The organism is Micromonospora palythoicola (assembly GCF_036689795.1).
GTDB lineage: Bacteria > Actinomycetota > Actinomycetes > Mycobacteriales > Micromonosporaceae > Micromonospora > Micromonospora palythoicola.
On the sequence record NZ_JBAGKI010000005.1, the window covers coordinates 56968 to 114369 of the forward strand.

The window sequence follows — 57402 nt, forward strand, 5'->3', positions numbered from 1 at the left end:
TGAGTGGATTCGGGTCCAGTGACGGCAGCGTGAGCGGCGAGGGCGGCTCCGCGGTCGTCGGTGTCTCCCGGCCCGCGTGCTCGGTCTCCGCCGACACCACCTCGGTCAGCACGGTGTCCCGCCGGGCCCCGCGATACTTGCCGCCGAACCGTTCCGGCTTTCCCGGCCCGTTGGTGAGGTTGTCCGACCCGATACTCGTCATCCGTCTCGCCTGCCTCGCTCGGTTACCCGCCCTGCCGGGGGGATGTCGACCAGCGCGTACCGAGAAGTACAACGACACGGGCCCGATGTGGCGACGGCAGCCGGCGCCAGCACGCGGGCTGTGGGCCGCCGCCCGCGCCGTTCGGCTCTGATGCCCGTCACGACCGTCGGTGACGGCAGCGGATCCCCGCTCGGCCACCGGCCGGGCGGGGATCCGTCGTCACCATCCCCGGGGCACGTCAGGCCCGGGGGAACGCGCCGTCCCTGGTGCTGGCGACGAAAGCGTGCCAGTCGCCCGGTGTGAAGACCAGGGCCGGTCCGGCCTTGTCCTTCGAGTCACGGACTCCGACCGCCCCGGTCACGTACGCCACCTCGACGCAGTTGTCGCAGTTCGGCCCGCTCTTCGAGCTCTTGAACCACGTCGCCTGCGCCAGGTTCACGGAGAATCCTTGCGTCGCCACTTCCACAACGGCTCCTCTGCCAGTCTCGCGATGTACTCCACGGACTCCTCCGGACGTTCGGCCGCTGCTCGAATGTGATCGAAGATGAAGCTGTACTTCTGTAGTTCGTCACTCTTCTCCAGGAAGAGCCCACCCGTGGCGTTCTCCGCGTACACGACATCCGGATCACCGGGTTCGGGGAAGCTGAGGATCGTGAAGGTGCCGTCCATGCCGGCGTGCGCTCCCACCTCGAACGGCAGGACCTGCAGCGTCACGTTCGGCAGCTGTGCCACCTCCACCAACCGTTTGAGCTGGTCACGCATGACCGTGTCCCCGCCCACCGGACGGCTCAACACCGCCTCATCGAGCACCACCCACAGATCGACCGGATCATCCTGGGTCAGTAACGACTGACGGCCGAGTCGGACACGCACCCGTTGCTGTACCTGTTCCGGACTGAAATCGGGGCGGGCCGCGCGGATCATCGCGCTGGCGTACTCCTCGGTCTCCAGCAGCCCCGGCACCACCTGCTGCTCGTAGGCGCGAATCGAACTGGCCGCCGCCTCCAGGCCCACGTACGCCCCGACCAGCACCGTGCTGTACGGATGCCACCAGCCCTTCTGCCGCGCCTCACGGGCGATCTGCACCAGCTCGTCGCTCTCGGCACCCACCACCCCGTAGATCCGGAGCATGTCGCGCACGTCGCGGGGCGTAGCGGTGGTGTGGCCGGTCTCGATCCGCGAGACCTTGGACGCCGAGCACTCCAACTGCTCCGCCACTGACTCGATGGTGATGCCGGCGGCTTCGCGCTGGCGGCGCAGTTCCGCGCCGAGCCGGCGCCGCCGGATGGTCGGGCTGCGCCGCTCGCTCACGGTGTCACCTCTCCGCCTCGACGCGCCGCGCTGACCGCCCGCCCACGGCGCGATCCTCCCGGCGAACGTTCGCGGCGTGGGGTGGTTCCGGTCCTCGGCCGGCCGCGGCGGGCGAAACCGGCTCTCAGTGTGCCGCCCGGGTGGTGGCCCGTTCAAGCGTCGTTTCGCGCGAGCCGCTCACGTATCGGCAAAAGTCGACGTGCAACTTGCATGAAGCACACTCCTGATGCACTCTGTCCGTATGACCCGGGTTACTGACCGTCTCCGATCCGTCTCCACGCGTGATCAACGTCGTGGGGCCACGGGTCCGGAGTCCTTCCGGTCGACACCCGCCAGCCCGGCCCACGGGATCGGGAGCCGCTCGCCCACGTGCGACGACGACACCTCCTGACCTACCGACCGATCGCGCGGGAGCCCGCCATCAGCAGCTCCGCACCGACGGACCGGCCACCCACTCCGGCCCCCGAGACACGACCTCGTCGCCGGAGCCGCACAACCCCCCATCATTCCCAGCCGGCCCTTCCCCGCCGGCCGACCCTTCCAGGAGCCCATGTGCTTCCCCGCTCCGGTGACGTACTGCACGTGACACGCGCGGCGAGTGTCCAGTTCCGCAGGCCCATTCTGTTCCGGGTGATCCGGGTACTCGACCGGCCGACCTACGACGGTTGGCTCTGGCTCGAAGGTTACGAGTTGAACGCGGCGGGGGACGCGGTCAACCGTCGATCGATCTTCGTCCAGCGGGCTGGGCTGCGGCAGGTCCAGGCCGCACCACAGCCGCGTCCGCACACCGTACGGTCGGCCCGCCGGCCGGTCGTACGGACGCCGGTTCGGGTGCACTGAGCATCACGAACCTCAGGTGAAAAGGATTCGGGGGGCATGCCGCCGACATAGAATCGGTATGCCCACCCCGGCATGTCCGCACCCCGCGCCTCCCGGACCCCGAACCTGGGATGGCCATGGTCAATATGTCCGCGCGGGAGCCACGCCGGCCCCGCATCGCCTACACCTTCGGGCTCCTGGCGCTTCTCGGTGCCGTCACCACCCTGGTGGTGCTGGGCCGCGATCCAGCCCTGTCGTCCACCCGGCTGGCTGAGCCCGTACCGGCTCCGGAGATCACTGTCGTGGAGAGCGAACCGGTCGAGCCGGACACCGCCGCCGACGGTGTCTGGGACGCCTTCGCCCACGACGGCTTCTTCGGGCAGCCGACCGACCGACCGGCGGAAGCCGCCGACTCCCCGCAGCCCGCGTACCCGACCGACGAGGACGCGCCGGTCCGGGCCACGGGTGACCACAGCCGGGAGGAACTCAGCCGCTCGCTGTTCTGGTCCGGGGTGTTCGGGCTGGCGATCTCCCTTGCCGGCCTGGGGCTGGTCGGCACCAGACGCCGCATGTGGTGACCCGGACGATCAACCCGTGGGGCTAGCCGTCGCGGTCGGCTCGGTGGTCGGCTCGCCCGTCGTCGGCGACGGACTCGGACTGGCCGTGGCGACCACCAGCCGAACCTCGTCGCCGGCCGCCACCAACTCGCCGGCCTCCGGGTCGGTGGCGATGACCGTCCCCTCCGGCTGGTCCGACGGGCGGTACTCCACCTCGTAGTCGAGGTCGAGCCCGTCCAACGCCGCCCGTGCCGCGGCCTCCGGCAGACCCACCAGCGGCGGTACCGGCACCTGGTCCGGCGCGGCGCTCGTCGTCGGCGCCGCTGACGGAGACGCGGTGGTCGGCGACGGCGACGCCGTGGTCGGTGGCGCCTGGGTGGTCGGCGACGGCGACTCCGAGCCCGGCCCCTCGTCGTCGAGCCCCTGGCTGGCCAACCAGAACCCGCCCCCGATCAGGGCGAGTAGGAGCAGCAGCAGGACGCCCCAGAGAATCGGCAGCCACCACGGTCGGCCCGGCTGTTCGTCGGCGTACCAGTCGCCGCCGGCCGGCTCACGGTCCACACCCGGCCGCACCGAGGGGACCTCGGCACGCCCGGACCACGCCGCCGGACCGGAACGCTGGGTCGGCGGCAGCTGCGCGGTGGCGTCGGCCGGAACCGGCGGTTCTCCCGCCGCCCGGTCCATCGGCGCGGTCTCGTCGGGTGCCTGCGCCGACGCTCCGGCCACGCGGTCCACCGGCGCGGTCTCGTCCGGCGTACGCCCGAGCGGCGCCGTCTCGTCCGGCGTACGCCCCAGCGGCGCGGTCTCGTCCGGCGTACGCCCGAGCGGCGCCGTCTCGTCCGGCGTACGCCCCAGCGGAGCCGTCTCGTCCGGGTTGTCGTCGGGCGGCGGGATCGGACGGGTCCGATCTTCCGGTTGCCCGTCGGTCGGCTCCTGGCGGTCGTCGCTCACGGCACGTCCTTTCCGCCGATCGGGCGGGCACCAGGCCCCTCGACGGTCAACCTAGCGGTTCTGCCGGTCATCGGTGGGCATCAGCGTGTCGGGTGCGCGTCACGGCGCCGGAGCGCTCGCGTCCGCACTCGGCAGCGTGCCGCACCGAAGCTGGACCACGTCGTTCCACCTGCCGACCGTGCCGCCCACCGGTCGTTGCGCGGTGACGGTGCCGGAGCGCCCGCCGGGATAGCGTGGAAAGAAGCCGTCGTCGACGAGTTCGGCACCGGCCTCGTTGCACTCCTCGCCGATCAGATCCGGCACCTCGTTCGGCGGCGCGGCCCCGGCAACGTTGATCTTCACGGTGACGCCACGCCGCACCGGCGTGCCCGGGGCCGGGTCGGTGCTGCGCACGCTGGGGCCGTCGCCGCTGCCGAAGACGAGTTGCCAGCCCAGGCCCAGGTCGCGCAGCTCCTCCCTGGCCTCCTCGAAGTCCAGGCCGACCAGGTCCGGAACGGTGAGCCCGGTCGGCCGCGACGGGCTGGGGCTGCTGCTCGGCCGGGTCGGGGCGGACGACGTCGGCGGTTTCCGAGGCGGCGAGGTCCGGACGGCGGGCGTCGGGGAGGGGGTGCCGGTCGCGCCGGAGGACACCGGGTCCGGTCCCACCTGGTCGCCGGCGAGCACCCAGCCACCGGCGGCACCGATGATCGCGAGCAGTACGGCGGCGAGCCCACCACCGACGACCATTCTCGTCCGGTCCGGGGCGGTGCCACCGCTTCCCGGCCGCCCATCCGTGGTCCCGTCCGTCATCCCGCCCACCGCCTCATTCCCCCGCGACCGTACCGACCGGGGCCAAGCACTCTCCGTGACCATTGCCGGTCGATGCCGCGCACGACTCGCCGCACCGACCACAGGACGTTACGCTGCCCGGCATGGCCAGACAGGGCTGGGGAGGATTGATCGCCACCGCGGCCGGCGTGGCAGCCGGTGCCGGTGCGGCCCAACTGGGTTTCGGGTACGGCCTGGGCATCCTCAACTGGGCACCCCCTGAGGCGACCGCCGGCACGGCGGCCTGGGTGGCGAGCCTGATCTGGGCCACCTGGATCGCCGCCACGTCGACGATCTTCGGTGCCGTCTGCGCCCAACGGCTGCACGACCGCCGGCGGGCCGCATCCCCGTCCGACAGCTCGACGTCGGTCGGAGCGCCCACCTCCGACGCCCCGCCGCCACCGTCCGGCACCGCAGCGCTGTCCAGTTCGGCAGCGGCGGCCAACGGGCCGGCGACGTCCGACCGCCTGGTGCCGCTCTCTGCCGACCGTCCGTCCGCCACCGCCGAGCAGACGGGAGGCGGGCTGCGGGGAATCGCGCTGGCCGTTGCCGCCGGCCTGGGCGCACTGATCACTGTGCTTCTGGTCGCCGTGCCGGCCCGGGTGGCGGTGGTGCCGGACACCCCGTCTCCCCGGGACATGGCCGCCGGGTACGCAGCGGTCGGCGTCCTGATCGGGACACTCGTGGCGATCTGGGCGCTGCGGTGCCGCGCCGCCGCCACGAACGTCATCGCCACCGCCGGTTGGCTCTGGCTGCTCGCGGTCATCGCCGTGGTCGACTCGGTGCTCGCCGGTCGCGGACTGACCACCGCGCAGCTCGGCATCTGGCAGCTCAGCTCGGACAGCGAGCAGTTCTGGGTCCGGGACTACTTCTACTGGCCCGGCGCGGCCCTGTCGCTCGGTTCGGCACTGGTGATCGGTGCGTTGGCGGCCCGCGGCGGAGTTCGGGCGACCGACCGACGGGTCGGTGCCACCGTCTCGGGCGCCGCCGGTCCGCTGCTGGTGGCCATCGCGTACTTCCTCGCCGTGCCGAGGCTCACCGCGATCAGCCCGGAACAGGTGTCCGCCCATCTCACCGCCCCGTACGCGGTGATCGTCGGCATCGGGGGCTCGGTCCTGGTGGCGGCGCTGGCTCAGCGGTCGGCCCGACTGGCGGCCCGCCGGTCGAGCGGCTCCGACGCGGCCCACGTGGTGCCCCGGCAACGGGTCGGCGACTCCGACCGGCACACGCCCGGGTCCGAACCGGATGCCGACCGGCCCGCACCGGACTCCGCCCCGTCCGCGCCGGACGCCGAGTGGTCCGGGGCGGGTGCTCCGCTGTCCTCGGCGAGTGCCGCGCGGTCCTCGGCGGCCGGCGACCGGCTCGACCAGACGGCGGCCGGCGAGGTGACGGCGGCCCGCAAGGAAGCCGCATCGGCGGGAACCACATCGCGACCGGCAGCGGTCAAGCCAGCGGCGGTCAAGCCGGCAGCACCGAAACCGGCAGCACCGCCCTCGACAGCGCAGCCGGAAAGGCTGGCGGAGGTGGGTGGGGCATCCGGATCCTCGCCGTCCGAGGCGTCGTCCGGCAGCGACGAGACATCCGAGGGCGGGAGCCGCCGCGGTCGTCCCCGGCAGCGAGGTCGCTAGTCCGGATCTTGGCACGAAACGGCCCACCGAGGGGCGATTCCGCACCAAGATCCGGCGAGGTGCCGCATCGCTCAGTCGAGGGGCCAGGTGTGCACCGGCTCGTTCGTGTACTGCAACTCGGTGTAGCGCTGGAGCATGTGGTGCAGCGCGGCCCGACGATCCAGGCCCAGGTGCCGCTCGGCGGACCACACGGTGGCGGTCTGCCAGGCCGCACCGTTGCGTCCGGTACGACAGCGTTGCTCGATGATGCCGAGTAGCCGGTCCCGCTCGGTGGCCTCGACACCGAAGCCGTCGAGCCCGGCGGCGGCGAGCGGCAACAACGTGTCGAGCACCAGCGTGGCCACCGGCACCTCGCCCAACTGCGGCCAGTGCAGGATCGCGTCCATGCCCCGGCGGGCGGCGGCGTGGAAGTTCTCCTCGGCCGAGCTGAAGGTGAGTTGGCTCCAGATCGGCCGGTCGGCCTCGGCCATGCCCCGGACCAGCCCGAAGTAGAAGGCGGCGTTGGCCAGCATGTCCACCACGGTCGGGCCGGCCGGTAGCACCCGGTTCTCCACCCGCAGATGGGGACGGCCGTTCATGATGTCGTACACGGGCCGGTTCCACCGGTAGACGGTGCCGTTGTGCAGCCGCAGTTCGGCCAGCTCGGGAACGCCGCCGGCGTGCAGGACCTCGACCGGGTCCTCGCTCTCGCAGATCGGCAGCAGCGGCGGAAAGTAGCGGACGTTCTCCTCGAACAGGTCGAAGATCGAGGTGATCCACCGCTCACCGAACCAGACCCGGGGTCGTACGCCCTGGGCCTTCAGCTCGTCCGGCCGGGTGTCGGTGGCCTGCTCGAACAGGGCGATGCGGGTCTCCGCCCAGAGCTGCCGATCGTAGAGAAACGGTGAGTTGGCGCCCACGGCGACCTGGGCTGCGGCGATCGCCTGGGAGGCGTTCCAGTAGTCGGCGAAGCTGTCCGGCGCCACCTGGAGGTGGAACTGGAGGCTGGTGCAGGCCGCCTCCGGCGCGATCGAGTCGTTGTGCGTACGCAGTCGCTCGACGCCGCGGATGTCGAGCTCGATGTCCTCGCCCCGGGCACCCACGATCTGGTCGTTGAGCACCCGGTACCGCTCGTTCGTGGAGAGGTTGTCCGCCACCAGGTGTCGCTCGTTCAACGTGGGCAGGATGCCGACCAGAACGATCCGGGTGTCCGAGCGTGCCGCGCGCTCGTTGGCCCGGTCGAGGCTGGCGCAGAGGTCGCGTTCGTAGTCGGCGAACCCGTTGCCGGAGATCATTCGGGGGTTCGCGTTCAGTTCCAGGTTGAACTGGCCGAGCTCGGTCTGGAACAACGGGTCGGCGATCGCGGCCAGGATCTCCTCGTTGCGCATGGCCGGTTCGGCCGCCTGGTCGACCAGGTTGAGCTCGATCTCCAGCCCGGTCATCGGCCGGTCGGCGTCGAAGCCGAAGTCGTCGAGCATCAGGGCGAACACGTCCAGGCAGCGACGGACCTTCTGGCGGTACCGGACCCGATCCTCACGGGAGAAGGAGGCTCGATCGACGTCCCTGCCCATGCTTCCTCCCGGCGCGCGGCGCCACGGAACGGTGCCGCTCCGCAGCGCACTGTGAACCATACTCGTTGGAGGCGTCGAGCCTGGCCGCCCCGAAGATCGGTCCATTGCCGCAGTCCGCCCGGGAGCGGCGGTCGATCACGTCGCCCGGACCTGCTCGGTCGCCTCCGCCGGAGTACCTACCCCGCCACGCTGCGGAACCCCGGCGACCAGCGACGAACAAGTTGTGACAATTCGCACCGACACCGGGGGCGGACCTGACCGGGACAGCCGACAGGCCCGCGCGGTGCGGGCGCGGGCCTGTCGGGGCGTACGGATCAGGACTGCCGGATGGCCTCGCCCTCGATCTCAATCTTGACCTTCTTGCCGACCAGGACGCCGCCGGACTCCAGGGCCACGTTCCAGGTCAGGCCGAAGTCCTCACGGTCGATCTCGGCACTCGCCGAGAAACCGAAGATGTCCTGGCCGAACGGGCTGCGGCCGACACCCTCGAACTCGACCTTGAGGTCGACGGGACGGGTCACGTCCTTGATGGTCAACTCGCCGGTCAGGACGAACTCGTTGCCCTCGTGGGACTTCACGCCGGTGCTGCGGTACTCCAGCGTGGGGAACTTCTCGGCGTCGAGGAACTCGGGGCTGCGCAGGTGCGCGTCCCGGTCCGCCTGGGCGGTGTTGATGCTGGCGGCCTGGATGGTGGCGGAGACCGTGGACTCCAGAGGCTCCTCGGCGATCGTGATGGTGGCGCTCGCGTCCGCGAACTCGCCGCGAACCTTGCTCACCATCATGTGCCGGGCGACGAAGCCGACCCGCTTGTGCGCCGCATCCAGCAGGTAGGTACCGGCCGCCGGGATGGTGAGGCCGTTCCACTCGCGGGTAACCGGCTCGGTGCTGCTGGTCATGAGAGACTGCCCTCCAGAAGATATCGTTTAGTAGCCCAACGGCTGCGTCAGCAACTATAGCCTCGGCAATATTCCTGGTGTCAAGTATTGGTACGATGGACGGGTGGAAGCGAACACGTTCGACGACCCTCGGATCACGGCGGTCGGCCTGCTCTTCGAGGTGCACGCCGGGCTGGCCGCCCGATTCGCCGCCCAGCTGGAGGAACACGGCCTGTCATCGGTCGAGTTCGAGGTGCTGACCAGGCTCACCCGGTCACCCGACAATCAACTGCGGATGACCGACCTCGCCGCCCAGACCTCGTTGTCCACCAGTGGCGTCACCCGGGTGGTGGACCGGATGGAACGCGACGGGCTGATCACCCGTCGTGCCTGCCCCTCCGACCGGCGCAGTTCGTACGCGGTGGTGACGCCCGCCGGCCTGCGCCGGCTCGACGAGAGCCTGCCCGGGCATCTTCAGCTCATCGAGGACTGGTTCACCGGGCAACTCGACCCGGCCGCGCTCGACGCGCTCCTCGACGGCCTGCGCCGGATCCGCGACGCCGTGCACCCCTGCGCGACCGCCGGGAGTCGATCCGTCGCACCTGGTGAGACACCGGCCGAGTGCGCCGAGGACAAGGTGGAACCGCCCACGACGGGCGGCCAGCCGCGCCGTTGAGCGACCCCTCGCATCGTCCGCGCCAGCGGTTCCCGGCGTCCTCGACGAGGTGTGGACCCTGGGTGCACACGGCACCAGCCGAGCGTCACCTCACCGGCAGAAAGACCGGCAGAACCACCGGATCAACCGGCGATAGCACATCAAAACCGACAGACGGGCCGGCTGCGCCTCGCTAGTCTCGCAGCGGCGGGGGCAGCGGGGGGCACCGGCGCGGGCGATGAGCGAGGGGTGGCAACAGGGGGCTTCCTCGCCCGCGCCGTCCCCGTCCCCGCCACCCGCGTTCCGTTCGTGGCGCTCACCGCCCGTCCACCGGGGGGCCGTTCCGGGTCACCGACAGCACGTAGAGCAGTTCCTCCTCGTGTGCGAGCAGCCGGACGCCGCTCTCCCGGCAGGCCACCTCCAGCCGGTCCAGCACGCCCGCGTCGGAGGTGCTCGCCGCCAGCCCCACCAGAGCCTCCACCACCGTGCGTCGGTCCCGTCCGGCCTCGTCCGGCTCCGCTGCGGCGGCGAACCACTCCGCCGCGACCTCCCGATCGCCCCGGTGCAGCGCCAGGTGGCCCTCGATCAGCGCACCGGTGCCGTCGAGCGGGCGCAACTCGGCGAGCACCTCGGCGGCCTCGACCGCCCGACCGTCCTGGGCGAGCGCCAGACCCAATGTCCCCAGCACCTCGCGCCGACCGCGCGGGGTGCCCAGGTCGCTGAACGCGGCCAACACCCGGCGAGCCTCGTCGACGGCGTCGGCGTACCGGCCCTCCAGGCGGAACACCTCCGCGACGGTGCCCCGGGCCAGCAGCCGCAGCCGCTGCTCCGCGCACTGCCCGCCGAGCCGGTCCACCACGGCCAGCCGGCGACGGGCCGTGGCCAGGTCACCGATTCTCATCTCGTGCCACGCCAGCTGATGCTGCGCGACCGCCATCTGGCGGGTCAGGCCATGCTCGGTGGCCAGGGCCAGTACCGCCTCCGCCTGCTCCCGTGCCTGGCCCGGCCGTCCGGTCGCGGCCAGCAGGACGCCGAGCACCGTGCGCGCCTCCAACTCACCCGGCACATCACCGAGTCGACGAAACTCCACCAACGCCGCGCGGGCCGTCGGCAGCTCCGTCGCGCCCGCACCGTGCTCCCCGGCGAGCATCGCCACACCCACCGAGGCCCACGCGCGCAGGGCCGGATCGGCGTCGGCGGTGCGCGGGTCGGCCAGCAGCCGCAGCAGCCACTGCCGACCGATCACGTCCCGCCCGCGTAGCCGCCACCACCGGGGCAGGCTCACCGCGAGGCGTAACGCGGTCAAGGGGTCGTCGACCGCCGCGTACGCCAGGGCCGAGCTGATGTCGCCGGTGACCTCGTCGAGGCGGTGCGCGGCGGCACTGGCACCGGCGCCCGTCAACCCCGGCGCGGTCCGCTCCACCAGCCGGGTCACCACCCGCGCGTGGCGACGTCGGATCACCGTCGACTCGCCGGTGCCCGACGCCTGCTCGACGGCGTAGTCCCGGACGGCGTCGACGAGCCGGAACCGGTACGAGCCGCCACCCCGTACGCTCAGCAGACCGAGATCGAGGAAACGGTTCAACAGCGGCACCGGATCGACGCCGGTGCCGGCGAGCATCTCCTCGGCCAGTTCCACCGACCATCGGTTGCCGAAGGCAGCGAGCTGACGCAGCGCCGCCCGGTCCTCGACGGCGAGCAGGCGGTAGCTGGTGGCCACCGCGTCGCGCAGGGTCTCGGCCACCGCCGTGCGAGCGTCGTCGCCCCGGGGTCGCGGCACCCAACCGCTGTGCGTGGCGGCCGAGGTGTCCAGATCCAGCACCCGGTCGCCGTAACGGTCGAGCAGTTCGGTGAGGTCGAGCAGCCGCCCGCGCGCCGCCATCAGTTCGATGGCCAGCGGCAGCCCACCCAGCCGTCGCACCAGGGCGGCCAGCGCCGGCAGCTCGGTGTCGTCCGGCGGTTCCCGCCGGACCTGGGCCAGGCGCGAGGTGAACAGGGTCACCGCCGGATAACCGGCGAGCGTGGCCGGATCGGTGTCGCCCGGTGACGGCACCTCCAACGGCGACACGGGGCGCACCCGCTCGCCCGGCAGCCCGACGGGATGCCGGCCGGTGACCACCACCCGCAGCGACGGCACCACACCGACGAGCCGCCGCAGGGTACCGGCCACCGGGTCGGGTGCCCGCTCCACGGCGTCCACCAGCAGCAGCGCCCGACGGTCGCCGAGCCGAGCGGCCAGCTCGGCGTCCCGGGCGACGCCGAAGACGGTCATCACCGCGGCGTGCACGTCGGCCGCGTCCGACCCGGCACCGATCAGGACACCGGCGACACCGCCGGGGTGGGCCGGCGCGGCGGCGTGCACCGCCGCCAACGCCAGTGCGGTCTTGCCGACGCCGGCCAACCCCACCAGGCTCACCACCCGGGGACCACGCGGATCGTCCAGCAGCGCGGCCAGCTCGGTGACGTCGTGCTCCCGGCCGATCAGTTCCGGTGGTGGCGGCAGCCCCAGCGGGGTACCGGCCTCGGGTTGGGCGGTCGCCGGCCCGGCGCCCCGGGCGGCGGCCAGGAATGCCGCGCGGGTGGGACCGGTCAGTCGGAGCGCCCCGGCGAGCAGTTCGACGGTGGTGCGCTGTGGCCGGGTGGACCGGCCGCGTTCCAGATCACGGACCGTGCGCACCCCGACACCGGCGCGGGCGGCCAGCTCAGCCTGGGTGGCGCCGGCGGCCAGCCGATGCGCCCGCAGCAGCTCCGGAAGACCGGCGTGCGGCGGGCCGGATTGACGATCATGACCGGGAGCCATGGGCACGGACAATACGGGCCAGGCCCGACATCGGACACGGGATCGTCGGCCACCCGACGATGCCGTGCCGAAAGCCGACAACGACCGGCCGGGCACGGACAGCCGTCGATGCTGGTGGTGGGGCCTCCCGGACCCACCCCGGACGGAACCGGCCACCGACCGGGCTGGCTCACATGCCCAGGTCGCGAGCGATGATCATGCGCTGCACCTCGGAGGTGCCCTCGCCGATCTCCAGGATCTTGGAGTCCCGCCAGAACCGCGCCACCGGGTACTCGTTCATGAAGCCGTACCCGCCGTGGATCTGCGTCGCCTCCCGGGCGTTGTCCACCGCGATCGTGCTCGCGTGCAGCTTGGCGATCGCCGCCTGCCGCTTGAACGGCTCGCCGGCCAGCATCCGGGCGGCGGCGTCGTAGTAGGCGAGTCGGGCGGTGTACGCCTTCGCCTCCATGTCGGCGATCTTGAATTGGATCGCCTGGTAGTTGCCGATCGGCTGACCGAAGGCGTGCCGCTCCTTCGCGTACTTGATCGACTCGTCGACGCAGCCCTGAGCCAGGCCGACGGCCAGCGCGGCGATGGCGATCCGGCCCTCGTCGAGGATGCGCAGGAACTGGGCGAAGCCCCGACCACGCTCGCCGAGCAGGTTCTCCGCCGGCACCCGGCAGTCGTCGAAGGTCAGCTCGTGGGTGTCCGAGGCGGTCCAGCCGACCTTCGAGTAGCCGGGCGCGACGGTGAAGCCGGGGGTGCCGCTGGGCACGATGATGGAGGACAGTTCCTTCGTACCGTCCGGGCGGGTGCCGGTGACGGCGGTGACGGTGACCAGCGCGGTGATGTCGGTACCGGAGTTGGTGATGAACGCCTTCGAGCCGTTGATGACCCATTCGCCGGTCGCCTCGTCCAGCACCGCCCGGGTCTCGGTGCCTCCCGCGTCCGAGCCGAAGCCCGGCTCGGTCAGCCCGAACCCGGCCAGCGCCTCGCCGCTGAGCAACCGGGGCAGCCACCGCGTCTTCTGCTCGTCGGTGCCGAACCGGTAGATCGGCATCGCGCCCAGCGAGACCGCCGCCTCCAGGGTGATGGCCACGCTGGAGTCGACCCGGGCCAGTTCCTCCAGGGCCAGGCAGAGGGCGAAGTAGTCGCCGCCCATGCCGCCGTGTTCCTCGGCGAAGGGCAGGCCGAACAGGCCCATCTTGCCCATCTGGCGGATGATCTCGTACGGGAAGGTGTGCTGCTCGTAGTGCTCGGCGATGACCGGCGCGACCACCTCACGGGCGAAGTCCCGCACGCTGTCCCGCAGCGCCGCGTGCTCCTCGGAGAGCCGGAAGTCCATCGGGTTTCCTCCTGTGTGGACGGCCCGCCGGGCGCTCGTGACGCCGGGACGGGATCGTGCTGGGTGCCGGACGGGTCAGACCGGGGTGACGCCGTGCCGTCGCCGGGAGAAGTGCCGCTGCTTGCCGCGGGCGGCGGCGAACCGGCGCACCAACTCGGCGCGCAGTTGCCGCGGCTCGACGATCGCGTCGACCACCAGCTCGCTGGCGAGCCGTACGACGTCGATGTCCCGCTCGTACTCCTCGCGCCGGGCGGCGACGAACGCGGCCCGCTCGGCCTCGTCCTCGATCGCGGCGATCTTGTTCGCGTACACGGCGTTCACCGCGGCCTCCGCACCCATCACGGCGATCTTGGCGGTGGGCAGGGCGATGGTGGCGTCCGGCTCGAAGCCCGGCCCGGCCATGGCGTAGAGGCCGGCGCCGTACGCCTTGCGCACCACCACGCAGATCTTCGGTACGGTCGCCTCGGAGATCGCGGTGATCATCTTCGCGCCGTGCCGGATGATGCCCTGCTTCTCCACCGCACTGCCGACCATGAAGCCGGGCACGTCGGACAGGAACAGCAGCGGCACGTTGAACGCGTCGCAGAGCTGCACGAACCGGGTCGCCTTGTCCGCCGAGTCGACGAAGAGCACCCCGCCCTTGAACATCGAGTTGTTGCCGACCACGCCGACGACCTCGCCGTCCAGCCGGCCGAACCCGATGGTCAACTCCTTGGCCCAGAGGGCCTGGATCTCGAAGAAGGAGTCCTCGTCGAGCAGGCCCTTGACGTACCGCCGCATGTCGAACGCCTGCCGCTCGCTCGCCGGCACCAGCGCGGCGAGGTCGACCTTTGCCGGTGCCTCGACGGCGGGGGCGGCGGGCGGCTGCTGCGTCCAGTTCGCCGGCAGGTACGACAGGTAGCGCTTCACCACGTCGAGCGCCTCGGCCTCGGACTTGCAGAGGAAGTGCCCGACGCCGGACTCGGCGCAGTGCACCCGCGCTCCGCCCATCGCTTCGAGCGTGGTCTTCTCACCGGTGACCATCTCGACCATCCGGTCCGAGCCGAGGTACATGCTGGCGTTGCCCTCGACCATGGCCACCACGTCGCAGAACGCCGGAATGTACGCGCCGCCGGCCGCGCTCGGCCCGAACAACGCGCAGACCTGGGGGATCGAGCCGGAGGCGCGGACCTGGTTCCAGAAGATCTTCCCGGCGCCCCGTCGCCCGGGGAACAGCTCGACCTGGTCGGTGATCCGGGCACCCGCCGAGTCGACGAGGTAGACCATCGGGACGCGGGTGTCGTAAGCCCGCTCGATGATCCGGATGATCTTCTCGACGGTACGGGCGCCCCAGCTGCCGGCCTTGACGGTGGAGTCGTTGGCCATCAGGCAGACCTGACGACCGTCGACGGTGGCGGTGCCGGTGATCACGCCGTCCGCCGGCAGCCCCTCGGCCAGCGCGTTGGCGTAGAGGCCGTCCTCGACGAAGCTGCCCTCGTCGACCAGCAACGCGACACGCTCCCGCGCGAACAGCTTGCCCTTGGCGGCGTTCGCCGCGTGATACTTCTCCGTACCGCCGCCCTGGACCCGCTTGCGCAGCTGCTCCAGCGCCTCACCGTCAACCGTCACCACGGCCCCCCACCCCAAGCAACCTGAACGATCGTTAGGCTACCCCACCCCAGCCCGCCCCCGCACCACCCACCACCCTCCCCAGCCCCGCGCGATCTTGCACTTTCGGTCGCCGAAATGCCGGATAACAGCGGATCCGCCCCGACCGAAAGTGCAAGATCGCGGGGCCGGGGTGGGGGGTGGGGTGGGTTAGTGGGGGGTTAGGTGGGTGCGGGGGCCGGCGCGGAGGACGCCGGAGGGGAGGGTGCGGGCGGTCAGGTGCTCGGCCAGTTCGGCGACCTCGATCAGGGCGGCCAGGTCGATGCCGGTGTCGATGCCCATGTCGTGCAGCATGTGCACCGCCTCCTCGGTGGCCAGGTTGCCGCTGGCACCGGGCGCGTACGGGCAGCCGCCCAGCCCGCCGACACTGGCGTCGAACTCGGTGACCCCGAGTTCCAGGGCGGTCAGCATGTTCGCCAATGCCGTACCCCGGGTGTTGTGGAAGTGCAGCAGCACCGGAACGCCGGCATTGCGGTCGCGCACCGCCGTCAGCAGCTCACGGACCCGGCGCGGCGTTCCCATCCCGGTGGTGTCGCCGAAGGCGACGCGGTCCGCGCCGTCCCGGACGACCCGGTCGACGATCGCGGCCACCCGCGCCGGATCGATGTCGCCCTCGTAGGGGCAGCCGAAGCTGGTCGCGACGATCACCTCGGCGTGGGCACCGGCGCCGTGCAGCAGGTCGATCAGCTCGGCGATGTCGTCGAGGGACTCGTCGGTGGACCGGTTGACGTTGCGCCGGTTGTGCGTGTCGCTGGCCGAGACGACCACCTCGATCTCGGTGAAGCCGGCGGCCAGGGCGCGCTGCGCGCCGCGCGTGTTCGGCACCAGCGCCGAGTAACGCACTCCGTCCACCCGCCGCGCGCGTCGCCACACCTCGTCGGCGTCGGCCATCTGCGGGATCGCCCGGGGGTGCACGAACGACACCGCCTCGATCCGACGCACCCCGGTGCCCGAGAGCGCGTCGAGCAGCCGCACCTTGGCGTCGGTCGGGATCGGCGCATCGTTCTGCAACCCGTCGCGCGGCCCGACCTCACGAATGGACACGTACTCCGGCATCTCCGCCATCCGGCCACCTCACTGTGACACGCTCCGTCCCCAACCCTCCCCAGCATGTCACACCCCATCCCACCCGACCCCGCGTTGATCAAGAAGTTTTGGTCGGCTGCGGCACGAATCCCGACCAAAACTTCTTGATCAACCCGCCGAGGGGGCCGGGAGGGGGGTGGGGGTGGTCAGCGGAGGCGGGAGACGATGGTGGTGTCGTAGGTGCCGGAGAGGAATTCGGGGTTCTCCAGCAGGTCGGCGAAGAAGGGGAGGTTGTGTTTGGGGCCGGCCAGGTTGAAGGCGGCCACCGCCTCGCGGGCGCGGGCGATGGCTTCGGTCCGGTCCTGGCCGTGCACGATGAGCTTCGCCATCAGGCTGTCGTAGAACGGGGTGACGGTGTTCCCTTCGGCGTAGCCGGAGTCGACGCGGACGCCCTCGCCGGTCGGCTCCACCCAGGTACTGATCGTGCCGGGGCCGGGCAGGAACCGCTTCGGGTCCTCGGCGTTGATCCGCAGCTCGATGGCGTGACCACGCACGGTCAGCGCCTCCGGGTCGAAGGTCGGCGGCAGGCCGGCGGCCACCCGCAGCTGCTCCTCCACCAGGTCGATGCCGTGCACCAGCTCGGTCACCGGGTGTTCCACCTGGAGCCGGGTGTTCATCTCCAGGAAGAAAAACTCCCCGGTCGTCGAATCGAGCAGGCACTCGACCGTGCCCGCGTTGCGGTAGTTCACCGCCTCACCCGCTCGCACCGCGGCGGCGAGCAGGCGGGTGCGTAGTTCCGGCGACACCGCCGGGGAGGGCGACTCCTCCACCAGCTTCTGGTTGCGCCGCTGCACCGAGCACTCCCGCTCGCCCAACGCCAGCACCCGACCGTCGGCCAGGCCGAGGATCTGCACCTCGACGTGCCGCACCCGGGGGAAGTAGCGCTCCAGCAGCACCGAGCCGTCGCCGAACATCCGCTCCGCGAAGGCTCGCACCTTGTCGTACTCGGTCCGCAGCGCGGTCTCGTCGGCGGCCACGCCCATGCCCATGCCCCCGCCACCGGCGGCCGCCTTGACCATCACCGGGTAACCGATCTCCGCCGCCGCCGTGACCGCCGCCGTCAGGTCGGCCGCCGGCTCGGTGGTCCCGGCCGCCACCGGCACGCCGGCCGCCGCCATCAGGTTCCGCGCATTGATCTTGTCGCCCATCGCGCTTATCGCGTCCGCGCCGGGTCCGACCCAGATCAGCCCGCTGGCCTCGACGGTACGGGCGAAGTCGGCGTTCTCCGAGAGGAAGCCGTACCCGGGGTGGATCGCCTGCGCGCCGGTCGACCGGGCGGCGGCGATGATCGCCTCGGTGTTCCGGTAGCTCTGTGCCGGGTTGGCCGGCCCGACGCAGACGGCCTCGTCGGCCTCGGCGACGAACGGCAGCTCGGCGTCGGCCTCCGAGTGCACCGCGATCGCACGTACCCCGAGCCGCCGGGCGGTGCGGATGATCCGACGGGCGATCTCACCCCGGTTGGCGACCAGCAGCGACTCGATCATGGCTCCTCCGAGCGTTCCATTGTGTGGGACGCGGGCTAGCCAATCACGTCACGGCGGACCCGTGAAAGGCCCCCTGCCGGCGCCTCGGCTCGGCGGAGGGGACGAGCCGGACGCTGACCGCGGCGGGTCAGGCGGGCCCGGTGGGGGCGAGCAGCGCGGCCAGCGTGGCGGCCCGCAGCAGCTCGGCCCGCCGCCGGTGGTCGACCTCGCCGCCGAGGAACGGGGTGGAGTTCATCAGGCCGAACGCGGCGTGCGCCAGCACTCGCGCCTCACCGTCGGGCAGCCCTGGATGCAGGGCGGTCAGCACGGTGACCCACTCCTCGACGTAGAGCCGTTGGAGTCGGCGGATGCGCCGCCGGGGCTCCTCCGGCAGCCGGTCCAGTTCGTGCAGGTGCAGCGCGATGACGGCCGGATTGGCGAGCGCGAAGTCGACGTGGAAGTCGATGAGCGACTCCAGCGCGGCGCGCGGGTCGTCGGGATGGGCGGCGCGGCGCTGCCGCCCGCCGTCGAGCAGTCCCTCACTCACCGGCGTCAGCGCGGCGACGAGCATCGCTTCCTTGCCGGCGAAGTGGTGGTAGAGCGCCGGGCCGGTCACCCCGGCTGCCGCGCCGATGTCGTCCATCGACACACCGTGGTAGCCGCGGGCGGCAAAGAGACCCACGGCGATCTCAAGAATCTCGTCCTTGCGGGATCGGCGTCGTCCCGCCCCCGTGGCCCCGCCGGACGCGCCCCGGGCCTGCTGCTCCACCGTCACCGGGCCAGCCTAGACCCGACCGTCGACCGCGTGCGGCCGTGGTTACCCGCCGGTCCGACTGCCGGGAACGGTGCCTCACGTCGGGCGTTGGTCGAGGCCGGAGAGCCGCACCGCGATCCGGTGCCGCACCGGCGGGAGCATCGAGACCAGGCGGAGCAGCAGGTCCCGGGCCGGCCGCACCGACGACGGCACGGTGGCCAGTCGGGTCAGCCGGTCGGCGAAGCTGGCCACCTGGTGGGCGAGCGGGCGACGTCTGGCCGCGTACTCGTCCAGCCGGGTCTCGGCGGCTCCGGCGAGCACGTCCGCCAGGGTCTCGCCGAGGTCGACCGCGTCACTGATGCCGAGGTTCATACCCTGCCCGCCGGCCGGGCTGTGCACGTGCCCGGCATCACCGGCCAGCAGCACCGGCCCGCAGCGGAACGTCCCGGCGACCCGCCGGTGCAGCCGGAAGCGGGAGGACCAGAGCACCTCGCGCACCTGGTCCGGCCGTTGCCGGGGGCCGCGCTCATCGAGCAGGCGTTGCAGGTAGGCCGCGTCCGGCTCGGCGGGCGGATCGGTGACGGTGGCGACCAGGCGTACCCGCCCGTCGGGCAGCGGCGCCCAGACCAGCGGCCCACCCCGGGCGAGGAAGATCGACGCGCCGTCGCGGGGCAGGCCGCTGTCGACGCGTACGTCGGCCAGCACGAACGACTCCTCGGAACCGGCCGGCCCGGTGAAGGTGATGCCGGACAGCTCACGGACGGTGCTGTTGATGCCGTCGGCACCGACCACCCATCGGGCGCGCACGTTCGTGCCGTCGAGGTCGGCCACCACACCGTCGCCGTCGCGGTGCAGACCAGTGAGTCGGTACGGGCGCAGCACCGGCACGCCGGCCTCGGCCAGCCGATCGGTGAGCACCTCCTCGGTCACCGACTGGGAGACCATCAGCGCGTACCGGTGGCGGCTGGGCAACTTGCCGAACGGCACGGTGACCAGCACCCGGTCCCGGTCGCGGACACTGAATCGGGCCGACCGCAGCCCCCGGGCCACCAGTGCCCCGCCGGCTCCGATCCGGTCGAGCACCTCCAGGGTGTACGCGTGCACCACGGCGGCCCGCGACGTCACCGCCGGCTGCTCCCGCTTGTCGACCACGGTCACCTCGACCCCGCGCCGAGCCAGGGTGAGTGCGGCGGTGAGCCCGGTCGGACCCGCGCCGACGACCAGGACGTCCGTTCGTTCGGGCAGCATCACAGCCTCCTCGGCGTATTGCCAACGCTTGTTGGCCAACACTTGTTGGCAACGTTAAGCCGCCCCGGATTGGGAAGTCAACAGGCGTTGGCATACCGTCGGTCACATGACGGAGGGCGTACCGGAACAGGCTCGGCAACCGCTCGCGGAGCCGGCGGCCGACGGCGGGGCAGCGGACGGCGGACGTCGCACCTCCCGGCCGACGGCGGCGACTGGTGGCGACCGCAGCGCGGGATCGGCGGCCGGCGGCGGGCGGCGCAGCGCGGCGGCGACCCGCGCGGCCATCCTGCGGGCCGCGCGGGACCGCTTCGCCGCCGACGGGTACGACCGGGCGACGATCCGGGCCATCGCCGCGGACGCCCGGATCGACCCGTCGATGGTGATGCGGTACTACGGCAGCAAGGAGAACCTGTTCGCCACGGCGGCCGAGTTCGACCTGCGGCTGCCCGACTTCAGCGGCGTGCCGGTCGATCGCCTCGGCACGGAGCTGGTCAGCTACTTCTTCACCCGCTGGGAGGGCGACGCCACTCTGCCGGCGCTGCTGCGCACGGCGAGCACCAACCCGGGCGCGGCCGAGCGGGTACGCGCCATCTTCACCACCCAGCTCAGCGTGGCGGTCGGCCGGGTGGTCGCCGACCCCGCCGAGGCCCCACGGCGCGCCGGCCTGGTCGCCAGCCAACTGCTCGGCGTCGCCCTGACCCGCTACGTGCTGCGCCTGCCCCCGATGGTCGACATCTCCCCCGCCGACCTGATCGCCTGGCTATCCCCCACCATCCACCGCTACCTAACCGACCCCGACCCGACCCCGCGCTGACCTACCACTGCGTTGATCATGAGGTTAGCGGCGAAGTCGATCACAAATTCCGCCGCCAACCTCATGGTCAACATGGCGTCACCTCGGGTCGGGGCCCTTGACGACGGGGGCGCGGACGAGGTTGCCCCACTCGGTCCAGGAGCCGTCGTAGTTGCGTACCTTCGGGTAGCCGAGCAGGTGTCGGAGTACGAACCAGGTGTGGCTGGAGCGTTCGCCGATCCGGCAGTACGCGATCACGTCGTCGTCGGCACTCAGGCCGAGCTGGTCGGCGTAGATGGCCCGTAGCTCGTCGGCCGACTTGAAGGTGCCGTCGTCGTTGGCGGCGGACTTCCACGGCTTGCTCACCGCGCCCGGGATGTGACCACCGCGCAGCGCGCCCTCCTGCGGGTAGTCCGGCATGTGCAGCATCTCGCCGGTGTACTCGCCCGGCGACCGCACGTCGACAAGCGGCCGGCCGGCGTCGACGTGCGCCGACACCTCCTCGCGGAACGCCCGCACCGGTGCGTCGTCGCGCTGCGGCACCGGATAGTCCGCCCGGGGCCGGTTCGGCTTGTCGCGGGTCAGCTCGCGCCCCTCGGCGATCCACTTCTGCCGGCCGCCGTCGAGCAGCCGCACGTCCTGGTGACCGAAGAGGGTGAAGACCCAGAGGGCGTACGCCGCCCACCAGTTGAAGTTGTCGCCGTAGAAGACGACCGTGTCGGCACGGCCGATGCCCTTGGCGGCGCAGAGTTCGGCGAACCGTTCGGCGTCCAGGTAGTCCCGGGTCACCTGGTCGTTCAGCTCCAGATGCCAGTCGACCTTGACGGCACCGGGGATGTGGCCGCTGTCGTAGAGCAGCACGTCCTCGTCGGACTCGACGACCACGAGACCGTCGTCGCCCAGATGCTCGGCCAGCCAGTCGGTGGTGACCAGTCGCTGCGGGTCCGCGTACGACTGGAGTCGGGGATCGGGATCGTTCGGCACAGACATGGTCCCCAAAGTACGCCGCGCTCCGCTCGGCCATCGGAATTCGGTGCAGCGGATCCGGTCCGCCAGGCGTGACACTCCTGACTGCCGCCGACCGCGAGGACCACCATGACCGCAGCGCCACCAGGGGCCGACCCACCGCTGAAGGATTTCAGCGAGTTCTACCAGGCGCACTTCCAGCGGGTCGCGGTGCAGCTCTACGCGTACCTCGGTGATCGTGCCGAGGCGCAGGACCTCACCCAGGAGGCGTTCTGCCGGACACTTGAGCGCTGGGACCGGATCAGCGCCTACGACGACCCGTCGGCGTTCGTCCGCCGGGTGGCCTGGAACCTGGCCACCAGTCGGCTGCGTCGGGTCCGTACCGCCGTCCGTCATCTGGCCCGGCAGCGGGAGGAGCACGTACCCGGTCCGAGCCCGGACCGGGTGATGCTGCTGGAGGCGCTCACCATCCTGCCCGCCACCCAACGCCGGGCGATCGTCCTGCACCACCTGGCCCAGCTCACCGTCGCGGAGATCGCCGACCAACTCGGCGTACCGGAGGGGACGGTCAAGTCCTGGCTGTCGCGGGCCCGCACGGCCCTGGCCCGTCACCTCACCGAGCGGCAGGAGGCCGGCCGTGCGTGAGATCAACCTGGACCGGCTGTTCGCCGACTTCGAAGCGGCCTCCGCACCGACGTTCCGCCCGCCCGACATCTCGGACCTCCAACGCCGGATGCGCCGCCGCCGGAGTTGGCGGAGCCTGCTGGCTGGGCTGGTCGTGCTGCTGCTGACCGGGCCGGGCGTGTACACCACCGCCGGTCTGGACGCCGACCGCGACCCACCCGACCCGACCCCGTCACCGGCGCCGGACGGTCAGGTGATCGAGCGGAAGGTGAACCCGGTGGGGGTCGCCGGCAGCCTGCGTGAGCTGCGGTTCGTCGACGCGCGGCACGGTTGGGCGCTCTTCGACACCTGCGAGAGGACTGACGATTCGAGGGACTGCCGCCGCGACCTGGCGCGGACCGTCGACGGGGGCGAGACCTGGCAGCGCATCCCGGTGCCGGACGCGGTGAACCGCCCCCGGCAGGAATGGCCGGTCCACCTGCTCGCCGTCGACGAGCGGATTGTCACCATAAGCATCGGCGGCGGTTACCTGGTCTCCACCGACGGCGGTGCTTCCTTCACCGAGCACCCGCAGGAAGCTCCACCGGAGGCGACGCTGCTCAGCGGGACCACTCGCAGCGGGTATCTGCTCCGATGCCCGGGAAGCGACCCCCTGATCCGTGTCGACTGCCCCGAGTTGGCACTCGCTCGGATCGGCGCGGCGACGCCACCCACCCAACCCCCGGTGGCTCTGTCCCACGATGCCAATCTCGGGCTGGTCGAGGACGGTGACGGCCGACTCTGGGTGACCGTTCTGCAGGACGGCCGGCTCCGTACGGCGGTAGGCGCCGACGGGGCGGCCAGTTGGCGGCAGTTGCCCGCCGTGTCGGGCGCCGACAAGCTGCTCGTCTCCCCCGACGGCCGCGACGCCTGGCTGCTCGGCCGACGGAAGGGCAGCAACGACCTCTCCGATCTGAAGCGGATCTGGCGGCTGGTCGACGACCGGTGGCGCGAGCAGACCGAGTTGCCGTCCGACACCAACTCGGTGACCGCCGTCAACGACGGCCTGCTCGTCGTGACCAAGGTCGGTGGCAACTTGGGTTACTGGACCGGCGAACGCTACATCGACGTACCCGAGGTCCGTCGGCCGCGCTTCGAGGGCGAGGAACTTCCGAGCATCGAGGTGCTTCCCGACGACACCATCGTCATCTACACCAGAAACACCACCACCACCCTGGGCGTCGGCACCGCCCAGTCCCGCGCCTGGATCCGCCTGAACCACTGACCTCCCGGCAACCGTCCGCGTAGATCAAGAAGTTCAGGTCTTGATCAACGCGGCGGAGCGGGGGTTGACGGGGGGAACGGGGTGAGGGTGGGGCGTTTGGCGGTGCGGGTGTCGCCGGAGGAGCGGCCGGTCAGGCGGCGTTTGATCCAGGGGGCCAGGTGTCGGCCGGCCCAGCGCAGGTCGGCGGTGCGGGCGGACAGCCAGGGGGTGGGCTCCGGGTTCGGGGGAACCAGCAGCCACTCCTCGTCGCAGCCGACGCCGAGGGCGGTCAGCACCTGACCGGCCACGCGGCGGTGCCCGGCGGGGGACAGGTGCAGCCGGTCGGTGCTCCAGAGCAACGGGTTCAGGTACGTGTCGTCGGAGTACAGGTCGACCAGGATGGCGCCGTGCCGCTCGGCGGTCTCACCCACCGCACGGTTGAGCAGGGCGACCCGGGGCGCGATCAACCGTTGGCCGGGCAGCCGCGCCATCACGTCGGCGAACCGGAACAGCAGCACGTCGGCACCACGGCTACGCAACCGGCCGACCACCTCGTCGAAGCGGGTCACCAGGGTGTCCGGATCGAAGTTGCGCCGCAGCACATCGTTCCCGCCCGCCGCGAAGCTGATCAGGTCGGGCTTCATCGCCAGCGCCGCCGGCACCTGCTCGGCCACCACGCTCGGGAAGGTCCGCCCCCGGATGGCCAGGTTGGCGTACGAGAAGTGGGGGCCGGCCTCGGCGGCGAGCCTGGTGGCCACCAGATCCGCCCAGCCCCGGAAGCTGCCGTCCGGGTAGGCGTCGTCCAGGCCCTCGGTGAAGCTGTCCCCGACCGCGACGTAACTGCGCCAGCGCACTGCTCACTCCTCCGACGTGCGAGTAGGGAAGGAACTCCTGCCTACCACCGGAAGTTTTGCACCGGTCGTCCGCGTGGCGGTGTCCCGCGCGGGTGAACGTGGCGGACATCATCGAGGTGAGCGGGGTCCACGCGCCGGCCCCATCGCGAGTAGTGTCCCGAACCACACGCTTCGTTCATGCTTCGTTCACCCGAAGGATTCCGCTGTGGCCGTTGGTCGTCGCTGGCTGTCACGCACAGCCGCTGCCGCACTGCTTCTCGTCGGCGGGATCGCCGTCCCCGCCGGCTCCGCCTCGGCGGTGGACCCGGAGCCGACGTTCACCTTCGACATGATCGGCACGACGATCACGTCGGGGGCCGGGATGAAGCGGGCTTACCTGAGGGTGACCAACCTGACCGACGAGACCCCGAGTTTCGTCGAGTTCCGCGTGCGGCCGGTGCTCACCCCGGAGGACCAGTGGATCGACAAGGCCTACCTCAAGTGGGCGACCCAGACCGCCGGCTCCGGCGAGTGCGACGGCGATTTCGACGGTTGGTACTGCCACATCTACCAGGGCACCTTCCCTGAGCTGGTGCCGGCACCCGGCGGCACGGCGGACATCCCCATCGACATCTACACCAGGGGGCGGCCGGAGCCATTCGAGGGCAGGTTCCACGTCGAGGTCAGCATGTCCTGGGGCCGGAACGGAAAGCCGGTCACCGACCGTAGGGAGTTCACGCTCACCGTGGTCGACGAGCGCGAAGCCGACCTGGCGGTGGTAGCTCCGGACGTCAAGCAGTCGGCACGCGTCGGCGCCGGCGGCAAGCTCGAAACCACCGGGACGTTGCACCCGGGTGGTACGGGCGCGGTGCGGTACCGCATCGTCAACCAGGGTGAGAAGGCGGTCAGTGGCGTGCGGGTGACGCTGCGCCTGCCGGAGAAGGTGACCTTCATCCGGCCGCCGCAGGAGTGTGTGCTCGACGACGACGGGCGGTCTGCGGTCTGTACCTACGATTCGCTCGCGCTCGTACCGGCCGACGAGACCGACCCGAAGGACCACGCCCACTCCGCTGTCGAGTTGCACCACCTGGTGACGGTGCCGGCCGACATCACGGCACCGGTCACCCTGGCCGGCGGAAGCGTGCAGGTCGAGGGCCTGACCGAGGGCATCAGCGACCGCTCCGCCTCGAAGCCGGCCGTACTGCCCGCGAACGCCGTCGCCGTACCGGCGGCCGACGTGGACGCCAGCGACAACCAGGACGGGTACGCCGTCGTGGTCGCCGCGGAGAAGGACGACGACAACGGCGGCGGGGGTGGCCTGCCGGTCACCGGGCCGCAGGCCGGGCTGATCGCCGGAGCCGGCCTCACCATGGTCGCGGCGGGCATCGTGCTGCTGCTCGCCCGACGCCGCCGCTCGGTCGCGTTCGTCTCCGGAGACGACACCACCGCTTCCTGATCCGTCCGCCCGGCCTGGGCCGGTCAGCCCAGTCGGCCGGTCGATGGACCGATCAACGCGGGCCGGCCGAGCCAGGGGTTGGTCAGCCCGGGCCGGCCGGTTGACGAGCCAGCCGACCGCAGGTCGATCAACACGACGTCCGCCGGCTCCGGGCCCGCAGCGCCGTGAAGGACTCCGGCCCCGGCGGCGCGGGACGGGTCCGGGTCAGATGGTGCGGCAGCGTCCGGTGCAGGCCGGCGGCAGGGCGACGGCCGGGCGACGGTACGGGCCCCACACCACGAACCGCTGGAACAGCTCGCGCGGGGTCGGGCCGCCCTCCGGGTTCAGCCGGAACAGGTCGTGGGTCGCCTCGTAGTAGAGCCCGGACAGGTAGACGGCCAGGTCCAGCCAGCGGTTGTCGTACTCGACGCGGAGCAGCAGCCGGGCCTCGGCGCACGGCCAGGACAGCCCGCAGGCGCGGCACAACCAGAGCGGGCGGAGCGGCAGATGCTGCGGGCCGTCCAGTGGGTGCCGCCGGGGCCGCTCGGCTGCCGGTCCGCGGCGCGGCACGGGCATCCCGGCCCGACCACGAGACGGTACGGCCACCTTCCGCGCCCGGTCACCACGCTCCGCCACTGGCTGCGGACTCGGATCACCACGCTCCACCGCCGACTGTGCGGCTGGACGGCCAGGCTGGTTCGGGTCGGGCATCTCCACCTCCTGCGGCGAAAAAGGGAAGGGGCCGCCCCGGCACGGGGGAGAGCGGGGGCGGCCCCGGCGCAGCCCCACCCCGTCCCCGATGGATGGGAGCAGGACCACCAGGTGACAGTGTGGTGACCGGGTGACTACTGTCGGAAGACATCGACACCGGCCGTGGCAGAGCTGGCCCCGGCCGGGAAGCCCACATGAGCAGCCGATCGATCGTGGAGGCACTGTGGAATCCGAGCCGACCGCCGAACTGATCCGGGCACAGTTGCGTCGGCTGCGGCTGGCCGCCGATCTGACCCAGGAGGATTTCGGTAAGCAGGTGCACTTCTCCGGCTCGCAGATCTCCGCGATCGAGCTGGGGCAACGACCGTTCGACCGGCTGTTCCTCAAGCGGGCCGACGAGGTGCTGAACAGCGACGGCCTGCTGCTGGGACTGCTGCGCATCGCCGAACTGCACGGCCAGCCACACTTCCTGCGGCCCTGGCTGGACGCCGAGCGCAGCGCCACCCAGTTGCGCTGCTACCACCCGACCCTGATCCCGGGGCTGCTCCAGACCGAGCACTACGCCCGAGCGGTGATCCGCGCCGACGACCTGCTCAGCGAGGACGAGGTGGAGCGGCGGGTGGCGATCCGAATGGACCGGCAGGCGATTCTGACTCGGGCCGACAACCCACCGATCCTCTTCGCGGTGATCGAGGAGGCCACGCTGCGCAGGGTCGACGAGAGTTTCCGGGGCATCATGACGCAGCAGATTGACCACCTGCTCGAATGTGTGAAGCGCGGCGGCGTGATGATCCTCGTAATTCCGATCGAGGTAAGCGTGCATGTGGGACTTTCCGGTCCGTTCACCCTGGCTCGGGGAGGCGACGGTGACTGGACCGGGTATCTGGAGAACCAGGTCGATGGCGCGACAATCGACAAGGCCGAGGAACTCGCTACCCTGCACGCTAGGTGGGACGGCATCCGCAGCGTCGCCCTCCCCAAGGGACAGTCCGAGCTGCTGATGAAGGAAGTGATGGAGTCGTGGTCCACGATCTGACCGGCGCGACCTGGCGCAAGTCCACCCGCAGCGGCAACAGCGAGTGTGTGGAGGTGGCCGACAACCTGCCCGGCGTGGTCGGCGTACGCGACAGCAAGGACGCCCCCGGCCCGGTGCTCACCTTCGCCCCGACCGCCTGGCGTCGCTTCGTCGCCGACACCAAGCTCCGCTGATCCACACCACGCCACGCCCGTCGCACCGGGCCGTGAGACGGGATGCCACGCCCTGTGACGCGGCGACTCGCCTCGGCCACCCGCTCCCGCCGCTAGTCGGTCACCGGATACGGGGCGTCCGGCGCTCTCCGGTTGCGGCATCTGGGGGCTTCCCGGCCGCCGGAGGCCGCATGATGCCGGAACCGGATTGGATCAGCGGCGTCGCCGCAACCGGGCGGACCACCGAGCGCTGGTCCGGCGGGGTGGGTGGTCATGCAACTTCTTCTACCGAAGACGCCATGTCATACGAGGTCAATAGCCGCCACCCGGTCAGCGGGAGGCGACCGTCAGCACGGCGTCGGCGAAGGCCTGCGGTGCCTCCTGCGGAAAGTTGTGCCCCACCCCGCCGCCGACCGTACGGTGCTCGTACGGGCCGGTGAACTGTTTGGCGTACGCCTCGGGTTCCGGGTGGGGTGAACCGTTGGCGTCCCCTTCCAGGCTGATCGTCGGCACGGTGATCGGCGGCCGGTCGGCCAGCCGCTTCGCCACGTCCGCGTACTGCGGCTCCCCGTCGGCGAGGCCGAGCCGCCACCGGTAGTTGTGGATGACGATGTCGACGTGGTCCGGGTTGTCGAGCGCCGCCGCGCTGCGGTCGAAGGTGGCGTCGTCGAAGTCCCACCTCGGCGAGGCCGTCCGCCAGATCAGCCTGGCGAAGTCGCGGGTGTTGCGCGCGTAGCCCTCCCGGCCGCGTTCGGTGGCGAAGTAGTACTGGTACCACCAGGAGTACTCGGCCGCCGGGGACAGCGGCACCCGACCCGACGCCTGACCCTCGATCAGGTAGCCGCTCACCGCGACCAGGCCGTGGCAGCGCTCCGGCCAGAGCGCGGCGACGATGCCGGCGCTGCGGCCACCCCAGTCGTACCCGGCCAGCGTCGCCCGCTCGACCTCCAGCGCGTCGAGGAACGCCACGGTGTCGACCGCGAGGGCGGCCGGCTCGCCGTTTCGCATCGTGTCGGCGGACCGGAACCGGGTGCTGCCGTAGCCGCGCGCGTAGGGCAGCAGCACCCGGTGACCGGCGCTGGTCAGCAGGGGAACGACCTCGGCGTAGCTGTGGATGTCGTACGGCCAGCCGTGCAGCAGGAGCACCACCGGACCGTCCGGCGGACCGGCGTCGACATAACCGACGTCGAGCACCCCAACCTCGACCTTCCGCACGTCAGTGAACAACGCTCCCACCCCCACCACCGGTCAACTCGCCCACCCCATACCCGAACCTAGAACGTCGAATTCGTCACCGACCCAACTTCCACAGATCTTGGTGCGGGGATGCCCCGTCGAGGGCGCCGCCGTGCCAAGATCGGCATCAGGGACGGGTGCGGGAGATGGCCCAGGCGATCACGCCCGTGACTACGCCGACGATGACACCGGTGAACAGGCTGCTGATCACGGCGAAGATCCGCACGATGACGGCCTGCGTACCCGGCGCGAGGTCGGTCAGGTTGCCGCCGAGGGTCGGCGGGGCGTCGAAGGCCACGTGCCAGAGCAACTGATGGGTCAGGGCCAGCAGGACGCCGTACAGCACGCCGACGGCCAGCAGGGTCAGGAACGGGTTGGGCACCCGCTTCACCAGGGCCACGGTGATCCACACGATCGGCGGTACCACCACCAGCAGCAGGTTGACGAAGGTGCGCTCGTGCACCAGATCCAGGTCGTGCAGCACCACCCGGGGCAGGCCGAGCAGCGCCAACCCGAGCAGGGCGGGCAACGGAAGCCCGAGAGCCGGGCGAGATGACATGGTCATGCCGGCAACGCTAGGAACGATCGGTGGCCGCGCCATCGGCCCGGGATCGCGGTCACGGTACGTCGGTGAGCGATCCCCGGTGTCGCCTTCCGACGACTCCGGGGGCCCCGACCTCGCCGTACGCTGATTTCGTGGCCGGCCAGTCGACGCAGCGGAGGGTACGTCCCTGGGTCACCGACGCGCTCCTCGGCGCGGGCGTGGCCGGCACCGTGTCGGTCGTCATCACCGCGAACGAGGGTGGCCGGCACGGGCCGGACCAGCTCGCGTACCTGTGGGCGGTCGGCCTGGGCGCGCTGATGCTGGTCCGGCGGCGCTACCCGGTGCTGGTGCTGGCGGTCAGCGTGCTCGGCCTGTTCGCCTACTACGCCGCCGGCTATCCGGCCATCGGGCTGGCCGTGCCGGTCGCCGCCGCCCTGTTCTCGGCGGCCGAGCACGGCCGGATCGCCGCCTCGATCGTCGCCGCCGTGCTGGTGGTCGTGGTGTCGGTGGTCTTCCGGCTGGCCGAGGGACAGGACTTCTCCTTCGTCGTCGGTTACGAGCTGGCTGGGCACGTCCTGCTCATGGGGGCGGCGATCGCCCTCGGTGACAGCCTGCGGTCCCGCCGCGCCGCCCAGGCGGACGCCCGCCGGATCGCCGAACTGACCGAGGCCCGGTACCGGCAGGAGGCACAGGCCCGCCTCCGGGACGAGCGGATGGCGATCGCCCGTGACCTGCACGACTCCCTCGGCCACACCACCTCGGTGATCGCCCTGCACGCCGACGTCGCCCGGGAGGCGCTGGGCCGGGACGAGACCGCCGCCCGGTCGGCGCTGGAGCTGATCCGGTCCACCGCCCGCCGCAGCATGGACGACCTGCGGCGGACGGTGACCCTGCTGCGATCACCGGGTGACCCACCACGCACGGTGGTCTCGCTGGCCAACCTCGACGCGGTGACGTTGGCCGCCTCGGCCGCCGGCTTCGACGTCGACGTGCGGGTGGCCGTCGACACGCCCCTACCGGCACCTGTCGAGGCCGCCGCGTTCCGGATCGTGCAGGAGGCGGTCACGAACGTGGTCCGGCACTCCGCCGGCAGCCGCGTCCAGATCTGTGCCGAGCAGCACGGCGACCAACTCACCGTCACCGTGACCGACACCGGCTCCGACCCGGCACCCGGCGCAGAGCCGCCCAGCGGCGCAGAGCCGCCCAGCGGCGCAGAGCCGCCCAGCGGCGCAGAGCCGCCCAGCGGCGCAGAGCCGACGGGCGGCGCAGAGCCGACGGGCGGCGCAGAGCCGACGGGCGGCGCAGAGCCGACGGGCGGCGCAGAGCCGGCCGGGGCGCCGACCTACCCCGAAACCGCGAACGGCCGGTTCGGGCCGACGGTGGCTCGAACCGGGCACGGCATCGCGGGGATGCGGGAACGGGCCGAGAGCCTCGGTGGCACCCTCACCGCCGGGCACCGGCAGACGGGATTCGAGGTACGCGCGGTGCTGCCCCTGCGGGAGCCGACGTGACGAGCGTGCTGGTGGTCGACGACCAGGATCTCGTGCGCGCCGGGATCCGCACCCTGCTGGCGGCCGATCCTCAGCTGACCGTGGTCGGCGAGGCCGCCGACGGCCGTTCCGCGCTGCGTCTGGCCCGTCAGTTGCGGCCGGACGTCGTACTGATGGACGTCCGGATGCCAGTGATGGACGGCCTGGCCGCCACCGCGGCGATCCGTGCCGACGACGCCCTGGCGGCCACCCGGGTGCTGATCCTCACCACCTTCGACGACGACGAGGACATCATCGAGGCGGTCGGTCTCGGTGCCGCCGGTTACCTGCTGAAGGACACGCCCTCGGACGACCTGCGACGGGCGGTGCACACGGCCGCCGCCGGCGGGAACCTGCTCTCGCCGACGGTCGCCCGCCGGGTCATGGAACGGCTCGCCGCGACGCCGAAGCAACCGCCACCCGATCCCCGGCTGTCCGTGCTCACCGAGCGGGAGCGGGCGGTGCTGGCCCGGGTCGGTCTTGGCGAGACCAACGACGAGATCGGCCGGGCCCTGTTCATCAGCCCGGCGACCGCCCGCACGTACGTCAGCCGCCTGCTCACCAAACTGAACGCCCGTGACCGCACCGCCCTCGCCGTCATGGCCCACCGCGCCGGCCTGACCACCCCCCACCCATAACCCACCACCCGCCCGCACCCCCACCCCCCACCCTCTCCGCCCCCCGCCCTTTCCGGGTTGATCAAGAAGTTCTGGTCATGGATCGGCCGTTTCCCGACCAAAACTTCTTGATCAACGCGCCGAGCGTGGGTGGGGGTGGGGTGGGGGTGGGGGAAATGGGTCGGTGGGGTGGGGGGTGGGGTTCTAGGGTGCGGGGGTGATGCTGCGGATGTCGACGTCGCTGATTCGGACCCTGCGGGAGGATCCGGCGGACGCGGAGGTGCCGAGTCATCGGCTGTTGCTGCGGGCCGGGTACATCCGACGGGCGGCACCGGGCGGCTACACCTGGCTGCCGCTGGGCCGGCTGGTGCTGGAGCGGGTCACCGAGATCGTGCGGGCCGAGATGACCGCGATCGGCGACCAGGAGGTGCACTTTCCGGCGCTGCTGCCCGCCGAGCCGTACCGCACCAGCGGACGGTGGACCGAGTACGGCGACGACATCTTCACCCTGGCCGACCGGCGCGGTGCCGAGCACCTGCTGGCACCGACCCACGAGGAGTTGGCCGCGCTGCTGGTCAAGGAGCTGTTCACCTCGTACCGCGATCTGCCGGTGACGCTGTTCCAGATCCAGACCAAGTTCCGCGACGAGGCCCGTCCCCGCGCCGGTCTGCTGCGCGGACGCGAGTTCCTGATGAAGGACGCGTACTCCTTCGACCTGGACGACGAGGGCCTGCGGGCCGCGTACGGCCGGCACCGCGCGGCGTACCAGCGGACCTTCGACCGGCTCGGCCTCGACTACACGGTGGTGCACGCGATGTCGGGCGCGATGGGTGGCTCCGCGTCCGAGGAGTTCCTGGCCACCACGCCGGTCGGCGAGGACACCTACGTCGGCTGCACCGACTGCCACTACGCGGCGAACACCGAGGCGGTGACCACACCCGCACCGGCGCCCGCCGACCCGCAGGCGCAGCCGGCGACCGAGGTGCACGACACGCCGGAGACGCCGACCATCGCCAGCCTGGTCGCGCTGGCCAACGACCGCCGGCTGGCCGGCCGGGACGACTGGTCTGCCGCCGACACCCTGAAGAACGTCGTGCTGACGGTACGCCGACCGGGCGCCGAAGCGCCGGAACTGCTGGTTGTCGGGCTGCCCGGTGATCGGGAGGTCGACCTGAAACGGCTGGCCGCCGCACTGGCACCGGCCACGGTGGACGTCTTCGACGCCTGGAACGAGCATCCCGAACTGGTGCGGGGCTATCTCGGGCCGCAGATCCTCGGCAAGCTCGGCGTCCGCTACCTGGTCGATCCCCGGGTGGTGCCGGGCACCGCCTGGCTGACCGGGGCGAACGAGCCGGGCCGGCACGCCACGAACGTGGTGTGCGGCCGGGACTTCACCCCCGACGGCACGGTCGAGGCTGCCGAGGTCCGTCCCGGTGACCACTGCCCGGCTTGTGCCACCGGCCGGTTGACCATGCGCCGGGGCATCGAGATCGGACACATCTTCCAGCTCGGTCGCCGCTACACCGACGCCTTCGCGGTGGACGTGCTCGGTCCACAGGGCAAGCCGGTCCGGCCCACCATGGGCTGCTACGGCATCGGGGTGTCCCGGGCGGTGGCGGCGATCGCCGAGCAGCACCACGACGATCGGGGACTGGTGTGGCCGGCCTCGGTCGCGCCGTGCGACGTGCATCTGGTGGCCGCCGGCAAGGGTCCGCAGCTCGACGCGGCGCTCGACCTCGGCGTCCGGCTCGCCGACGCGGGCCTGCGGGTACTCGTCGACGACCGGACCGCCGTCTCGGCCGGGGTGAAGTTCACCGACGCCGAGCTGATCGGCATCCCGCGCACCGTCGTGGTCGGACGCCGACTGGCCGACGGGTACGTCGAGTTGCGCGACCGGGCGAGCGGGGAGCGCACCGAGCTACCCGTGGCGGACCTGCTGGAGAAACTGTTGGACGGGTAGGCGGAAAACATGGTGTAGCCGTCAGGTGACGGGGTACCGCATTCCGATCGGCTCGACGTTGCTCTGGAGGGGCTCTCATGACCGGTTACCGGGTCGCTGACGTGATGACCAGGCAGGTGATCTACCTGCCGGCGGAGACCACCCTGGACGAGGCGGCCCGGGTGATGAAGGAGGCCGACATCGGCGACGTCGTCGTCACCGACGGCGCGAACCTGGCCGGCATCCTGACCGACCGCGACATCGTGGTACGCGCGGTGGCGGAGAACGCCAACGCCAGCACCACCACCATCGGTTCGATCGTCACCCGCGAGGTCGTCATGATCGAGCAGTTCTGCACCGCGGGTGAGGCCGCGTCGCTGATGCGTGAGCGCGGCATCCGGCGCGTTCTGGTCTGCGACAACGAACGCAAGCTGGTCGGCATCGTCTCCCTCGGCGACCTCGCCATGCAGCTCGACCCCACCTCGGCGCTCAGCGAGATCAGCGAGCAGTCGCCCACGGTCTGAGGAGGGCCGCCGGTAGCCTGGCGGGATGCCCGAGATGCCGAGCAAGCTGGCCGAGATCGTCGACGAGTTCGCCGCCGCGCCGCGCGACGTGGTGCTGGAGATGCTGCTGGAGTACTCCGACGCCGTGCCGCCGCTGCCCGCCGGGCATCCCGGGCACGAGGGCATGGAGCAGGTCGTGGAGTGCCAGACCCCGTTCTTCCTGCGCGCCGAGGTGACGTCCGAGGGCACCGTCGACACCCTGTTCGACTGCCCGCCGGAGGCACCCACCACCCGGGCGTTCGCCGGCATCCTCGCCGAAGGGCTGGCCGGCGCCACCCCGGAGCAGGTCCTCGCCGTCCCGGACGACCTGTACCAGCGGATGGGTCTGGCGCAGGCGATCAGCCCGCTGCGGGTACGTGGCGGCACCGCCATCCTCGCCCGGCTCAAGCGGCAGGTGCGCGAACAGGCGGCGTGACCCGGGCGGCAGCCGGGAACAGACCCGCCGGCCAGCGGGTTGTCTCCGGTCATGGAGATCGACATCTACGCCGACGTGGTCTGCCCCTGGTGCTGGATCGGCCGCCGCCGGTTGGCGCAGGCACTCGCGTCGTACGACGGCACGGTGACCGTCCGGCACCGGCCGTTCCAGCTGGACCCGTCGCCGGTGCCGTCGCCCCGTCCGACCCTCGACGTGCTGGCCGAGAAGTTCGGTGGCCCGGAGCAGGCCCGGCAGATGGTCGCCCGGGTCGTCGAGGTGGGCGCCAGCGTGGGTCTGGACCTGCGCTTCGACCGGGCGATCGCGGCGAACACCTTCGACGCGCACCGGCTGACCAACTGGGCCGGTCAGCGGGACCGGGACGGTGAGCTGGTCGAGGCTCTGCACCGGGCCCACTTCGTCGACGGCGTCGACGTGGGCTCACGGGAGGCGCTGGCTGGGGTGGCCGCGACCGTCGGGCTGGACGGCGACGAGGCCCGCCGCTTCCTCGACTCCGACGAAGGGGTCGCCGAGCTGCGGGCCGAGCTGGCCGCCGCCCGGCAGCTCGGGGTGACGAGCGTGCCCACCTTCGTGCTCGCCGGCAGGTACGGGGTCACCGGGGCGCAGGAACCGGAAACCCTGCTCGCCGCCCTCACCGAGGTGGCGCAGCGCGAGGCCGCCGCACCCTGACCGGCCATCGACGTCGTTGATGTTTCACGTGCAACGACATCGACTCCGGTCGACGGTCAGGCCGGCCTGGCCAGGTCCTCCACCACCCGCGCGCCGGGCAGCGCGGCCAGCGCCGGGCCCGGCAGCGCGATCTTGCTGTGTCGTACGCCCGAACCGATCACCACGTACGGCGTGGCCACCACCCGCGAGTCGACCAGGATCGGCCACTGCAACGGCAGCCCGATCGGCGTGATCCCGCCGTACTCCATGCCGGTCAGCTCCACCGCGTCGGCCATCGGCGCGAAGCTCGCCTTGCGGACGTCCAGCGCCCGGCGGGCCACCCCGTTCACGTCCGCCCGGGTGGTGGCGAGCACCAGGCAGGCCGCGTACCGGGTCACCCCCTCGCGCTTACCGGCCACGACCACGCAGTTGGCCGACTCGTCGAGCCCGACGTCGTACGCGGCGCAGAACGCCGCGGTGTCGGCGAGGTCGGCGTCGATCGGCGCGACCAGCACCGCGTCGACGTCCACCGGCGCGTCGGCCGGCCACCGGTCCAGCGCGGCGGCTACCGGCGCGGCCAACAGGTCGGCGCGGGTGCGGGCGGGCTCGGTCTTCAGCGTTCCCATCACGCTTGTGATCGTCGCATCCGCGGCCGGCGACGCGGACCGGGGACCGGAGGCCGGCAACTCAGCCCTCGTTGGTCAGGAAGCCGTGCCGCTCCAGCATCGCCCGGTCCCGGGAGGCGGCCATCTCCTCCGCCCGCGCGGCCTGGACGCGGCGCACCTCGATGTCCTCCATCGCGTGCCGCACCGCGAGCCGGATCACGCCGTAGAGGAAGACGAACCCGCAGACGTACAGGAGGCTGGTGATGACGAACGTGAGCATGGCTCGACGGTAGGACGAACGTGAACCCGAGCAGGTGTCATCGCGCCGCTGTTCGCCCGTACGTGTCGGACAGGTAGTCGGCCCAGGTCCGCCGGCCCGTCGGTCGGGCGTCGGTGACCAGGCCACCGCCGCGCAGTTCCCGGCCGAGGCGGCCGGGAAAGCGGATCGGCAGCAGCGGGCGACGGGAGCCCCGCGCCTGCCGCCAGGCCCGCACCGCCTCGTCGAAGCGCTGCACCTCGGGGCCGCCGTACTCGACGATGCCGCCGCGTGCCCCGGCGCGGAGCAGTTCGACCAGCTTGTCGGCCACCTCGCCGGCGTCGACCGGCTGGGCCAGCACCGCCCGGTCACCGACGACCGGGCCGAGTTTGCTGGACAGCCGCAGCAGCTCGTCGATGAACGGGAAGAACTGGGTGGTCCGCAGCACCGTCCACGGCACCGTCCCGTCGGCGACGACCCGCTCGGCGGCCAGCTTGTGCCGGTAGTACGAGTAGGGCACCCGGTCCACGCCGACGATCGAGACGTACACCAGGTGCCGCACTCCGGCGCCGGCCGCGGCATCGACCAGGCGGCGGGTGCCGAGCACGTCGATCTGCTGGGTCCGCCGGGTCGGTGAGGACGCCAGGTGCAGCACCGCGTCCACGTCGGTAACCGCCGCGGCGATCCCTTCGCCGGTGGCCAGGTCCGCCACCACCCACCGCACCCCCGACCCGGTACGCGGCCGGCGGCTGGTGGCCCGCACCTCGAACCCCGCGTCGACCAGCCGGGGCAGCACCTCCCGGCCCAGCGTGCCGCCCGCGCCGGTTACCAGTACGCGCATGTCAACCTCCCTCGTCGCCTGCCCGCTCGACGGAACGACCCGACCGCGACGTGACCGGCTGTGAGCGGACTCACTTCGCCAGGTCGAGCACGGTGAGCACCACGAAGAGCCCGATGACCGCCTCGCTGACCAGCCAGGAGTGGCTGTTCGCCCAGTCCCGGATCCGCGGCAGCAGCACCGCCGCCCGGCGGCCGAGCAGCAGCAGCGCCAGCAGTGGCAGGGCGAGCAGGGCCAACGTGAGCAGTACGAAGGGCAGCAGGTGCCACCACGGCAGGTCGTGCCGGGCGGCGCTGGCGCCGACGGTGGCCATGGTCAGGTCGTCGGAGGGCATCCCCAGGAACAGCAGCAGGCCCACCTTCGCCGCGTACCCGGGGCTGGCGTGCTGGAGCTGACCCATCCACCGGGGCGGCCCCGAATGCCGGCGGAGGAACACCACCACCGCCAGCACCGCGAGCAGCACCAGCACGAACCAGTCGATCCACCGCTCGACGGTGCCCCGGCCCGCACCGGTGAAATTGATCTTGAATAGATGGACCGCCAGCCAGGCCAGCGTCGTGCCACCGAGGACGACGAGCGCCGCACCCGCCAGATAGCCCAGCGAGGCGGCCCGGGGCCGGTCGGACGAGGCGAAGAAGACCGCCGCCACCAGTTGCGTGCCGGCGACCATCACCACGGCCAACGGCAGCAGCGTCAGGAAGGTCATCGCCAGCCCATCCTGCCGGCTACCCCGACCGCGCACGGCCGGTTCCGCGATCCACCCACCACCCGGCCCGGGTCGGCAGGCCCTTCGCCCGGTCGGACCGACACCGCTCCCAGCAGGCACCCGGCCCGGTCGAACCGACACCGATCGGCAGGCACCCGGCCGTCAGACCGATACCGGACGCGGCGTCGGCACGACCCGACCGGCGAGCAGGGCACCGACCAGGGCGAGTCCGGCCGCCACGGCGAGAGTCAGCCCGTAGGCGAAGCGGCCCGGTGCCGCCCCGGCGGCGAGCACCGCACCGGTCAGCGCCAGCACCGTCGCCGACGCGAGCGAGTCGCACAGTTGCAGCGACGAGCTGTTGCGCCCCTGTTCGCCGGGAGCCGACAACTCCAGGGTGAGCGCCGACAGCGACGGAAAGAGCAGGCCCATGCCGAGCCCGGCGACCGCCCAGCCGAGAACGCCCACCCACACCGGCACCGCCGGGACGACGCAGCCGCCCACCACCGCGGTACCGGCCGTGATGCAGGTGAGGCCGGCCCTCGGCAGCGTGCCCCGGGACCTGGGCGACTTCATCCGCGCCTGCAACCACGAGCCGAGCGACCAGGACAGCGCCCCGGTGGTCAGCACCAGCCCCGCCGCCGTCGGCGTGAATCCCCGCTCCCGCGACAACATCAACGGGATCACCACCTCGGCACCGACGAACGCGGCCGAGGCCAGCCCGCGCAGCCCGACCACGGTGGGCAGGCCGCGACCGGCGCGCAGGAACCCGGCCGGCAGCAGTCGCGGAACGCAGCTCAGCATGCCGACCAGGGCGATACCGACCAGCGACGCGGCGGCGACGCCGCGCTGCTGACCCCCGATGTGCAACAGTGCGGCGCTCACCCCCGCCCCGCAGGCCCAGCCGATCCGCGCCAGCGCCCCGACGGAGCGGCGGACCGGACCGGCCACCCCGATCGACCGCAGTCCCGGATGGATCAACAGCACCGCCGGCACCGCCACCGCCGGCACCGCCAGGAACACCCACCGCCAGCCGACGTGCTCCACGACCAACCCCGCCACCACCGGACCGACCAGCGACGGGACCACCCAGGCCGCGGCGAACGCGGCGAAGATGCGGCGGTGCAACCGCTCCGGGTACGCCTGCCCGACAATCACGTACAGCGCCACCGACAGCAGGCCCGAACCGAAGCCCTGCACGATCCGACCCACCACCAGCGTCGCCATGTCGGTGGCCGCGCCGGCGAGCAGCAACCCGGCGACGAACCCGGCGAGACCTGCCCACATCGGTGCACGCGGACCCCGCCGGTCACACCAGATCCCGGAGAGCACCATCGCCACCACGCCGGCCGCGAACGGGCCACCGAAGGCGATCCCGTACAACGCGAGACCGTCCAGGGCCCGGGCGACCGTGGGCATGGCGGTGCCGACCGCCAACGCCTCGAACGCCAGCAACGAGACAAGCGCCACGCTGCCCACCGTCATGGCCCGCAGTCGAGGGGCGAACAGCGACTCGGCGGGTAGCGGGGACGGGGCGATCAGCATGGGGCAAGCCTCGGACCTCAACCCGCCTTCAGGTCAAGGGTGACGCGGCTTACCTCAGGCCGACTCCAGCGCCTCGCCCAGCCCTTTGGCCAGACCGGACAGGTGCTGGTCGGCCAGCAGGTGCCCGGCCGTGATCACCAGCGCCAACGGCCACTCGATCACCTGGAGCGCGGTCAGCACCCCGATGCCGGCGTAGTAGGTCAGCTTGTCGGGTGGCGGCACCGCGACCTCCCCAAGCAACGGCACGTTCACCCGGCGGGTGAACATCTGCAACGACTCCCGGGTGCCACTGAGCTGTCGTGTCAGCGCACTCATCTCGCCTCCCCCTACCGTCTACGCCCACCTCGGATTCCTCCGCCGCAGCCGTCCATGCCCGGCCGAGCAGGAAACTTTTCCCAGCTCTGCGGGGCATAAGGGACGTCCGGCCGGGAAGCCAGGCCGCCGGGCACGAACGGTGGGAGGCGGAGATGCGGTTTGGCGCCGTCGGAGTACCTCCGGTGGTGGAAGCCGCCTCCCGCCGCGTGGGTGCCACCGCGACCCGGTTCGCCCGGGCGGCCGGGCTGAGCAGCCGGCGGGTCTGGTCCCGCCCCGGCCGGCACCACATCGAGGTCCACGGTGTCTGCCAGGACGGCGGCGACACCCTCGCCCGCCAGGTCGAGACGGCGTTGGAACGCATGCCGGGAGTCACCTGGGCGCGGGTGAACGCCCCCTCCGGCCGCGTGGTCGTCGCCGTCGACACACCGGGACCGAAGGTACGCGAACTGGTCGCCACCATCTCCCGCGTCGAACGGACCTGCCCACACGAACCGGATCCGGAGATCCCACCGCCGCACCCACCCGAGGAGGGTCCACGAACCCCCCGGACCCTCGGCGCCCTCGCCTCCGACGCACTCGGCCTGACCATCTCCGCGGCCACCCGGATCCTGCCCGTCACCCCGGTTCCCGGCGAAGTCTCCGGACTGCTCAGCGCCATCGACCTGCACCCGAAGCTGCACGCCCTCGCCGGTCTGGGACTACGTCGCGACCCCCGCGCCGACATCCTCTTCCCCCTCGCCGAGGCGGTGGTGCAGGGCCTGACCGGCGGCTGGACGGGAATAGTGCTCGACGGCGCACAGCGGATCGTGCAGTGGGGGGAAGGGCTGGCCCAGTTGCGTGCCTGGGAGAAGGCCGAACCCCGGCTCACCGGCGACCCGGAACGCGCCGTCGCCCGTACCCCCGGCTTCGAGCGGCCCTGCCCCAAGCCCGACGGCTCGGTCGAGCGGTACATCAACCGGATGCTCGCCGGCGGCGCTGCCGCCTTCGCCGCGGCGACGCCCGTGGTCGGCCCGAAACGAGCCGCCGCCCTGGGCCTGTCCGCGCTACCCAAGGCGCCCGGCAGCGGGCGCGAGGGGTACGCGGCCCAACTAGGCCGGATCCTCGCCCGGCGCGGCGTCATCGCGATGGACCGCAGCGTGCTGCGCGAACTCGACCGCATCGACACGCTGGTCCTCGACGCCCGGGTCCTCGGCTCCGACCGGGGTGTCCTGGCCGACCTGGCTCCGTTGCCCGGCGTCGACACGTCCCAGGTCGCCGCCCAGGCGTTCACCCTCTTCGAACCGACCGCACCGCACGACGTACACCAGCTCGACGGCTGGCGGCTCGGCCCGCTGGACCGGCTCGACGTGCCCGACCCCGGCGACACCGACGACAGCCGACGGCTCCGCGCCCGCGGCGGCACCCTGCTCGGCCTGGCCCGGGCCGACGCCCTCACGGCCGTGCTGCGGGTCGAAGCGGAGCCGGCACCCGGTGTCGAAGCCCTCCCGGCCGTCGCCCGGCAGGCCGGCCTGCGACTCGTCGTGGCCGGCGGCGACCCGCAGCGGTACGCCTCCGCCGACGCGCTGATGCCCGGCGACGACCAGCTCACCGAATCGGTACGCGCCCTGCAACGGGAGGGCGCGGTGGTGATGCTCGTCTCCGGCGACCGCTCGGCGCTGGCCGCCGCGGACTGCGGCCTGGGCCTCGCCGACCCCGACGATCCACCGCCCTGGGGGGCACACCTGCTGGTCGGCACCGACCTGCGGGTCGTCGCGCTGCTCATCGAAGCCGCCGGGGTGGCCCGGCGGATGACCGCACAGAACCTGCGCATCGGACTGGCCGGCACCGGCCTCGGCGCCCTCGGCGCCTTCACCGCCGACCCGGCCCTGCTGCCCGGCCGTACGCTCGCCTCGGTCAACGGCGCGGCGGCGCTGGCCTTCGCCCACGGAGTGTGGCGGGCCGGCCGGTTGACCGAAGCGACCGCAGCCCCCGCACCCGCGATCACCGCCTGGCATCTGATGCCGGTACCCACCGTCATCGACCAGCTCGGCACCGGCCGCGAAGGGTTGACCGAGACCGAGGCCCAGCGGCGACACTCCGCCCGCCCGGGTGAGGCCGCCGGCCCCGGCGGGCTGCTGCGCGCCTTCGTCGACGAACTCGCCAACCCGCTCACCCCGGTGCTCGCCGCCGGCGCGGTGCTCTCCGCCAGCTTCGGCTCGCTCGTCGACGCCGCCCTGGTCGGCGGGGTCGTCGGAGCGTCCGCACTGGTCGGCGCGGTACACCAGCGCAACACGGAGAAGTCGCTGGCCGAGCTGCTGTCCCGCTCGGCGGTGACCGCCCGGGTCCGCCGCGACGGCGTCGAACGGGTGGTACCCGCCGACGACCTCGTCCCCGGCGACGTGATCGTGCTCGAATCCGGCGACGCCGTACCCGCCGACTGCCGGGTGTTGACCTCCGTCGGACTGGAAGCCGACGAGTCCTCGCTGACCGGCGAGTCGCTGCCGGTCGCCAAGACCGACCAACCGGTGGTCGCCGCCGCCGTGGCCGAGCGCTCCTCGATGGTCTACGAAGGCACCAGCATCGCCGCCGGCCGTGGCGACGCCGTGGTCGTGGCCACCGGCGCGGACACCGAGGCCGGACGCAGCCTCGCCCTGGCCGGGCAGGCACCACCGGTCAGCGGGGTCGAGGCCCGCCTGGGCAAGCTGACCCGCACCGCCATCCCACTGGCCGCCGGGTCGGCGGTCGCGGTGGCCGGCGCCGGGCTGCTGCGGGGCGTACCGCTGGCCCAGACGGCCGCGACCGCCGCGAACCTGGCCGTCGCCTCGGTGCCCGAGGGGCTGCCGTTCCTGGTCAGCGCCGCCCAACTGGCCGCCGCCCGGCGGCTCGCCGAGCACGGTGCGCTGGTCCGCAACCCACGCACCATCGAGGCACTGGGCCGGGTCGACGTGCTCTGCTTCGACAAGACCGGCACCCTCACCGAGGGGCACCTGATGCTGGCCGGGGTGGGTGACGCCGACTCGTACTCCCCGCCGGAACACCTCGACGACCGGCTGCGACGCACCCTGGCGGCGGCGTTGCGGGCCACCCCGGCCGCCGACGACCCCGAGGAACTCTCCATGCAGACCGACCGGGCGGTGCTGCGGGGCGCCCGCGCCGCCGGCGTCGGGGAACACGACGGGGCGGCCGGCTGGCGGGCCGTCGGTGGTCTGCCGTTCGAACCGTCGCGCGGCTACCACGCCAGCGTCGGCGAGACCGACAACGGGCTGCTGCTCAGCGTGAAGGGCGCACCGGAGGCCGTGATACCCCGCTGCTCCGCGAACCGCGTCGGCGGACGCGACGAACCGCTCGACGACGCGGGTCGCGCCGAACTGCACCGGCTGCTCGGCGAACGGGCCGGTGCGGGACACCGCATCCTCGCCGTCGCCGAGTGCACCGTCGCCGCCCCCGACGTCACCGACGACGTCGTACGCGGCCTGGTCTTCACCGGTTTCCTGGCCATCGCCGACGGGGTACGCGCCAGCGCCGCGCCGGCCGTCCGCCGGATCCGCCAGGCGGGCGTGCACACCATCATGATCACCGGCGACCATCCGGCAACCGCCGAGGCGATCGCCGCCACCATCAGCGACGGCGACGCCCAACGGGTGGTCACCGCCACCGAACTCGACGAACTCGACGACGTCGCCCTCGCCGAACGGCTGGCCGGCACCGACGTGGTCGCCCGCTGCACCCCGGCCCACAAGGTCCGCATCATCCAGGCGTTGCAGAAGTGCGGTCGTACCGTCGCGATGACCGGCGACGGCGCCAACGACGCCCCCGCCATCCGGCTGGCCGACGTGGGCATCGCCCTCGGCCAGCGCGGCACCCCGGCGGCGCGTGCCGCGGCCGACCTGGTGGTCACCGACGACCGGCTGGAGACCATCATCGCCACCCTGGTCGAAGGCCGGGCCATGTGGTCCTCGGTCCGCCACGCGCTGAGCATCCTCGTCGGCGGCAACCTCGGCGAGATCGCCTTCAGCGTGCTGACCGCCGCCGCCACCGGCCGGGCCGCCCTCAACGGACGCCAACTGCTGCTGGTCAACCTGCTCACCGACCTGGCACCCGCACTGGCCATCGCCGTACGGCCACCGGCCGGCGACCACGCCGACGGGCTGCTCCGCGAAGGACCGGACAGCTCACTCGGCCAGACCATGAACCGGGAGATCGGGTTGCGCGCCGCCGCCACCACCCTCGGCGCGACCACCGGCTGGACGCTCGCCCGCTACACCGGCACCCGCCGACGCGCCGGCACCGTCGCCCTGGTCTCCCTGGTCGGCACCCAACTCGGTCAGACCGTGCTGGCCGGCGGCACCAGCCCGACCGTGCTCGCCTCGACCGCCGCGTCCTTCGGCGTGCTGGCCGCGGTGGTGCAGACCCCCGGCCTGAGCCAGTTCTTCGGCTGCACCCCGCTGGGGCCGGTCGGCTGGACCATCGCCACCGGGTCCGCGCTCGGCGCCACCCTCGCCAACGGCGCCCTCACCCGCCTCGTCGCACGCTTCCCGCAGGCCGACGGCGAACAGACGAACGGGCGGACCGATGGCGACCATGAGACCGAGCAGACGGACGACGAGCGGACGGCCGAGCAGGCGGACGGCGAGCAGGCGGACGGCGAGCACACGACCGAGGGGGCTGGTGGCATCAAAGCCGGCACTCTCGCACGGCCCCGGCCCGTTTCCCAGTAGCGGAGTCGACACGGTTGGCCCGGACGGACGACACCACACTGCGCACGGAGCGTGATCGTTGCCCGGCCGGTCGCTTGCCCGTCGCTGCTTCCTCGCCAGGCCACCGTCGTCGCGCCAGGCACCAACCGCGCCGAGGGTGCACCAAGCGGCGTCAGGTGGCGGGATCCCAGGTGGCCGCGGCGCGGCGCAGCCGGTCGTTGACGGCCCGCCCCACACCGGTGTCCGGTACCGGCTCCACGACGATCTCGGTCACCTTGGCGGCGTCCAGTCGATGCAACGCGTCGAAGAGGCGGGCCGCCGCCTCGGTCAGGTCACCGGAGGCGGAGAGCACCTCCACCGCCGCCCAGTCGCCCGCCGGCCCGTCCCGGAACGCCAGATACCCACGATCCGCACCCGCCGACTCCGCGCTCGACACCAGCCGCAACGGCGTACGTGGCGCGTAGTGCGCGGCCAAGGTGCCCGGTGCTACCGGCTGCCCCGAGCTGCCCGGCCGCACCGTCACCGGCCCGGTCACCTTCTCCAACTCCTCCACCGGCAACGCACCGAGCCGCAGCACCACCGGATGATCCCCCCGGGCGTCCACGATCGTCGACTCGATCCCACAGCGGGTAGGCCCGCCATCGAGCACCAAGTCCACGGCCGCACCCAGCCCACGCACCACGTGCTCGGCACGGGTCGGACTGAGCTGGCCGAACCGGTTCGCGCTCGGCGCGGCCACCGGAACCCCGGCAGCGGCGATCAGCCGTCGGGCGTGCTCGTGATCCGGTACCCGCACCGCCATGCTGTCCAGCCCGGACGTCACGATCGGCGGAATCCTTTCCGGTCGGTCCACGATCAGGGTCAACGGCCCCGGCCAGAACCGGGCGGCCAGCGCCGCCACGGCCGGCGACACCGGACCCACCAGCGGTTCCAGATCCGCCGCGTCTGCGAGATGGGTGATCAGCGGATCGAAACTCGGCCGCTGCTTGGCCTCGAAGATCCGGGCCGCCGCCCGCGCGTCCAACGCGTTCGCGCCCAGCCCGTAGACCGTCTCCGTCGGAAACACCACCAAACCACCCGTACGCAACACGGCAGCCGCCTCGCCGAGGTCACCATCGGCAGGCAGGACACGAGGAGATCCGATGCTCACGCTCCGACGCTAGCCTGCCGCGAATGCCAACCCACTCCGCCCCGCACCAAGTGCCTACATCTCCTCCGGAGCAGGCCGAAGCAGGCCCAGCTGCGGATCGAAGCAGACAAGTCCACGCTCAGCGGCGATGCGTGCGGCACCGGCAGACACTTCCGTACAACGGCTGTACACCATCGGAAAGTAGATGAACGGTCCCGATGCCTCGCCGATCAGCGGCCCCGTCGACCACGGGCTATCGTCGTGTTCGTCCTCGGTGAGGTCGATCCACCGCTCAAGCAGGGCATCGACGTAGGCTCGGATGCGCGGCGTCGGTGGGAAACCGCCCTTACCGACGAACCTCTCATGGAGTGCCTCGAACGTGGCCAGCGCTGCGGCGTTGTCAACGGGCCGGTCACCTTCCCACACCGCCAGGTCATAGCTCATGCGGCGGAGTGTGCCAGCCAGCAACGACATTCGGGGTGCCAGACGGTGCCGCGAGGATTGGGTCGACGGCCACCTCGCTCGAAAGCTGCACCGGCGCGGCGTTCGCCTGCCGGCCCGCTATCGCCGTGCGCCGAGCCGAGGCACGGGATCGCGACGGCGCCACGCGTCTGCCTCGTTTCGCAGCCGGCTCCAGTGTCGCCGCAGCCACCAGGCGTAAGCCATTGCCAGCACAACGCCGCCGACGAAAAGGAAGATCGTGGGGAGCAACCCCGGTTCGTTGCCCGACAGGTAAGCGTTCCCCATCGGGTCGGCACGGTCGTAGATCACGTCGACCTTCTCCCCGACGCTCGGCTCGGCCCAGAAAGAGTGGCTGGCCCAGGTGGTGACCTCGTCCCCGCTCCGGGTGGTGAAGCCGACCGACGCCCACGAATTCCGACCGTGCAGCTCGCGCACCGTCCCGACCGTCCGCTCACCCCGCTCCGTCATTGCGATTCGATGCTGCAGGTTCCCGAGCCCGCAGTAGACGACGACCAGCACCAGCAACGCGCCAAAGGGAACGCCGAGGGCCGGGTGCCGGAGCCAGTAGCCGGGACGCCATCGGCTGCGGGACTTTCGCTCGACCGGGCTGACCGACTGCCCGATGGTCCATGATTGCGTCCCTCGTGCACGCCGCCGGTACCGCTTAGCCACGCCGCCTCCCCGGGACGTCTCCCTTGGGTTATTCGCGCCCACGGTAAATCGCAGCGCAAAGCCTTCGCCTGGTCTGCGGGCTGGTGCCCGGGGCAAGTGGGCCGGAGGCGCGCCGTGACTCGCTATCCTGCTGCGATGCGGGCCGTGGCGGAGAGATCAGTGGGTAGCAGCCGGTGGGCATGGGCACTCGTATCGGCACAGGTAATCGTTGTACTGGCTTACGGCTACGCCGTAGTCGCGTACTTGGTCACTGATGCCGACTATTTCCCCGAGCAGGCCCCTCCCGCTTGGTCGTGGCCGGCCGTCGTTGTGGTCGGCATCGGCTTCGTCCCGACGCTGCTCTGCCTGCTGTTGGCGTTGCCGTTGCTGGCTTCGGCCGACTTCCGGGCTGTGCATCGTCGGTGGCGGTTGCTGGGCACGGTCAGCGCCGCCAGCATTTTGATGCTGCTTGTCATGGCGACACCGCCCGGCTGGGAGCTCTTCGACTGGTACGTCGGGTAGCACCCAGCCGCACTCAGTACGTCCGTTCACTTGATTCGCGCCGCTGCCCACTCCAAGTGCCACCGTGAGGCCGCTGAGCGGTTCTCCTCGTCGGCAGTCGTAGACGTGAACGGGAGTGGCTGTACTCGGACCAGAGATCAACCAAGGAAAGTGCTGGTGGAGCCCAGGGGACTCGAACCCCTAACCCCTGCCTTGCAAAGGCAGTGCTCTGCCAGTTGAGCTAGGGCCCCGTCGCGGCGCTGCCGCCGCAGGTCGGAGCGGACGGTGTCAGCGCAGGTCCGGCGAGGTGGTCGCCTCGTGCCAGAGGGCGCGCTCGTCGTTGGCTTCCTTGACCTTCTTGGCCACCACCGCGGCCACGCCGACGACACCGACCAGGATCAACAGCTTCTTGAACATCGGGGCTGCCCCTCACGCTCGACGTGCCGTCGGACCATGTGCGGTGGGGCTAGCTGGAATCGAACCAGCGACCTCAGAGTTATCAGCTCTGCGCTCTAACCGACTGAGCTATAGCCCCGCGTAGCGACGAGCAAGGTTAACCCATCCGCCCAGCGCCCCCCAAATCGGGGCCAGGCCTGCCAGCCACCCCACGCCGCCCCCTGAACCTACCCGAGCAGCAGGGCCCGGTACACCGGGTTATCGCGCCCGCCACGACCCCGACGGGACCCCTCCCACCGGATGCGGCATCCCGCGCAAACCCCGCCGCCGGAGACCCCACATGCGGCATCCCGCGCGGATCCAGCCGTCGACCCCACGCGGACCTGGCCGCCGGGGACGTCGGCACGTGGCGTCCGCACCGGCAGAGCCGGCGCCATTGGTACGCAGACGCCGGCCCGCACCACCGTGAAGGGCTGGTGCGGGCCGGCGTCGAGGATCGGGTCAGTCCCGCTCGGCGAGAGTCAGCTCGATGCCGCCGACCAGGTCGGCGCAGACGTTGTAGACGAACGCACCGAGGGTGGCCAGCGCGGTGAACAGCACGACGTTCACCAGACCGATCAACGCCGAACTGAAGATCACACCACGTGCGGTGATCTGGAAGCCCTCCGTGCCCTGCCCGCCACCCGCGTTGACCAGGTCACCGAGGCTGTCGTTCACGCTGCTGAACACACCCATCGCGTCCAAGGCAAGGTACAGCACCGAGGTCGCCACGACGATGACGATGAACAGCACCACCGACACCGCGAAGGCGAACTTCATCACCGACCACGGGTCGATCCGCTTGAGGTTCAGCCGGGCCCGGCGCGGCCCGCGCGAGGCGGCCGAGCTGACCGAGGTACGCGCCGCGCGTACCGCCTCACCGACCCGCGCGGCACCCACCGCGGAGCTGACCCCCGGCGGCAGCCCACCACCGTTGGCCGGGCGGCCGAGCCCGAACGGCCGGGTGGCGTCCGGCTTCGGACCGACCCCGGTCACCCGGGGCTGGGTGCCGGTCGTGCCGGTGCTGGCCGCCGGCAGAACCCCGGTGGTGCCCGCCGAAGGCTTGCCGGCAGGAACAGCCGCGGACTGGGTAGGTGACGGCTTGCTCAGGGGGCTTGTGCTGGCCTCCGTGGCGCTGCCCCCCTCGGTCGACTTCGCCTCGGTGGCGTCACCCTCCGAGGCGTCTGTCGGCTTGTCGGGCGGTGGGGCCATACCGGGAGCCCGGGTGAATTTCGGGGCAGGCGCGTCGGCAGGGACGGTGGCCCGGCCCACGGCCGCGCGGCCGGTCGGTGGCGTGCCGCTCTTCGCGGCCTCCTCGTCGACCGGGTTGGCCGAGGTCCCCGCGTTCCCCGACTTCGCCTGTGTCTCCGTCATTCAACTAGTCCTGTTCGTCAGGCTCGTCGGCATTTCGAGCAATCGCCACGATAGTCACGCCGTCCGGAAGGTCCATCAGCTTGACCCCCATTGTGTTCCGGTCACGCGTACGGCGTACAGGCTTCACCGGAGTCCGGATGACGCCACCGTTGCTGGTGATAGCGAACAGCTCATCGTCCGGGTCGATCACGACAGCGCCGACCAGACCACCGCGTCGCTCGGTGATCTTCGCAGTCAGCACACCCTTACCTCCCCGGCCCTGCACCGGGTATTCCTCGATCGGGGTACGTTTCGCGTACCCGCCGTTCGTGGCCACGAGGACGTCCAGACCCTCCCGGACGACCTCCATGGCCAACAGCTCATCTTCCTCACTGAAGCGCATGCCGATCACACCGGAGGTCGCCCGACCCATCGGGCGCAGTGCCTCGTCCGTGGCGTTGAACCGGATCGCCTGGGCGTTCTTGGAGACCAGCAGCAGGTCGTCGGTGGGGCCGGCGAGCGCAGCACCGACCAGCTCGTCCTCATCGCGCAGGTTGATCGCGATGATGCCGCCGGACCGGTTGGAGTCGAACTCCTCAAGCCGCGTCTTCTTCACCAGGCCGTTCTTCGTCGCCAGGACCAGGTAGGGAGCCACCTGGTAGTTCGGAATCTCGATGATCTGTGCGATCTGCTCGTCCGGTTGGAAGGCGAGCAGGTTGGCCACGTGCTGCCCCTTGGCCACCCTACTGGCCTCCGGAAGCTCGTACGCCTTGGCCCGGTACACCCGCCCCTTGTTCGTGAAGAACAGCATCCAGTCGTGCGTCGAGCAGACGAAGAAGTGGCTGACGATGTCGTCCTGCCGCAGCGAGGCGCCACTGACGCCCTTGCCGCCCCGCCGCTGCGAGCGATAGAGATCGACCTTGGTCCGCTTGGCGTACCCGGTCCGGGTGATCGTGACGACCACGTCCTCCCGGGCGATGAGGTCCTCCATCGAGACCTCACCGTCGAACGGAATGATCTTGGTGCGTCGCTCGTCGCCCCACTTCGCGACGATCTCCCCCAGCTCCTCCGAGACGATCCGACGCTGCCGCTCCGGCTTGGCCAGGATGTCCTTGAGGTCGGCGATCTCGACCTCCAGCTTGGCCAACTCGTCGAGGAGCTTCTGCCGCTCCAGCGCGGCGAGCCGACGCAGCTGCATGTCCAGGATCGCGGTGGCCTGGATCTCGTCGATCTCCAGCAGCCGGATCAGACCCTGCCGGGCGTCCTCCACCGTCGGCGAACGCCGGATCAGGGCGATCACCTCGTCGAGCGCGTCCAGCGCCTTGGCCAGACCGCGCAGGATGTGCGCCCGCTCCTCCGCCTTACGCAGCCGGAACGCCGTCCGCCGCCGGATCACCTCGATCTGGTGCTCGACGTAGTAGCGGATGAACTTCGCCAGGTTCAGCGTGCGTGGCACCCCGTCGACCAGCGCCAGCATGTTGGCGCCGAAGGTCTCCTGGAGCTGGGTGTGCTTGTAGAGGTTGTTCAGCACCACCTTGGCGACCGCGTCGCGCTTGAGCACCAGCACGATCCGCATGCCGGTACGCCCGGAGGACTCGTCGCGGATGTCGGCGATCCCGCCGAGCTTGCCCTCCTTGATCAGCTCCGCCATCCGCTCGGCCAGGTTGTCCGGGTTCACCTGGTACGGCAGCTCGCTGACCACCAGCGCCGGCCGACCCCGCTTGTCCTCCTCCACCTCGACCACGGCCCGCATCCGGATCGAGCCACGACCCGTGCGGTACGCGTCCTGGATCCCCGACTGCCCGACGATCAGACCGTGGGTGGGGAAGTCCGGGCCCTTGACGATCTCCAGCAGGGCTTCCAGAGTGGTGGCCTCGTCGGCCTCCGGGTTCTCCAGGCACCACTGCACCGCCGCGCCGATCTCGCGCAGATTGTGCGGCGGGATCTTGGTGGCCATGCCGACCGCGATGCCCTCGGAACCGTTGACCAGCAGGTTCGGGATCCGCGACGGCAGGATGGTGGGCTCCTTGGCCCGGCCGTCGTAGTTGTCCTGCAGGTCGACGGTGTCCTCGTCGATGTCCCGCAGCATCTCCATCGCCAGCGGGTCGAGCTTGCACTCGGTGTTGTGGCTGACGAACCCGTCGGAGACGAACGAGTGATCGTCGGTGTCGACCCGGATGCTGTAGACCGGCTGCACACCGGCGTCCGCGACCTCGGCCACCTCGGCGTAGTAGAAACGCCCGTCGACAAGCGGCTCGACCACGTCGAGCACCTCGACGTTGGTGATCCGCGCGGCGATCTCCTCGCGGTCCCGCTCCCACCGCTCGACCCGGTCCACGTTGTGCCGGCGCAGCCAGTCCCGCTCGGTCCACCGGCTGGCGCCGTGCTCGCGGATGAAGTCGCCGACCAACGGCACGTGATCGCTGGAGAGGGCGGTGCTGCTCGCCGGCACCGAGGCCAATTCGGACTCCAGCTTGGCCTGCTTGCGACCCAGGAAGCCGACCTGGGCGGCGAAGATCCGTGCGTCCCGGCGGTTGGTGACGACGACCTTGATCTCGCCGCTGTCGTACCGGCACTGCCGGCTGATCACACCGAACTCCAGCAGCAACTGCTGCACCTCGCGGGCGAGCCGCTCACTGCGGGTGGAGTACGAGATCTGGATGGTGTGGCGCGGCAGCAGCGAGGACGACCCGTCGCCCTCGAAGATCGCCTGGAGGAAGGCCCGCTTGATCGCCGCCGGCCCCTGCCAGACGAACTCCGGCACGAACTTGTCAGCGCTGCGCGCCCCGATCATCTCGCCGAGCACGCTGGCCCGCAGCGCGGTGAGGTCTTGGACGTCCAACTCGTGCAGCCTGCTGCCCGAGGCGATAGTCCGCTCGCTGACGTAGCGGGGGCCGCCCACCGCCAGGTCGTAGGCGGCAAGCACCCGGACAAAGAACTCGCGATCGACGTTGTTGAAGCCGGCGCGGCTCTCGGAGACCCAGCCCTCGCTGACGAAAGCACCCGCAAGGAGTGCGGCTTCGACGTGCTCAAGCATCGGGTAGCCGATCTCGTCCGGCACGCTGCGCTGGAGCACCACCCGGTCACCGGGGGAGATCTCGGCGAGCAGCTTCCAGAGCAGGGTCGGCACGCCGGCCACGTCCACCAGGCAGAGCAGCGGGTGGTTGTGGGTGCCGGTCAGCTCGTACCCCTCGCGGGTGCGCAGCCGCAGCGTCGGGTGCTCGCCGGAGTGGAAGAACTTCGAGGCGTGGACCAGGTCGCCGTTGCGGTCGCGGACCTTGAGGTCGATGTCGGTCTCGCTGCTCGACGCGGCGCCCGGCACCACGTCGCCGATCCGCACGCTTCCCATTGCGGTACGAATACGGGCATCTGCCGTAACGCAATATCTCATGGCCGCGGCCGGATCATTTCCGGGCGAGCCGAAGTTGCCGTTGCCGTCGACCAGGGGGTAGCGCAGCGACCAGGGCTGGGCCATCCGGACCAGCGCGTCGTAGATGGGCGAGTCGCCGTGCGGGTGGAACTGGCCCATCACGTCGCCGACGACCCGGGAGCACTTCACGTAGCCCCGGTCCGGCCGGTAGCCGGAGTCGAACATGGCGTACAGGATCTTGCGGTGGACCGGCTTGAGCCCGTCCCGGACGTCCGGCAGTGCCCGCCCGACGATGACGCTCATCGCGTAGTCGAGGTACGAGCGCTGCATCTCCACCTCGAGCCCGACCGGCTCGATCCGGTCGCGCGAGACGACGGCGGCCAGCGGCTCGGGGACCTCGGGCGTGTCAGGTGTGGACTCGGGGGAATCGGTCACTGTTAACCCTTATCAGACTGAGTGTCGCTTTTGCGCTGTGGATAACGGCTGTGGATACCGGCCAAGCTGTGGATAACTCTGTGGACCCGTACCGGGCCGGAACGCTCCGGCCCGGTACGGCGTCCGTCAGATGTCCAGGAAGCGCACGTCCTTGGCGTTGCGCTGGATGAACGAGCGGCGCGCCTCCACGTCCTCGCCCATCAGCACGCTGAACAGCTCGTCGGCGGTTGCCGCGTCGTCCAGGGTGACCTGACGCAGCGTACGGGTGGCCGGGTTCATCGTGGTCTCCCACAGCTCCGGGTAGTTCATCTCGCCGAGACCCTTGAACCGCTGGATGTCGTCCGGCTTGGCGCTCGCCTTCTTCTGCTGGCGCAGCGCGATCAGCCCGTCGCGCTCCCGGTCGGAGTACGCGTACTGCGCGTCGTCGCCCTTCCGGTTCCACTTGATCTTGTAGAGCGGCGGGGCGGCGAGGTAGACGTGGCCCAGTTCCACGAGTGGGCGCATGAAGCGGAACAGCAGGGTGAGCAGCAGCGTCTGGATGTGCTGGCCGTCGACGTCGGCGTCGGCCATCAGCACGATCTTGTGGTACCGCAGCTTCTCGATGTCGAAGTCGTCGTGGATGCCGGTGCCGAGCGCGGTGATCAGCGCCTGCACCTCGTTGTTCTTCAGCACCCGGTCGATCCGGGCCTTCTCCACGTTGAGGATCTTGCCGCGGATCGGCAGGATCGCCTGGGTACGCGGGTCGCGTCCCTGCTTGGCCGAGCCGCCGGCCGAGTCGCCCTCGACGATGAACACCTCGGACTCGCGCGGGTCGGTGGACTGGCAGTCGGCCAGCTTGCCCGGCATCGAGCCGGACTCCAGCAGCGACTTGCGTCGGGCCAGCTTGCGGGCCTGCTGGGCGGCGATCCGGGCGCGGGCGGCCTGGGAGGCCTTGGTGATGATGATCTTCGCTTCGGCGGGGTTGCGGTCCAGCCAGTCGACCAGCCGGTCGTTGCAGACCCGCTGGACGAAGCTCTTGACCGGCGTGTTGCCGAGCTTGGTCTTGGTCTGGCCCTCGAACTGCGGGTTGGTCAGCTTGACCGAGATGATCGCGGCGAGGCCCTCGCGGATGTCCTCGCCGGAGAGCTTCTCGTCGCCCTTGAGCAGCTTCTTGTCCGCACCGTAACGATTGACGACGCTCGTCAACGCCGCTCGGAAGCCCTCCTCGTGGGTGCCGCCCTCGTGGGTGTTGATGTTGTTCGCGAAGGTGTAGACCGACTCGCCGTACGACTCGTTCCACTGCATGGCGATCTCGAGTGACATGCCCTCTTCCTCGGCGCCGTACTCGATCACCGTCTTGTGGATCGGGGTCTTCGAGGCGTTGAGGTGCCGGACGAAGTCGGCGATGCCGCCGTCGTACTTGAAGGTGACCTCGCGGAGCTTGCCCTCCTCGCCCTCCGCGACCCGCTCGTCCAGCAGGTGGATGGTGAGGCCACGGGTCAGGAAGGCCATCTCCTGGAGCCGGCGGTAGATCGTCTGGAGGTCGAAGTCGACGGTCTCGAAGACGTCCGGGTCGGGCCAGAACGAGACCGCCGAGCCGGTGCGGTCGGTCGGCTCGCCCTTCTCCAGGGCGGTCGGCTTGGAGTGGTGGTACTGCTGCCGCCACACGAAGCCGTCCTTGTGGATCTCCACCGCCATTCGGGTGGAGAGGGCGTTGACCACGCTGACGCCGACGCCGTGCAGGCCGCCGGAGACCGCGTACGCCTTGCCGTCGAACTTGCCGCCCGCGTGCAGGACGGTCAGGGCCACCTCGACACCCGGCTTCTTGAGCTTGGGGTGCAGGTCGACCGGGAAGCCCCGGCCGTTGTCGGTGACCCGGACGCCGCCGTCGGCGAGCAGCACCACGTCGATGGTGTCGCAGTAGCCGGCCAGCGCCTCGTCCACCGCGTTGTCGACGACCTCCCACACGAGGTGGTGCAGACCGCGTTCGCCGGTGGACCCGATGTACATACCGGGCCGCTTGCGGACCGCCTCCAGCCCCTCGAGGACGGTGATCGACTCGGCGCCGTACTGCTGATTTTCCTGCGCTGCCACCCTCGGCCACTTTCTCGCGCCCGGCGCGCCACGGGGCACGTCGAACGCGGGTTCGGCGGACGGACACGACGGCGGCACGCGGACCGGCACCGGGGACAATCCGGGGTACGGGCCGAACGCGCCGGTCGCCGCGGTCGCCCGCGGATCGCGATCGGCTCGACCCGAGTCGGACGTATGATCGCGGGCCCGCACCGGACCCGTGACCCGTCACTCCGCACCGGGTCTTCGTCTCACGCCAATCTTACTGTGCGCGGGCGATAGAACCACTACTCGGCACCCCTTCGCAGGGTCTCAGATCTCCGTAGCGGGCCGAATCGCGCTATCCGCGACTCCCCCTACACGCCATGGCATGATCAACGGATCTGTCGCGTGACGGCGCTGCCGGGTGCGACGGTGAGCGGTGGGCGGTAATGGTCGGTACGACCCGGGACGGGCGATCCTCGACCCTCGGGTTGCCGGAGCGGCCTTGATCTTTCACCGTTGGAACCGGACGATCGACCCGATCCACTCGCCCGTGCCTTGAGAGGTGACACCAGATGGGGCTGGACAACGTCGCGGTTCAGTGGCCGCGGACCGGCCGCTTCTACGACCCGGTCGCACCGGCCGAGTTCGTCGACTTCGGCGACATCGTCGAGGTGCCGGGAATCTCGGCGCCGACCGCCGCGCTCGCCGAGCTGATCGCGAAGACAGGCACGGTCCGGGCCACCGCGTACACCGAGGTGGTGGATCTGATCCTCGGACTCGACGGTGTGCTGTACGCCACAGACGCCGCCGCCGAGGACGAGGATCCGGTGATCGACCCGGACGGGTGCGGTTGGATCGCGGACGGCATCGAACGCTTCGTCGCCGCGCACCGTCCGCACGGTGAGGCGGTCACCTTCGACTCGGTGGGTACGGTGCTGCGGTCGCTGCTGGCCGACGGTCGCCTGGCCGAGCAGCAGTTGCGGTGGCTGGACAGCCGGCTGGACGCGCTGCGCGACGACAGTGGTGCCGCGCCCCAGTGGACCTTCACCTGCGCGGAGCTGAGCGTGCTCGCCGCCTTCTACCGACGCTGCGCCGACAACGGCTTCGCCATCTACGCCGAGTCGGCGGCACCTCGCCGGGCGGCGCAGTCGTAGCGGTCGCCGGCACCGGGCGGATCGGCCGTCAGCCGTAGGTGTCGCGGGGGCCCCGGCCCCGTACCCGGCGCGGGCCACGTGACCAGGAGGGGGCCGCCGGGCCGTGAATGTGCAGTTTGCGAACCACGTTGTGGCCGACCTCGCGGGCGATCTGCTGCAACAGCGAGCCGGCGAGCAGCCGTAGCTGCGTCGCCCAGGCCGTGGAGCGGGCCTCGACGGTCAGTTCGCCGTTCTCCAGCTTCACCGGCCGGCTGTGTTGGGCGACCTCCGCGCCGACCACCCGTTCCCAGGCACCGAAGACGGTGGCTTCGGCGGCCGGCTGTTGCCAACCCCGGGCCTTCACCAGCCGGTTGAGCACGGCGCCGAGGGGTTGCGGATCGCGGGGGTCCGGGCCGGGGCCGGAGTAGCCGCGCAGCCGGCGCTCACCGTCGCCGGCGCCCGTCGCGGTGCGCCGCCGGGGACGGCCGGCGGCTTCGCGCCGCGCCTTCGCCGCGTCCAGCACCGCGCGGGCCAACTGCGGCCCGGTGGCCCCCTCGCCGCCGTCGGTCACCGGCGCGGTGTCGCCGGACGCCGCCGTGGGCGCTGCTGCTGTCGGCTCCGTCGGGCGGCCGGTGGGCTTGTCGGTTCGGCCGCCGTCGCCGGTGCCGCCCCTGCCCGCGGTACGCGCACCGCGTCGCTCAGCCGACCCACGCGGCTGCCCGGGGGGCGCGCTGTCCGGCTGCGGTGGTTCAGTCGGCACGGCGTACCGCCCCCTCCGTCACCTCGTACCGGGCGCCCCGCAGGGCGGCTGGCACGTCGTCGGCGACCGCGCAGGTCACCAGCAGTTGACTGGCGCCGCCGACGAGTTCGGCGAGCCGGTCCCGCCGGCCGGCGTCCAGTTCGGCGAAGACGTCGTCGAGTACCAGGACCGGCTCGATGCCGTCGTCGCGCAGCAGGTCGTAGCCGGCCAGCCGCAGCGCGAGCGCGTACGACCAGGATTCCCCGTGGCTGGCGTAGCCCTTGGCCGGCAGCGGGCCGAGGGTGAGGGTGAGGTCGTCGCGGTGCGGACCGACCAGGGTGGTGCCACGTTCGATCTCGGCGGGGCGGGACTCCGCCAACGCGCTGGTGAGCACCGCCGCGAGGGCGTCCCGGTCGGTGGTGGGTTCGACGAGGTCCACCGAGGGCCGGTAGCTGATTCCCGCCGCGCCCCGGCCCGCGGCCACCGCGTCGTACGCCTTGGTCACGTGGGGCGCGAGGGCGGCGACCAGTTCCAGCCGCCCGGCGAGCAGTTCCGCGCCGTGTCGGGCCAGGTGGGTGTCCCAGACGGCGAGGGTGGACAGGTCGCCGCCCCGCGTTCCGCCGGTCTTGCGGGCGAGGTACGCGGTACGCAGCAGCGCGTTGCGTTGTTTGACCACCCGTTCGTAGTCGGCGCGCACCCCGGCGTAGCGGGGTTGGCGCAGCACCAGCAGGTCGTCGAGGTAGCGGCGGCGTTCCGCCGGGTCGCCCCGGACCAGTTCGAGGTCCTCCGGTGCGAAGAGGACCAGCCGTAGCGCGCCCAGCACGTCGCGGGCCCGGCGGGCCGGGGAGCGGCCGAGGCGGGCCCGGTTGGCCTTGCCCGGGACGATCTCCAGCTCCACCAGGAGTTCGCGGCCGTCGTGCACCACCGCGCAGCGGATCACCGCGGCGGCGGCGCCCATCCGTACCAGGGGGGCGTCGGTGGCGACGCGGTGGGAGTCGAGTGTCGCGACGTAGCCGAGCGCCTCAACCAGGTTCGTCTTGCCGACGCCGTTGGCGCCGATCAGGACGTTCGGCCCCGGTTCGAGGTCGACGCCGATCCGCTCGTAGGAGCGGAAGTCGACGAGTTCGAGCCGGCGGACGTACACGGGGCCGCGGTGCCGGTCAGGGCTTGCGTACGGCGTGCCCACCGAACTGCTGCCGCAGCGCGGAGACGGCCTTGAGCGCCGGAGAGTCCTCCTGCC

The 57402-nt window shown here is 71.5% G+C and carries 54 protein-coding genes and 2 tRNA genes (2 of these 56 cut by a window edge); 19 read left to right on the forward strand and 37 right to left on the reverse strand.

What is annotated here, in order from left to right:
- The 3 genes from V5O40_RS03680 to V5O40_RS03690 all read right to left on the reverse strand — a co-directional run.
- A protein-coding gene (locus V5O40_RS03680) for a hypothetical protein (protein ID WP_332904140.1) crosses the window boundary here: on the reverse strand, positions 1-202 show its start. 203 nt of this gene lie to the left of the window's left edge; 202 of the gene's 405 nt are visible here — the first part of the coding sequence; it begins with the start codon at positions 200-202; its stop codon lies beyond the left edge, outside the window.
- 238 nt (positions 203-440) lie between these two features.
- Positions 441-662: a DUF397 domain-containing protein gene (locus V5O40_RS03685; protein ID WP_332904141.1), complete on the reverse strand. Its 222-nt coding sequence runs from the start codon at positions 660-662 to the stop codon at positions 441-443.
- Positions 638-1513: a helix-turn-helix domain-containing protein gene (locus tag V5O40_RS03690; protein WP_332904142.1), complete on the reverse strand. Its 876-nt coding sequence runs from the start codon at positions 1511-1513 to the stop codon at positions 638-640. The genes V5O40_RS03685 and V5O40_RS03690 overlap by 25 nt, the downstream gene beginning before the upstream one ends.
- Before the next feature lie 552 nt (positions 1514-2065).
- Here V5O40_RS03690 and V5O40_RS03695 point away from each other — a divergent pair.
- A complete protein-coding gene (locus V5O40_RS03695; RefSeq protein ID WP_269740505.1) occupies positions 2066-2353 on the forward strand; it encodes a hypothetical protein in 288 nt (95 codons plus the stop codon).
- 110 nt (positions 2354-2463) lie between these two features.
- On the forward strand, positions 2464-2910 hold the full coding sequence (locus V5O40_RS03700) for a hypothetical protein (protein WP_408631823.1): 447 nt from the start codon (positions 2464-2466) through the stop codon (positions 2908-2910).
- 9 nt (positions 2911-2919) lie between these two features.
- On the opposite strand, the gene V5O40_RS03705 is transcribed toward V5O40_RS03700, so the two are convergent.
- Together V5O40_RS03705 and V5O40_RS03710 are read right to left on the reverse strand one after the other, a co-directional pair.
- Entirely contained in the window at positions 2920-3840 is a 921-nt protein-coding gene (locus tag V5O40_RS03705) for a PASTA domain-containing protein (RefSeq protein WP_332904144.1), read from the reverse strand.
- Positions 3841-3939: 99 nt separating this feature from the next.
- Entirely contained in the window at positions 3940-4629 is a 690-nt protein-coding gene (locus tag V5O40_RS03710) for a PASTA domain-containing protein (RefSeq protein ID WP_332904145.1), read from the reverse strand.
- Between the two features lie 122 nt (positions 4630-4751).
- Between V5O40_RS03710 and V5O40_RS03715 the strand changes: the two genes are divergently transcribed.
- On the forward strand, positions 4752-6275 hold the full coding sequence (locus tag V5O40_RS03715; RefSeq protein ID WP_332904146.1) for a hypothetical protein: 1524 nt from the start codon (positions 4752-4754) through the stop codon (positions 6273-6275).
- Positions 6276-6346: 71 nt separating this feature from the next.
- On the opposite strand, the gene V5O40_RS03720 is transcribed toward V5O40_RS03715, so the two are convergent.
- Both V5O40_RS03720 and V5O40_RS03725 read right to left on the reverse strand, forming a co-directional pair.
- The gene (locus V5O40_RS03720) at positions 6347-7825 is read right to left on the reverse strand and encodes a glutamate--cysteine ligase (RefSeq protein ID WP_332904147.1); all 1479 of its coding nucleotides are present in this window, start codon (positions 7823-7825) and stop codon (positions 6347-6349) included.
- Positions 7826-8139: 314 nt separating this feature from the next.
- The gene (locus V5O40_RS03725) at positions 8140-8721 is read right to left on the reverse strand and encodes a YceI family protein (protein WP_332904148.1); all 582 of its coding nucleotides are present in this window, start codon (positions 8719-8721) and stop codon (positions 8140-8142) included.
- A 103-nt stretch (positions 8722-8824) separates the two neighbouring features.
- On the opposite strand from V5O40_RS03725, the gene V5O40_RS03730 reads away from it, so the two are divergent.
- Positions 8825-9376, forward strand: a complete 552-nt coding sequence (locus tag V5O40_RS03730) for a MarR family winged helix-turn-helix transcriptional regulator (protein WP_332904149.1) — start codon at positions 8825-8827, stop codon at positions 9374-9376.
- A gap of 295 nt (positions 9377-9671) precedes the next feature.
- On the opposite strand, the gene V5O40_RS03735 is transcribed toward V5O40_RS03730, so the two are convergent.
- The 7 genes from V5O40_RS03735 to V5O40_RS03765 all read right to left on the reverse strand — a co-directional run bounded on the left by V5O40_RS03735 (position 9672) and on the right by V5O40_RS03765 (position 19677).
- The gene (locus V5O40_RS03735; protein WP_332904150.1) at positions 9672-12155 is read right to left on the reverse strand and encodes an ATP-binding protein; all 2484 of its coding nucleotides are present in this window, start codon (positions 12153-12155) and stop codon (positions 9672-9674) included.
- A 169-nt stretch (positions 12156-12324) separates the two neighbouring features.
- On the reverse strand, positions 12325-13479 hold the full coding sequence (locus V5O40_RS03740; protein WP_332904151.1) for an acyl-CoA dehydrogenase family protein: 1155 nt from the start codon (positions 13477-13479) through the stop codon (positions 12325-12327).
- 75 nt (positions 13480-13554) lie between these two features.
- A complete protein-coding gene (locus V5O40_RS03745) occupies positions 13555-15087 on the reverse strand; it encodes an acyl-CoA carboxylase subunit beta (protein ID WP_332904152.1) in 1533 nt (510 codons plus the stop codon).
- A gap of 189 nt (positions 15088-15276) precedes the next feature.
- Positions 15277-16182, reverse strand: coding sequence for a hydroxymethylglutaryl-CoA lyase (locus V5O40_RS03750; RefSeq protein ID WP_332904207.1), 906 nt, complete (start codon positions 16180-16182; stop codon positions 15277-15279).
- 176 nt (positions 16183-16358) lie between these two features.
- Positions 16359-17696, reverse strand: a complete 1338-nt coding sequence (locus V5O40_RS03755; RefSeq protein WP_332904153.1) for an acetyl-CoA carboxylase biotin carboxylase subunit — start codon at positions 17694-17696, stop codon at positions 16359-16361.
- A 127-nt stretch (positions 17697-17823) separates the two neighbouring features.
- Positions 17824-18450 (reverse strand): TetR/AcrR family transcriptional regulator, encoded by a 627-nt coding sequence (locus V5O40_RS03760; RefSeq protein ID WP_332904154.1) that lies wholly within the window; start codon positions 18448-18450, stop codon positions 17824-17826.
- Positions 18451-18525: 75 nt separating this feature from the next.
- Positions 18526-19677: an FAD-dependent oxidoreductase gene (locus V5O40_RS03765; RefSeq protein WP_332904155.1), complete on the reverse strand. Its 1152-nt coding sequence runs from the start codon at positions 19675-19677 to the stop codon at positions 18526-18528.
- 106 nt (positions 19678-19783) lie between these two features.
- On the opposite strand from V5O40_RS03765, the gene V5O40_RS03770 reads away from it, so the two are divergent.
- Positions 19784-20491, forward strand: a complete 708-nt coding sequence (locus tag V5O40_RS03770) for a TetR/AcrR family transcriptional regulator (protein ID WP_332904156.1) — start codon at positions 19784-19786, stop codon at positions 20489-20491.
- 78 nt (positions 20492-20569) lie between these two features.
- Here the strand turns inward: V5O40_RS03770 and V5O40_RS03775 are convergent, their stop codons facing one another.
- Positions 20570-21460 carry a sulfurtransferase gene (locus V5O40_RS03775; RefSeq protein WP_332904157.1) on the reverse strand — a complete coding sequence of 297 codons (891 nt, stop codon included), beginning with the start codon at positions 21458-21460 and terminating at the stop codon, positions 20570-20572.
- 105 nt (positions 21461-21565) lie between these two features.
- Here V5O40_RS03775 and V5O40_RS03780 point away from each other — a divergent pair, with 105 nt between their 5' ends.
- Both V5O40_RS03780 and V5O40_RS03785 read left to right on the forward strand, forming a co-directional pair.
- On the forward strand, positions 21566-22081 hold the full coding sequence (locus tag V5O40_RS03780; RefSeq protein WP_332904158.1) for a SigE family RNA polymerase sigma factor: 516 nt from the start codon (positions 21566-21568) through the stop codon (positions 22079-22081).
- Positions 22074-23324: a beta propeller repeat protein gene (locus V5O40_RS03785; protein ID WP_332904159.1), complete on the forward strand. Its 1251-nt coding sequence runs from the start codon at positions 22074-22076 to the stop codon at positions 23322-23324. The genes V5O40_RS03780 and V5O40_RS03785 overlap by 8 nt, the downstream gene beginning before the upstream one ends.
- 44 nt (positions 23325-23368) lie before the next feature.
- Here V5O40_RS03785 and V5O40_RS03790 read toward each other — a convergent pair whose 3' ends face one another.
- On the reverse strand, positions 23369-24157 hold the full coding sequence (locus tag V5O40_RS03790; RefSeq protein WP_332904160.1) for an SGNH/GDSL hydrolase family protein: 789 nt from the start codon (positions 24155-24157) through the stop codon (positions 23369-23371).
- Positions 24158-24362: 205 nt separating this feature from the next.
- On the opposite strand from V5O40_RS03790, the gene V5O40_RS03795 reads away from it, so the two are divergent.
- Entirely contained in the window at positions 24363-25592 is a 1230-nt protein-coding gene (locus V5O40_RS03795; RefSeq protein WP_332904161.1) for a COG1361 family protein, read from the forward strand.
- A 204-nt stretch (positions 25593-25796) separates the two neighbouring features.
- Here the strand turns inward: V5O40_RS03795 and V5O40_RS03800 are convergent, their stop codons facing one another.
- Positions 25797-26147 (reverse strand): hypothetical protein, encoded by a 351-nt coding sequence (locus tag V5O40_RS03800; RefSeq protein WP_332904162.1) that lies wholly within the window; start codon positions 26145-26147, stop codon positions 25797-25799.
- 358 nt (positions 26148-26505) lie between these two features.
- Here V5O40_RS03800 and V5O40_RS03805 point away from each other — a divergent pair, with 358 nt between their 5' ends.
- Entirely contained in the window at positions 26506-27318 is an 813-nt protein-coding gene (locus V5O40_RS03805) for a helix-turn-helix domain-containing protein (protein ID WP_332904163.1), read from the forward strand.
- Positions 27303-27491 (forward strand): DUF397 domain-containing protein, encoded by a 189-nt coding sequence (locus V5O40_RS03810; protein WP_332904164.1) that lies wholly within the window; start codon positions 27303-27305, stop codon positions 27489-27491. Before V5O40_RS03805 ends, V5O40_RS03810 begins: the two co-directional genes overlap by 16 nt.
- 309 nt (positions 27492-27800) lie before the next feature.
- On the opposite strand, the gene V5O40_RS03815 is transcribed toward V5O40_RS03810, so the two are convergent.
- A complete protein-coding gene (locus V5O40_RS03815; protein ID WP_332904165.1) occupies positions 27801-28697 on the reverse strand; it encodes an alpha/beta fold hydrolase in 897 nt (298 codons plus the stop codon).
- A gap of 136 nt (positions 28698-28833) precedes the next feature.
- Positions 28834-29271: a hypothetical protein gene (locus tag V5O40_RS03820; protein WP_332904166.1), complete on the reverse strand. Its 438-nt coding sequence runs from the start codon at positions 29269-29271 to the stop codon at positions 28834-28836.
- Between the two features lie 131 nt (positions 29272-29402).
- On the opposite strand from V5O40_RS03820, the gene V5O40_RS03825 reads away from it, so the two are divergent.
- From V5O40_RS03825 to V5O40_RS03850, 6 genes are all read left to right on the forward strand, one after another.
- Complete coding sequence (locus tag V5O40_RS03825; protein WP_332904167.1) at positions 29403-30761, forward strand: histidine kinase; 1359 nt, start codon at positions 29403-29405, stop codon at positions 30759-30761.
- Complete coding sequence (locus V5O40_RS03830; RefSeq protein WP_332904168.1) at positions 30758-31417, forward strand: response regulator transcription factor; 660 nt, start codon at positions 30758-30760, stop codon at positions 31415-31417. The genes V5O40_RS03825 and V5O40_RS03830 overlap by 4 nt, the downstream gene beginning before the upstream one ends.
- Positions 31418-31613: 196 nt before the next feature.
- Positions 31614-33356, forward strand: coding sequence for a proline--tRNA ligase (locus tag V5O40_RS03835; protein WP_332904169.1), 1743 nt, complete (start codon positions 31614-31616; stop codon positions 33354-33356).
- A 77-nt stretch (positions 33357-33433) separates the two neighbouring features.
- On the forward strand, positions 33434-33859 hold the full coding sequence (locus tag V5O40_RS03840; protein ID WP_269740532.1) for a CBS domain-containing protein: 426 nt from the start codon (positions 33434-33436) through the stop codon (positions 33857-33859).
- A 25-nt stretch (positions 33860-33884) separates the two neighbouring features.
- The gene (locus V5O40_RS03845) at positions 33885-34313 is read left to right on the forward strand and encodes a SufE family protein (protein WP_332904170.1); all 429 of its coding nucleotides are present in this window, start codon (positions 33885-33887) and stop codon (positions 34311-34313) included.
- A 51-nt stretch (positions 34314-34364) separates the two neighbouring features.
- The gene (locus V5O40_RS03850) at positions 34365-35000 is read left to right on the forward strand and encodes a DsbA family oxidoreductase (RefSeq protein ID WP_332904171.1); all 636 of its coding nucleotides are present in this window, start codon (positions 34365-34367) and stop codon (positions 34998-35000) included.
- A gap of 56 nt (positions 35001-35056) precedes the next feature.
- On the opposite strand, the gene V5O40_RS03855 is transcribed toward V5O40_RS03850, so the two are convergent.
- The 6 genes from V5O40_RS03855 to V5O40_RS03880 form a co-directional block, all read right to left on the reverse strand.
- On the reverse strand, positions 35057-35605 hold the full coding sequence (locus V5O40_RS03855) for a YbaK/EbsC family protein (RefSeq protein WP_332904208.1): 549 nt from the start codon (positions 35603-35605) through the stop codon (positions 35057-35059).
- 61 nt (positions 35606-35666) lie between these two features.
- Positions 35667-35864 (reverse strand): hypothetical protein, encoded by a 198-nt coding sequence (locus V5O40_RS03860; protein ID WP_093409275.1) that lies wholly within the window; start codon positions 35862-35864, stop codon positions 35667-35669.
- 37 nt (positions 35865-35901) lie between these two features.
- Positions 35902-36681 carry an SDR family oxidoreductase gene (locus tag V5O40_RS03865; RefSeq protein ID WP_332904172.1) on the reverse strand — a complete coding sequence of 260 codons (780 nt, stop codon included), beginning with the start codon at positions 36679-36681 and terminating at the stop codon, positions 35902-35904.
- A 70-nt stretch (positions 36682-36751) separates the two neighbouring features.
- Complete coding sequence (locus V5O40_RS03870; protein ID WP_332904173.1) at positions 36752-37384, reverse strand: GAP family protein; 633 nt, start codon at positions 37382-37384, stop codon at positions 36752-36754.
- Positions 37385-37546: 162 nt separating this feature from the next.
- The gene (locus tag V5O40_RS03875) at positions 37547-38926 is read right to left on the reverse strand and encodes an MFS transporter (RefSeq protein ID WP_332904174.1); all 1380 of its coding nucleotides are present in this window, start codon (positions 38924-38926) and stop codon (positions 37547-37549) included.
- 54 nt (positions 38927-38980) lie between these two features.
- A complete protein-coding gene (locus tag V5O40_RS03880; RefSeq protein ID WP_269740538.1) occupies positions 38981-39241 on the reverse strand; it encodes a hypothetical protein in 261 nt (86 codons plus the stop codon).
- Positions 39242-39393: 152 nt separating this feature from the next.
- Here V5O40_RS03880 and V5O40_RS03885 point away from each other — a divergent pair, with 152 nt between their 5' ends.
- A complete protein-coding gene (locus V5O40_RS03885) occupies positions 39394-43938 on the forward strand; it encodes an HAD-IC family P-type ATPase (RefSeq protein ID WP_332904175.1) in 4545 nt (1514 codons plus the stop codon).
- A gap of 151 nt (positions 43939-44089) precedes the next feature.
- Here the strand turns inward: V5O40_RS03885 and V5O40_RS03890 are convergent, their stop codons facing one another.
- The 3 genes from V5O40_RS03890 to V5O40_RS03900 form a co-directional block, all read right to left on the reverse strand.
- Entirely contained in the window at positions 44090-45043 is a 954-nt protein-coding gene (locus tag V5O40_RS03890; protein ID WP_332904209.1) for an L-threonylcarbamoyladenylate synthase, read from the reverse strand.
- A 78-nt stretch (positions 45044-45121) separates the two neighbouring features.
- A complete protein-coding gene (locus V5O40_RS03895; protein WP_332904176.1) occupies positions 45122-45490 on the reverse strand; it encodes a hypothetical protein in 369 nt (122 codons plus the stop codon).
- A 117-nt stretch (positions 45491-45607) separates the two neighbouring features.
- Positions 45608-46180 carry a DUF3592 domain-containing protein gene (locus V5O40_RS03900; RefSeq protein WP_332904177.1) on the reverse strand — a complete coding sequence of 191 codons (573 nt, stop codon included), beginning with the start codon at positions 46178-46180 and terminating at the stop codon, positions 45608-45610.
- 135 nt (positions 46181-46315) lie between these two features.
- On the opposite strand from V5O40_RS03900, the gene V5O40_RS03905 reads away from it, so the two are divergent.
- Positions 46316-46681, forward strand: coding sequence for a hypothetical protein (locus V5O40_RS03905; RefSeq protein ID WP_332904178.1), 366 nt, complete (start codon positions 46316-46318; stop codon positions 46679-46681).
- Positions 46682-46835: 154 nt separating this feature from the next.
- On the opposite strand, the gene V5O40_RS03910 is transcribed toward V5O40_RS03905, so the two are convergent.
- The 6 genes from V5O40_RS03910 to gyrB form a co-directional block, all read right to left on the reverse strand.
- Positions 46836-46911: transfer RNA gene (locus V5O40_RS03910), tRNA-Ala, on the reverse strand.
- Between the two features lie 37 nt (positions 46912-46948).
- Positions 46949-47077, reverse strand: coding sequence for a DLW-39 family protein (locus V5O40_RS03915; protein ID WP_210936323.1), 129 nt, complete (start codon positions 47075-47077; stop codon positions 46949-46951).
- A 44-nt stretch (positions 47078-47121) separates the two neighbouring features.
- Positions 47122-47195, reverse strand: a tRNA-Ile gene (locus tag V5O40_RS03920).
- Between the two features lie 362 nt (positions 47196-47557).
- Positions 47558-48469, reverse strand: coding sequence for a DUF3566 domain-containing protein (locus V5O40_RS03925; RefSeq protein ID WP_332904179.1), 912 nt, complete (start codon positions 48467-48469; stop codon positions 47558-47560).
- A gap of 4 nt (positions 48470-48473) precedes the next feature.
- The gene (gyrA, locus tag V5O40_RS03930; protein WP_332904180.1) at positions 48474-52253 is read right to left on the reverse strand and encodes an intein-containing DNA gyrase subunit A; all 3780 of its coding nucleotides are present in this window, start codon (positions 52251-52253) and stop codon (positions 48474-48476) included.
- Between the two features lie 126 nt (positions 52254-52379).
- Positions 52380-54326, reverse strand: coding sequence for a DNA topoisomerase (ATP-hydrolyzing) subunit B (gene gyrB / locus V5O40_RS03935; RefSeq protein ID WP_332904181.1), 1947 nt, complete (start codon positions 54324-54326; stop codon positions 52380-52382).
- Positions 54327-54862: 536 nt separating this feature from the next.
- Between gyrB and V5O40_RS03940 the strand changes: the two genes are divergently transcribed.
- The gene (locus tag V5O40_RS03940) at positions 54863-55444 is read left to right on the forward strand and encodes a hypothetical protein (protein WP_332904182.1); all 582 of its coding nucleotides are present in this window, start codon (positions 54863-54865) and stop codon (positions 55442-55444) included.
- Positions 55445-55472: 28 nt separating this feature from the next.
- Here V5O40_RS03940 and V5O40_RS03945 read toward each other — a convergent pair whose 3' ends face one another.
- From V5O40_RS03945 to gnd, 3 genes are all read right to left on the reverse strand, one after another.
- Positions 55473-55994 (reverse strand): DUF721 domain-containing protein, encoded by a 522-nt coding sequence (locus V5O40_RS03945; RefSeq protein WP_332904183.1) that lies wholly within the window; start codon positions 55992-55994, stop codon positions 55473-55475.
- A gap of 178 nt (positions 55995-56172) precedes the next feature.
- A complete protein-coding gene (gene recF / locus V5O40_RS03950) occupies positions 56173-57306 on the reverse strand; it encodes a DNA replication/repair protein RecF (RefSeq protein WP_332904184.1) in 1134 nt (377 codons plus the stop codon).
- Between the two features lie 16 nt (positions 57307-57322).
- Positions 57323-57402, reverse strand: the final stretch of a protein-coding gene (gene gnd / locus V5O40_RS03955) for a phosphogluconate dehydrogenase (NAD(+)-dependent, decarboxylating) (RefSeq protein WP_269740546.1). It continues 793 nt past the right edge of the window; 80 of the gene's 873 nt are visible here — the last part of the coding sequence; the start codon falls outside the window, past its right edge; the stop codon is at positions 57323-57325.

Coding starts and splice junctions, on each gene's coding strand:
- V5O40_RS03700 (WP_408631823.1), top strand. CDS start 2,464: ATGGCCATGGTCAATATGTCCGCGCGGGAGCCACGCCGGCCCCGCATC.
- V5O40_RS03710 (WP_332904145.1), bottom strand. CDS start 4,629: ATGACGGACGGGACCACGGATGGGCGGCCGGGAAGCGGTGGCACCGCC.
- V5O40_RS03715 (WP_332904146.1), top strand. CDS start 4,752: ATGGCCAGACAGGGCTGGGGAGGATTGATCGCCACCGCGGCCGGCGTG.
- V5O40_RS03720 (WP_332904147.1), bottom strand. CDS start 7,825: ATGGGCAGGGACGTCGATCGAGCCTCCTTCTCCCGTGAGGATCGGGTC.
- V5O40_RS03725 (WP_332904148.1), bottom strand. CDS start 8,721: ATGACCAGCAGCACCGAGCCGGTTACCCGCGAGTGGAACGGCCTCACC.
- V5O40_RS03735 (WP_332904150.1), bottom strand. CDS start 12,155: ATGGCTCCCGGTCATGATCGTCAATCCGGCCCGCCGCACGCCGGTCTT.
- V5O40_RS03740 (WP_332904151.1), bottom strand. CDS start 13,479: ATGGACTTCCGGCTCTCCGAGGAGCACGCGGCGCTGCGGGACAGCGTG.
- V5O40_RS03750 (WP_332904207.1), bottom strand. CDS start 16,182: ATGCCGGAGTACGTGTCCATTCGTGAGGTCGGGCCGCGCGACGGGTTG.
- V5O40_RS03755 (WP_332904153.1), bottom strand. CDS start 17,696: ATGATCGAGTCGCTGCTGGTCGCCAACCGGGGTGAGATCGCCCGTCGG.
- V5O40_RS03765 (WP_332904155.1), bottom strand. CDS start 19,677: ATGCTGCCCGAACGAACGGACGTCCTGGTCGTCGGCGCGGGTCCGACC.
- V5O40_RS03770 (WP_332904156.1), top strand. CDS start 19,784: ATGACGGAGGGCGTACCGGAACAGGCTCGGCAACCGCTCGCGGAGCCG.
- V5O40_RS03775 (WP_332904157.1), bottom strand. CDS start 21,460: ATGTCTGTGCCGAACGATCCCGATCCCCGACTCCAGTCGTACGCGGAC.
- V5O40_RS03780 (WP_332904158.1), top strand. CDS start 21,566: ATGACCGCAGCGCCACCAGGGGCCGACCCACCGCTGAAGGATTTCAGC.
- V5O40_RS03800 (WP_332904162.1), bottom strand. CDS start 26,147: ATGCCCGTGCCGCGCCGCGGACCGGCAGCCGAGCGGCCCCGGCGGCAC.
- V5O40_RS03820 (WP_332904166.1), bottom strand. CDS start 29,271: ATGACCATGTCATCTCGCCCGGCTCTCGGGCTTCCGTTGCCCGCCCTG.
- V5O40_RS03840 (WP_269740532.1), top strand. CDS start 33,434: ATGACCGGTTACCGGGTCGCTGACGTGATGACCAGGCAGGTGATCTAC.
- V5O40_RS03845 (WP_332904170.1), top strand. CDS start 33,885: ATGCCCGAGATGCCGAGCAAGCTGGCCGAGATCGTCGACGAGTTCGCC.
- V5O40_RS03850 (WP_332904171.1), top strand. CDS start 34,365: ATGGAGATCGACATCTACGCCGACGTGGTCTGCCCCTGGTGCTGGATC.
- V5O40_RS03855 (WP_332904208.1), bottom strand. CDS start 35,605: ATGGGAACGCTGAAGACCGAGCCCGCCCGCACCCGCGCCGACCTGTTG.
- V5O40_RS03860 (WP_093409275.1), bottom strand. CDS start 35,864: ATGCTCACGTTCGTCATCACCAGCCTCCTGTACGTCTGCGGGTTCGTC.
- V5O40_RS03865 (WP_332904172.1), bottom strand. CDS start 36,681: ATGCGCGTACTGGTAACCGGCGCGGGCGGCACGCTGGGCCGGGAGGTG.
- V5O40_RS03870 (WP_332904173.1), bottom strand. CDS start 37,384: ATGACCTTCCTGACGCTGCTGCCGTTGGCCGTGGTGATGGTCGCCGGC.
- V5O40_RS03875 (WP_332904174.1), bottom strand. CDS start 38,926: ATGCTGATCGCCCCGTCCCCGCTACCCGCCGAGTCGCTGTTCGCCCCT.
- V5O40_RS03880 (WP_269740538.1), bottom strand. CDS start 39,241: ATGAGTGCGCTGACACGACAGCTCAGTGGCACCCGGGAGTCGTTGCAG.
- V5O40_RS03885 (WP_332904175.1), top strand. CDS start 39,394: ATGCGGTTTGGCGCCGTCGGAGTACCTCCGGTGGTGGAAGCCGCCTCC.
- V5O40_RS03895 (WP_332904176.1), bottom strand. CDS start 45,490: ATGAGCTATGACCTGGCGGTGTGGGAAGGTGACCGGCCCGTTGACAAC.
- V5O40_RS03905 (WP_332904178.1), top strand. CDS start 46,316: ATGCGGGCCGTGGCGGAGAGATCAGTGGGTAGCAGCCGGTGGGCATGG.
- V5O40_RS03915 (WP_210936323.1), bottom strand. CDS start 47,077: ATGTTCAAGAAGCTGTTGATCCTGGTCGGTGTCGTCGGCGTGGCCGCG.
- V5O40_RS03925 (WP_332904179.1), bottom strand. CDS start 48,469: ATGACGGAGACACAGGCGAAGTCGGGGAACGCGGGGACCTCGGCCAAC.
- V5O40_RS03940 (WP_332904182.1), top strand. CDS start 54,863: ATGGGGCTGGACAACGTCGCGGTTCAGTGGCCGCGGACCGGCCGCTTC.